This window comes from Mesorhizobium sp. 113-3-3, from assembly GCF_016756495.1.
Lineage (GTDB): Bacteria > Pseudomonadota > Alphaproteobacteria > Rhizobiales > Rhizobiaceae > Mesorhizobium.
Genome location: NZ_AP023243.1, coordinates 2,085,298 through 2,141,460 on the forward strand (window position 1 = coordinate 2,085,298; position 56,163 = coordinate 2,141,460).

Consider the following 56,163-nt stretch of genomic DNA (forward strand, 5'->3'; position numbering starts at 1 on the left):
CTGATGCCCATGCCGATGATCAGCACATCGGCCTTGACGTCGCGGGTCAGCGCCGAAGTCGGCACGGCAGGCGCGCGATAGGCGGACCAGACGGGCCGGCCGGTCCTGAGGTCGAGTTTGCGGGGCATCGAATTCTCCGGAAGGTGCGCCTCAACGCTCCGGAGTGGCCGTTGTTCCTGATATCAGACCCAGCCGGACAGTTCGCGCCGCACCATCGCCTCGATGACCGCCATGCCCTCAGCGCTGGCGTTGAGACAAGGGATATGGGCGAAATTCTTGCCGCCGGCGTGATGAAAAGTCTCGGCCACTTCCCGGCCGATTTCGTCCAGCGTCTCGATGCAGTCGACGGAAAAGCCGGGATTGACGATGGCGATGGATTTGACGCCGTCCTTGCCCAGTTTCTCCACCGACTTGTCGGTGTAGGGCTGCAGCCATTCCTGCGCGCCGAAGCGGGACTGGAACGTGGTGATCAGCTTCTTCTCGTTCCAGTTGGAGCATACCGCTCGCTGCTAACGACAGATATGTTACTCAACAAACGTAATTTTATATTGGATGGTCGTCTCTCGATCTTTAAGCGGACGCACAGGAATCAGAGAAATCTCACCCTCGATGGTATCCCCTTGATAAGCTTGGTTGCCGTCAAAAATGATATCCACACCAAGCTCGCCGCAACTCACATCTGTGGTCTCTTGCAACGGCCACCTCAAGCCCTCAGTCGAGGCTCCGACTGAAAAGCTTTCGCTGAAACTTCTTGTGTCTGGGTCCCTGAATTTAACAGCGCCATTCTCCGAGGTGCCTCTCAATCCCAAGTGAAACTCGATCTGCGAACGCCGCACCAACATCACACCATGATAGGGTGCCTTGCTTGCAGAAATATCTCGAAGGCTCTCCAAAACCTTGTCATGTTCATCGTCCTCTGCATCATAGGCTCCTGCAATTAAGCGCAACCCATGCTGTAAAGTGAGCGGTGTGCTTACCCACATTGATGCGCGATTTTGAAATCCCGCTATCAACTTTTTGACGATGTCATACTTAATATGTTTCACCCAACGCTCCCTAGATCGCTCAATAAACAAGAAAGGCAATTCAATATCTAGAAGGCGTAGCCATGTTTATTTTGCAACGCGAAAAACACGCGCTCTGTATCATATCTCGATAGCCTCTCATGTGCATACATTAGCTCATGCCGCAGCTCGGGTCTAACTGTAACAACTGCACAATCAAATTCGAATGAAAAGTCAATGTATTCGTTATAAACCCTGAGGAAGGAGATTTCTTCTTGTGCAATCCCGCTGAGCGATCCTATTTTCAAAATAACCTCTGCGCTGTCCGCCGGCCCACGATCACTTTGAAGATCCGCACTATAAAGCATTTTTTTCCAACCCAGCTCTATCGTCTTTGAATCAAACTCACTGCGCTGGGAAGCTACAATTATCCGACCGGTCTCTCCGCTGCTGCCTATGGACTGATAACGGCCCGCTGTCAGTCCGCTCAAAATCCTTTGTCGCAGCTTGTTCAGGACATCAAGAAATTCCTGAATAGGCACGGCGCTCGGAATAATTAACTGATCGTAGCTGCGGTACACGAGAAGGGTGTCGAATACGTCTGACTCGCCGGCAAATATATCAAATCTATTCACATAGGTAAATCTTGGGTCTCTCTCGTAGGATTTTATCTCGAACCTATCTGTCTTTTCGTTGATCATAATTTTTTTATAAAAATTCTCGTCTTCTATCTCAAGCTTCCTTCGAATCAGGCTCGAGACGGACTTCGAAAAATTCTCAAAATCCAAGAGACCAGTACTAGAATCAACAAAGTTCGCAAACGCTTCTGATCGCGCGCCCGCTCGATCAATATTCCTCTGAAGAGCTTCAAAGCCCTGGATGAGCTTCAACAAGACGTCCCGCTGGGCAGGCCTCTCGCGCGCAGGTAAACCGCCTTCCGATCTCCTCTTAATCTCAAGTTGAATAGCTCGCCGTTCATCAATCAGGGACTGATACATATCCCAAGCGGTGTTGCGTGCGTCAATAATGCTTCCAGATGAGACGGCTATTAGCGAAAATATCGAGGCGACTCTAGAGTTCCAAACGGTACATTCTCGTGAACTTGACCGGCTAGCACGTTCACTAAAAGAGCGGTGAAGACTTGACATGACCGTAGAATCTGAAACCAAAATAAAAGTTGGCTCCTGCTTCTTCGACCATAAGTTTCTATTCATCTGTGAGCAAAGTGTATAATTTAAAGCATCGATTCTGTTGTTTATTATTTTATCGTGTCTGAATCTGCCGAGGCCTGATATCTTATAAACGCTGCTGTCGAAAAGATCGTAGTCAAATTCACCAAAATTTTCTTTATCGTACAGTTCGCTTTTTTGCATTACTAAATCAAATATGAAGTATGTTTGGAGTCGATCCCGTTTCCTGTCTTTGTATTCCTGATGGGCGCGGATGGATCGCTCTACGACATTGTCGTCTTTAAAATCTGCACGCTCCACGGCTGCCATAAAGGCGGCGCCAAGGGATCCAATTCCTCCAGATCGACTTGCCTGACGTCTTCGCCCATCGTCCTTCTCGAGAAAATTCAGGATCTCGTATAGTGTTCCCGGAAGGATGAAGGGCTTTATGCCCTCAAGGAAGAAAATCAGGGATGCCCAGAACTGGTCGCTGCTTTTAGAGTCATGCCAATGTGATGCAGAGTAGATTACGTCAAAATCTACGCAGAACTTAAGAGCGTCTATAGTCTTTCTGCTTGTAAATTCGTCAGCTACCTGCTTAACATCCCGCTCAATACCAAATAATATCTTATCTTTTTTCTCCAGTTCGTTTATGTCGTCGGAATGCAACGGAAGAAGTTCTTGGCCAAAATCGTCGTGAGCAAGGGCAGCCAGTGCGGACATGTTTTAAATCGCGTATGAGTTGACGAATTCTAGTAGATAACGGTAACCCATATGGTTACGATTCTCAACCTCTCTTGGCCAACTGTGAACGCCGGGGTGACTCCAGTTTTGAGTGAAAATGTCCAAGGTTGGCTCGCGAACTACCTCTTCATTCGTTGCTTCAAGGTACCAGAAGGGGATATCGCGGGAGAGTTTCGGTACCAGCTTTTGGTAAACCTTGCGGTATATTTTTCTACCCGCCAGCTCCCTCGTTTGGGCGTTTCCACCGCCCCCAATCACGTGCAGCGTTGCGAAGAGATTTTGCCTCCCTGGTGACGCGCACAAGCAAACGCCTCGGATGGGGACGGTAAATCTGTCTTTGGACTGGCAGCTTAGAGTCGCGATTAGTCCACCGTAGCTGTGGCCTATCAGCAAGACTGCCTCGTAATTAGCTTCCCGACAGCGAAGTCGAATTGACGACAATATCTGCCGGGCTATCCGCTCAGACGTCGGCATTCTCAATGACCCGAGGCTTGTGGAAATGAGGTCAATATAGAGTGCTTTGCTTGTGGTATACTGGGCAACGAGAGTGTCGATTTTCCTGACGGCATCATGCTGTAGGAAATAGGGGATTCTTCCCCAGAAGCTTTTAGCATCGGAAATTGAAAATCCGTGGATCAGCACACAGAGTGTCTTTGCCGTTGTCATGGGCGCCTGGTCTCCCCTTCTTCAGGGATACAATAACATGCGGCCGCTTGCATAATCCATTCATGCTGAATCCGCAGTTGGATGGAAGTAAAACGGAATCTTCGGCTTTCTGCCCTAAATGGAGATCGCGCCTTTATCACAGGTGTGGCTGGCTAAACGCACGCCCCCGGCGATCGATATTGTGTTGAAAGTGGCGCAGTCGGGTCTCGACGTGTCGGAGTGGAAATCATCATAGGCCGGGCTGCATCGTCGGCGCCCGTCGTTTCAGACCCAGCCGGACAGTTCGCGCCGCACCATTGCCTCGATCACCGCCATCCCCTCGGCGCTGTCGTTGAGGCAAGGGATGTGCGCAAAGTTCTTGCCGCCGGCGTGATGGAAAGTCTCGTCCGCTTCCCGGCCGATCTCGTCCAGCGTCTCGATGCAGTCGACGGAAAAGCCGGGATTGACGATGGCGATGGATTTGACGCCGTCCTTGCCCAGTCTCTCCACCGTCTTGTCCGTGTAGGGCTGCAGCCATTCCTGCGCGCCGAAGCGGGACTGGAAGGTGGTTATCAGCCTCTTCTCGTCCCAGCCGAGCCTGTCGCGCAGCAGCCGCGTCGTCTTGAGGCAGTGGCAATGGTAGGGATCACCCTTTTCGAAGTAGGGTCTTGGGATACCGTGGTAGGAGGCGATGACCACTTCCGGCTCGAAATCCAGCGTGGCGAGATTCTGTTCGATCGAACGCGCCAGCGCCTCGATATAGACGGGCTCGTCATAGTAAGGCGGCACACTGCGGATGGCGGGGGCCGCGCGCATTTTCATCAAGGCGCGAAACAGCTGGTCATTGGCGGTTGCCGTCGTCGTCGCGGAGTATTGTGGGTAGAGCGGGAACGAAAGAATGCGGTCGCAGCCCTGCGCGACCAGCCTTTCGGCGACACTCGCGGTCGAAGGATTGCCGTAGCGCATCGCCCAATCGACGACGACATCGGGCAGGTCGCGCAACGCCTCGGCCAGCTTTTCGCCCTGGGCGCGGGTGTAGGTGCGCAGCGGCGACTCGTTCCTTTCCTTGTTCCATATCCGGGCGTAATTGGCGCCGGACTTCTTCGGGCGGGTGGTGAGCACCAGGCCATAGAGGATCGGATACCAGATCGCCCTGTTCAGCTCGATGACGCGCGGATCGGACAGGAATTCCCTGAGATACCGCCACATCGGCTTGAAGTCGGTGCCGTCAGGCGTGCCGAGATTGATCAGCATGACACCAACCTTGCCGGTCTTGACCGGCGGATGCCCGGCCGGCCGGGGGCCGAGGGCCTTCGCGGCTTTGGGATCGACAGCGGTTGTAAGCGTCATAGGGGTTCTCCAGGAGACGCGAACCTAATCATCCTGCCCGGGGTTTCAATGCCGCGTCTGGCCGCACCTTAACGCGTGTTCGGCCGAAAACAGAACACCCGCCCGGTTTCCCTGGCGGGTGTTGGATGGAAGAGGCGAAAGCGCGTTACTTCGGCGGGATGGTCAGCGTTGCGCCCGGCATAAGCCGATGCGGCCTTTGACCCTTGTTGGCCTCATAGATGAGCTTCCATTTGGTCGCGTCGCCATAGGCCTTCTTGGCCAGGTCCCAGTAGGTATCGCCGGTGACGATCACATGGTTGCCCGTCGCCGGTGCTTCGGCCGGCTTTGCCGGTTCCGCGGGCTTGGCGGGTTCCGCCGGCGCCGGTGCGGGAGCAGCCTCGGCCGGTTTTGCCGGAGCAGCGGGAGCAGGCGCCGGGGCAGCGGGTGTCGGCGGCGGAGGTGCCGCCTCCGTCGATATGGCCGGTGGCGTGTTGGCAATATCGCCTGAATTGGCCGGCAATGCGGGCATTGCCGGTGCCGTTTCCGCGGGCTTTGCCGGTTCGGCAGGTTTCGCGGCCTCGGCTGGTTTGGCAGGTTCCGCCGGCGCGGGGGCCGGGGTTGCCTCGGCTGGCTTTGCCGGCTCTGCAGGCTTGGCAGGCTCGGCTGCCGGGGCCGCCGCGACAGTCGCGGCGATCTCGGTGATGCGGCCGTCGAGCTTGGGCGTGTAGGGCCGGTGGGCGCCGAGATAGTCGGCCACGACCTGTTCCAGACCGGGACCGTAGTCGTAGGGGTTCTTGGCCTTTTCGGCGAAGACCTTGTAGCCGTCGCCGCCCTGGCGCACGTAATTGTTGGTGGCGACCAGATAGTCCTTGTCGGGCTTGATCGGCGTCCAGGCGCCGTTTTCCATCACCTCGACGGATTTGACGCGGCCGGCATTGGGTGCGACCGACTTGTCGAAGGCGTATTTGAGGCCAGCAACCTGCGGAAAGCGGCCGGCGCCGTCCTCGACCTGGCTGACGCCGCCTTCCAGACCGGCGACCAGGTCCTTGCCGGAAATCTGGAAGGTCGCCAACGTGTTCTGGAACGGCAGCACGGTCAGCACCTCGCCCATTGTGACGGTGCCCTTGTCGATCGAGGCGCGCAGGCCGCCGCCATTGGAGATGACGATCTCGACGCCCTGTCCCTTGACGCGGTCGAGGATGGCGTCGGAGACGAGGTTGCCCATCGCGCATTCCTTGGCGCGGCAATTCTCGCGGCTGCCGTCGACAACGTCGGTGGTCTCGGCCACTTCCTTGTTCTTCAAAGCCTCGATCGGCGCACCGAGCTCCTTGATGCGGGCCAGCACGGCGGGATCGGGCGTAATCGACTTGTCGAGAAAGATCGGGTCGCCGCTGGCCGACTTGACGACGCCATTGTCGTCGAACACCACCTTGAACTCGCCGAGATATTTCGAATAGGAGGCCGCCTGCACCACCGGCACCTTGTAGCCGTCCGGGTTGTCGACCATCGTCGGGTAGGGGCCTGCCGCCTTCGGATCGGTGTTGGACAACAGCGTATGGCTGTGGCCGCCGACGACCACGTCGATGCCCGGGATCTTGGCGATGATGTCGCGCTCCCTGTTGTAGCCGATATGGGTCACCGCGATGATCTTGTTGACGCCCTGCGCTTTCAGCTTCTCGACTTCCGCGGTGATCGACTTGACGTCGTCGGCGATGGCGATGTTGGGGCCGGGGGAGGCGAGTTCGGGCGTATCGTTGGTGACGGCGCCGACAATGCCGATCTTCTGTCCGCCGACCTCGACGACGATCGACTGCTTGATCTTGCCGGCCGCGCCGGACTTGTCGTTGGGCACGACATTGGCGCTGACGATCGGGAACTTCGCCTTGTCGAGGTAAGGCACCAGCGCGCTCTCGCCGTCGTCGAATTCATGGTTGCCGAGCGTCACCGCGTCGGGTTTCATCTGGTTGAGGAATTCCTCCTCCACGGTGCCCTTGTAGGTGGTGTAGAACAGCGATCCCTGGAAGCTGTCGCCTGCATTGAGCAGCAGCACGTTCTGGCCTTCGAGCTTCTTGCGTTCCTGGGCGATCGCCGTGATCAACCGGCCGGCGCCGCCGATGCATTCGCCCTTGGTCTCCTCGTCGGCCGAACAGGTCGATTCATATTTGTTGTTGCCTTCGATGCGGCTGTGCCAGTCATTGAAATGCAGAATGTTCAATGTGTAGTCGGCAAAGGATGCGCCGGCCGACAGGCCAAGCGTCGATGCTGACAGGGCGGCAATGGCGGCAAGCTTCTTCATCTTCGTCTCCCGGTAGGCTGATCGGAGGCGTTTAACGCCCTTGCTTGACTGGGGTATAACAGCCAGCGTTTCGACCATGTTCCCATCGCGTTCCGGCTGACGCAAGCGGAAATGCCGCCAAGAGTTGCAAGCACAAAAAAGGACGGCGGCCAATCGGCCGCCGTCCTCGATAAGTCCGATGTCGCCGGTTCAGACGCGTCGCGTCAGCACGAAATTCTGGCCGGACGAGCTGGTGCAGTTCAGCTGGCTGGTGGAGATCAGCAGGCAGTTGAAGCTGACCGGCGTCTGGCGGATCAGCGACGTGCCGTTGATCTCGACCGACGTGGCGCCGGTCATGGTATAGCTGCCATCGGCGAGCTTCTGGCCGGTGTCGGTGGCGACGGTCGTGAACTTGCCGCCGGTGAAGGTCGACAGGCCGGTGCCCTTGGCATCGATCCACGAGCCCTCGACGCCTTTCGGCGCGGCCGCCATCGGCGGTGCGTCGGGACCGCTTGTGGTGCAGGCAGCAAGCATCATGGCAAAGGAACCCGCCACGCCCATCGAAAGAACTTTGCGCGCAATAGTCATCTGAAATCCTCTCCAAACGCATCGGCCCAAAAATCGGTTTCGATTTTGGCAGGCACGAGGCGAACGTCCAAAGTGCTGGAACGGGCGGGCGTCCCGCAAGACGCACGCTGCCCCAGGCCGCATCTCTTCAATCGCCCGATTTCCGGGCGATTGCAAGGCAATGGCGCATGGTGCGCAAGGTGCTATCGGACGAGGATGTTGCGGAATTGCCACGGATCGCTGCGGTCGAGGTCTTCCGGGAACAGGCCCGGGCGTCTGTCGAGCGGCGTCCAGTCGGTGTAATAGCCTTTGACCGGTCCGAGATAGGGCGATTGCACCTCGAGGCAGCGCTTGTAGTCCATCTCGTCGGCCTCGACGATGCCGGCATCCGGATTTTCGAGCGCCCAGACCATGCCGGCCAGAACCGCAGAGGTAACCTGCATGCCGGTGGCGTTCTGATAGGGCGCCAGCTTGCGCGCCTCGGCGAGCGACAGCTGCGAGCCATACCAGTAGGCATTCTTGTCGTGACCGTAGAGCAGGACGCCGAGCTCGTCGACACCGTCGACCAGTTCGTTCTCGTCGAGCACGTGGTGCACCGGCTGGGGCTTGCCGGCGGCGCCGAACATCTCGTCCAGCGACAGTATCGCATCGTTTGAGGGATGGTAGGCATAGTGGCAGGTCGGCCGGTACTGGACCTTGCCCTTCTTGGAGCGAACGGTGAAGAAATCGGCGATCGAGATCGCCTCGTTGTGCGTCACCAGCAGGCCGTATTGCGCGCCCGGCGTCGGGCACCACGAGCGCACGCGCGTGTTGGCGCCGGGCTGCTCGAGATAGATCGCGGCCTTGGAGCCGTGCTTGTGCTTCTTGCCGTTCTTCGGCATCCACTTTTCATGCGTGCCCCAGCCGAGCTCGGCCGGCTGCAATCCCTCGGAAATGAAGCCCTCGACCGACCAGGTGTTCCAGAACACCTCCATCGGCTTCGGCTTCTTGCTGCGCTGGGTGTCGCGCTCGGCGATGTGGATACCCTTGACGCCGGCCTTCTTCATCAGCTTGGCCCAGCCCTCGCGGTCTTCCTGCGCCGGCTCCGAGAACTCGAGGCCAAGATCAGTGGCGAGGTTGACCAGCGCCTGCTTGACGAACCACGAGACCATGCCGGGATTGGCGCCGCAGGTGGAGACGGCGGTGGCGCCGCCGGGCTTGTCCTGCTTTTCCTGGATCATCGCCTCGCGCAGCGCATAGTTGGTGCGGCTGGCGTTGTCGGCCTTGGCGTCGAAATAGAAGCCGAGCCACGGCTCGACGACGGTGTCGATGTAGAGCACGCCGAGCTTGCGGCAGAGCCGCATCAGGTCGACCGAGCCGGTATCGACCGACAGGTTGACGCAAAAGCCCTGGCCGCCGCCATTGGTCAAAAGCGGCGTCAGAAGCTTCTTGTAGTTCTTCTCGGTCACCGCTTCCTGGACGAAGGCGATGCCGCGCTCGTCGAGCAGCTTGCGGTCGGTATCGCGTGGGTCGAGGACCGTCATGCGCGACTTGTCGAACTTGAAATGGCGTTCGATGAGCGGCAGCGTTCCCCGTCCGATCGAGCCGAAGCCGATCATCACCACAGGGCCGGTGATCTCACCGTAAACAGGCCAGTTTTCATTCGCCATTTTATCGAGCACTCCTTCAGACATATGCAAAGCCGGGCAAATACCCGCAAAACCCGGGGATTTTCGCCCAGCGGTCATGCGCTACATCACAGATCATTGTCATAAACCAGCGAAAAGCGCCAACCTGTGGCTAGCCGTCGCTCGCCATGTGGTTAAGGCCGGCAATCAGCCGATCGCGGTCCGATGTCAGGCCCTTGTAGTCGAGCTGGTCGAGATCGAGCGCTTCGAGCTGGGCGGCAAAGGACAATGCGAGCGTCGCCCGATCCGGATGCCGTGCCAGCACGGCGAGGGGATCGAGGTGGATGCGGATGGTGAACAGGATGTCGCGTGAGGACGGCAGCTTGCGCAGCGTCTGCCGCTCGACGCGGATGAAGGCGTGCGCCTTGACGTCGCCATCAGGGAAGCGTGTCGGCCGGTTGGTCGCGCGGTCGATGCGCTCGACATTGGACAGCGGATGATAAAGCGCATTGTCAGCCTGGATCGACCAGTTGAAGCGCTCGACCGCCTGGCCCTGCAGGCCGTCGAACATGCGGTTGATCAATTCGGCGGGCCGCGTGCCCGGACCGAAGCCCGGCACGGGCTCATGGATCTGCTGCAGCGGCTTGCCGAATTTTTCGGTGAGCGACCAGGACGAGGGGAAGCACAGCGAGCCGGCGGCGAGCCGCCAGCCGCTGTCGTCGCGGCGCATCAGGATCAGGTCTTCCTGGACCAGCAGCGAGGCCGCGACCAGCGGCGCGTCGGCGAGACCGGAAGGCAAAGCAGGGTGGTTCGCGGCGCCCACCACCTCGATGCCCGCATCGGCGCGGCGATGGGTGTCTGGAAATCGCTCCGGCAGATACGCGGCGAGCAAGTCGAGCACTTCCCGCTGGGCGTCCCGCGTGCCGTCCTCCTCGACGAAAACCCGTTCAGGGATTTCGGCATAGAGCCTGCGCTTCTCGGCGAGGTAGGGCAGGAGATGGCCGTCGACCTCGATCCAGTTTGCCGGGTCTAGCGGCTTCAGCCCGATGTTGAACAGCTTCGATGAGCCGTCATAAGGGGTGTGGGTGGGCAGGGCTTCGACCAAGCTCATGCTTCCTTGAAAGCGTCGAGACCGGCGGCGGCCATCCTGGCCAGGAATTCGGTGACTTCATAGTCCGCGGCGCCTGCCTTGGCGAAGGGGTCGGCAGCCAGCCTGGCGTCGAGGATCTCGCGCGGGCATTGCGCGATGATGATACCGCCGGTCCGTGGCTTCTTCGGCCCGGAGGCGACGAAGACGCCCTCCGCATAGCAGGCCTTCAGCCACTCGATGTGCGCCGCCTGCAATTGATCGATCTCCGTCAGCGGCACTTTGTAATTCAGCGAAACGACGAACATGGCGTTCTCCTGGTTATACCAGCCTTGCGGGGATCAGGCCGCGCAGCGAATTGCCGACAAAGAGCGCCTTGGCCGACTTCAGATCGTCGTAGCTGTAGATTGCTTCTTGCGCTCGGCCTTCATCCAGAAGCTCGGCGCGCAATACGCCAGGCAGCAGGCCGCAATCGAGTCGGGGCGTTGTGAGCACGCCGTCGCCGAAATCGGCGAAGACATTGGTGATGGTGCCTTCGCAGATTTCGCCGCGCTCATTGGCCAGCAGCACCTCGTCGGCCTGGGTGACGAGATATTCGGAACGGGCATGGGTGTAGAGCTGGCGCCGGCTGGTCTTGTGGCGCAACAGCGTATTGCCGGAATCGAGCCGCGTCCGCGCCAGCCGCAGCAGCCAGACCTTGTCGGCGGCGAGCGGTTCGTAGGGCTGTGCCGAGGCCGTCGCGTCGCCGTTGCGCGCCAAGGCGAGCCGTGTGCGCATGGCGTTTCGGGCGCCGTCGACCGCCTTGCCCAGCACGGCGCCTATCGTCTGCGGATCGCAGGCAAAGCCAAGCTCCGCCGCCGAGCCATAGAGGCGCGCAAGGTGGCGATCGAAGCGCAGGAAGCCCGTCTCGGGCTGCCAGCGCATGGTCTCGATCAACTCGAAATCGGCGGTGTCCCCGTCGCGAAGCGGGCTTTGAGCAGACACTCCTGATACTCCTCCTCAGGCGTCGAATCGAAGACGATGCCGCCGCCGACATTGTAGACGGCCTCGCCGCTGGCAAAGAGCGAGATGGTGCGGATCGCCACGGAAAAGCGCATCGTGCCGCCGGGTGCGATCCAGCCAATGGCGCCGCAATAGACGTCGCGCGGCGTGCCCTCCAGATCGTGCAGGATCTCCATGGCGCGGATCTTCGGCGCGCCGGTGATCGAGCCGCAGGGAAAGAGCGCCGCGAAGATCTGGCGGATTCTGAGGCCCGGTAGCAGCTTCGCCCTGACGTCGCTCACCATCTGGTGCACGGTCGGGTAGCTCTCGATGCGGAACAGTTCCGGCACCTCCAGCGTGCCGACCTCGCTGATCAGCGAGATGTCGTTGCGCAGGAGGTCGACGATCATCCGGTTCTCGGCCTGGTTCTTCTCGTCATTGCGCAGGAAGGTCTTCTGCCGCTCGTCCTCGGCCTTGGTCGTGCCACGCGGGGCGGTACCCTTCATCGGATGCGTCTCGATCATCCCGGCGGCGTTGATCTCGAAGAACAGTTCGGGCGAGCGCGACAGCACGATCGGGTCACCCAGCGCGACCAGCGCGCCATACTTCACCGGCTGGCGTTCGGTCAGCGCGTCGAAGGCGGCAAGCGGGTCGCCCGACCATTGCGCATGCACCGGAAAGGTCAGGTTGCCCTGGTAGCAGTCGCCCTGCCTGATATGCTGGTGCAGCCGCGAGAAGCGTTTTTCATAGTCCTCGAACGACCAGGCCGCCCGTGCATCGAAGATCGGGCTGTTCGGGGTTGCCGCATTGCGCGGCGGCACCGCGTCTTCGACCGGGGCATCGAAGACGCCGAGGCAGACCAGCGGCGCGCAGCGCCGACCCGGCAGCAAGGGAGCGAGTTTCGGTTCGAGCAGATAACCGGCCTCGTAGGAGAAATAGCCGGCCAACCATTTGCCGGCGTCGTGCGCGGCCTGCGCGGCCTCCAGCGCGTGTCCGAAATCCCGGGCCTCATGCGCCACGATGATGTCGGCCGGCCGGTCGAACACGAGCTGACGCGCGCTTTCGTCGTTGCGGAAGATGGCGGCGGGCAGGGACATGGGGACCAGGATCGATGAAGCCGTCGATCGCTCTATATGGGGGGCGGCTCGCGTGCAATCGAGGGAACGTCACCTTGCCCCTCAAAGCCGACCTCCTGGCGGCCTGCCGGCAAAACAAAACCGGCGGCGCCATGCGCCGCCAGTCGCAATTTGTCCCGGCTCCGCCGCTCAGGTGTTGCTGGCGGTTCCCGCTGTCGGAAACTGCTTGGCGAACTCCTTCTCGTCGCCGGCGGCGAGCAGCTTGGCTTGCTCGATCCAGCGTTCGCGCGCGATGCGGCCGTCGAAGTTCATCACGTCCTCGATCCGTTTGATGTCGGCGGCGGTCCAGGCGGCGATCTGGGCGAAAGTGGTGACGCCTTGCGCCTTGAGCAGCTTCTCATTGACCGGGCCGATACCGATCAGCCGGCGCAGATTGTCTGATTTGCCCGCCGCAGGCTTGGCTGCTGCTGGTTTGGCTGCCGCCGGAGCGGCCTTCTTGGCGGCTGCCGGCTTGGGCGCGGCCGCGCTTTTGGTTGTCGAAGCGGCGGAGGCCGCGGGTTTGCTCGCGGCGGGCTTGGCGGCCGCCGGCTTCGGTGTCGCCGACTTGGCGGTGGCGGCTTTCGCCGGCGCTGCCTTCGCGGCCGGTTTGGCGGGCGCAGCCTTGGCCGCGGCAGGAGCGGATTTGGCCGCGGCCGGCGTTGACATCAGGGCGGCCGGCGCCGGACTGGCGGCCTTTGCTCCACCCGTCGAAGCCTGTGCGTCGCGCAACTGGCGCTCGAGGTCGGCGCGGGTCTTGCCGCATGCATTGAGTTCGCCGGTCAGCCGGTCGCTGTCGGCGCGCAACCGGTCGCGCTCGCTGCGGGTGCGGTCGAGGTCGCCGCGCAAACTGTCGAGCTCACCACGCAGGCGACCCCAGATGAACCAGCCAACCAAAACGCCTACAAGGAACGCCAGGACCACGTAGAAAAAAGTGCCCATTTTCTCTCTCCAGTCAGATCCGTCTGCCGTGGGTCATGACCTTCGGCGATGGACTACTCGATGATGGTTCCGCGGGTTCGCAGAACAGCCGGCTTCGGTTCGAGCTGTCGGCGATCGGCTTTTCCAGCCCATGGCCAACGGCCGTTGTCGCGTTCGCCTGAGCGTCACGGCCGGCTGAGATTTTCCCTCGCCGATCCGCACAGGCTCCGGCTGAGCTTGGAGCGAAGGCTATCATAGAGCTTGTGGAAAGCTATGGGAAAACTTCCGCCCAGAGTTCTTCAAGAACAAATATTTAGCGCAAGAACAGCGCCGTCCCCACATGCATTCCGGCTAAACTGTTCTTGCAAGTGAGAGGCGTCTCAGCCGTCGAGGGATTCCAGTTCATCGATCAGGCCGCTGATGACGCCGAGCCCGATCTGCCAGAAGGCGGGATCGGTGGCGTCGAGGCCGAAGGGCGCCAGAAGCTGCGAATGATGCTTGGTGCCGCCCGCGCGCAGCATTTCGAAATACTTGTCCTGAAAACCGCGCTCGGCGTTCTGGTAGACGGCGTAGAGCGAGTTCACCAGGCAGTCGCCGAACGCATAGGCGTAGACGTAGAAGGGCGAGTGGATGAAGTGCGGGATGTAGGTCCAGAACACCTCGTAACCCTCGCGCAGCTTGATCGCCGGGCCGAGGCTTTCAGCCTGCACTTCCAGCCAGAACTGGCCGAGCCTGTCGGATGTCAGTTCGCCGTTGCGGCGCTCGGCATGCACCTTGCGCTCGAATTCGTAGAAGGCGATCTGGCGCACCACCGTGTTGATCATGTCCTCGACCTTCTGGGCGAGCATGGCCTTGCGCTCGCGCCGGTCGGTGGTCTGCCCGAGCAGCGAGCGGAAGGTCAGCATCTCGCCGAAGACTGAGGCCGTCTCGGCCAGGGTCAGCGGCGTCGAGGCCATCAGCGCACCCTGGCCGGCGGCCAGCACCTGATGCACGCCGTGGCCGAGTTCATGCGCCAGCGTCATCACGTCACGCGGCTTGCCCATGTAGTTGAGCAGCACATAGGGGTGGGCCGATGGCACGGTCGGATGGGCAAAGGCGCCTGGCGACTTGCCCGGGCGCACCGGCGCGTCGATCCAGTTGCGGTCGAAGAAGGTGCGCGCGATCTCGGCCATCTCCGGCGAGAAGCGCTGATAGGCCGACAGTACGGTGTTCCTCGCCTCGTCCCAGCCGATCACCGCTTGCGGCGTCTCCGGCAACGGGGCGTTGCGGTCCCAGTGGTTCATCACCTCCATGCCGAGCCAGCGCGCCTTCATCGCGTAGTAGCGATGCGACAGGCGCGGATAGGCCTCGCGCACCGCGCTGGCGAGCGCATCGACCACGCCGCGCTCGACGCGGTTGGCGAGATGGCGGGAATCGGCGATGTCCTCGAAGCCGCGCCAGCGGTCCGAGATTTCCTTGTCCTTGGCCAGCGTGTTGGTGATCAGGGTGAAGGTGCGCAAATTCTTGCGGAAGGTCGCGGCCAGCGCCTCGGAGGCGCGGCGGCGCACCTCGCCATCGGCATCCTGCAGGCGATTGAGGGCCGGCTCCAGCGTCAGTTCCTCGCCGTCGACGTCGAAGCGAAGGTCGGTCATCGTCTCGTCGAACAGGCGGTTCCAGGCGCCGCGTCCGGTGATCGACTTCTCATGGAAAAGCTGCTCGACGCGGTCCTCAAGCTGGTAGGGCTTGTCCATTCTGAGGTCGAGCACCCAGGGCCAGTAGTGGCCGAAAGCCGGATCACTGTTCAGCGCATTCTCGATCGCGGCGTCATCGATCAGGTTCAGCTCGAGCGCGAAGAACAGGAGATGCGCGCTGGCGTCGGTCATCTTCTCCTGGATGTCGCCATAGAGCTTGGCGCGCTGCGGGTCGGCGGTGTTGCCGGCATAGACCAGGCCGGCATAGGAGACGATGCGGCCGATCAGTTCCTCCAGCGCCTCGTAGGCGACCAGCGCCTCGCCCAGTTTGCCGGCGGCGCCGCGTCCGGCCTCGGCGGCGAGCGTGCCCTTCCAGCGGGTCTCGAAGGCGATCGCGTCGGCGGCGGCTTTCGCGATGTCACGCTTCAGTTCCGGGGCTTCCATGCCGGCATAGAGGTCGGCAAGGTTCCATTCCGGCAGATCGCCAAGCTCGGCCGCGCCCTGACCGGACGCCGGTGCCGCAAGCCGCCGACCAAACATCATGCGCATCGACAATACCTTCCGTGAATTATGGGGTCAGAATCAAGCAGCAGAATCAGGGGGAACAGGCAAGCCGGTCAAATCCTAAGGAATTCGTTCACCGGGTTTTTTGAAACCTTATTTAGAACCCTGTGCCAAGATGATCCATGGGGATTTCGGGCGCGGGCAGTTCAAGACAGTCATGACAGGTTCCATTCTCATAGTCGATGACGATCCCGTGCAGCGCCGGCTGCTCGAGGCGGCGGTGACGCGGTTCGGCCACACGGCAATCGTCGTCGACGGCGGTGCGGCCGGTCTAGACGTGCTCGATGGGCCCGGTGCCCGCGACATCTGCGTGGTCATCCTCGACCTGGTCATGCCCGGCCTCGACGGCATCGGCGTGCTGAAGGCGATGCGCGAGCGCGAGATCACCGTCCCGGTCATCGTGCAGACCGCCCAGGGCGGCATCGAAACCGTGGTGTCGGCGATGCGCCACGGCGCCTTCGATTTCGTCGTCAAGCCGGCGTCACCCGACAGGCTGCAAGCCTCGATCGCCAATGCGCTCAAGGTCGAGGCGGTCGAGGGCGAGGTCAAGCGCACGTCGCGCAAGCGCGGCGGCCTTTTGACCTTCAAGGATATGATCACCCACAGTTCGGCCATGGACAGGGTGATCCGCCTTGGCCAGAAGGCGGCGGCTTCCAACATCCCGATCCTGATCGAAGGCGAATCCGGCGTCGGCAAGGAACTGGTGGCGCGCGCCATCCAGGGCAGCGGTGACCGCCGTTCGAAGCCCTTCGTCACCGTCAATTGCGGCGCCATTCCCGACAATCTGGTCGAATCGATCCTGTTTGGCCATGAGAGGGGCTCGTTCACCGGCGCCACCGACAAGCACACCGGCAAGTTCGTCGAAGCGCATTCGGGCACGCTGTTCCTCGACGAGATCGGCGACCTGCCGCTCGATGTGCAGGTCAAGCTGTTGCGCGCCGTGCAGGAGGGCGAGGTCGATCCGGTCGGCGGACGTTCGACCGTCAAGGTCGACATCAGGCTGATCTCGGCGACGCATCGCAACCTCCTGCAGCAGGTCAAGGACGGCAAGTTCCGCGAGGATTTGTTCTACCGGCTCAATGTCTACCCGATCTTCGTGCCGCCGCTGCGCGACCGCCGCGACGACATTCCGCATCTGGTCACGCACTTCATGGAGAAGGTGGCGCCGGCCGATCCGCGCCATCGCCTGCAAGGCATTTCGGCGGCAGCGCTTGCCGTGCTGCAGGCCTATGACTGGCCCGGCAACATCAGGCAGCTCGAAAACGCCGTCTTCCGCGCCTCGGTGCTGTGTGAAGGCGACGTGCTCGATGTCGATGACTTTCCGCAGATCCGCGCTCAGGTGGAAGGCACCGTCAATCTCGAAACGGACGACGCGGCACCTCGCCTCTCATCGCCTCCGGAGCTCCGCGACGAGGGAGGGGCGGCCGGCGACGCCGCTCCAGCCGCGGAGCCGGATCGGCCGGCCGTGCTTCAGCCCAGATTCGGCACGCTGCGGGCGCTCGACGAACGCGGCAATGTGCGCGCGCTTGCCGATGTCGAACTCGAGATGATCAAGCTCGCCATCGACCACTATAACGGCCAGATGAGCGAAGTCGCGCGCCGCCTAGGCATCGGCCGCTCGACGCTTTACCGCAAGCTCAAGGAATACGGTATCGACCCGGAGACGGGCCGCGTCGACCGCCTCGCGTCCTGAAGCACATCACGTAGAAGCGGATTCACGCGACGCGTTCTAGGTCGTTGTTCCTGCGCGTGTCGCTCCGCCAAAACGAGGCCCCTTTTTCGCGGTATGCCTTCGACGCAAGGCCGGGACCAGCTTGCAATGGCAGGTTTGGCGCTCTATCGAGGTTTCGGCCGGAATATGGCATGCCTGTGGACAGTTCTGTTCACGCATTAAGGCTAACGGTAACAGATCGTGTTCGGGTAAAGCCGGAATCCTGATCTAAACCAGCGGTTTACCAAGAAATCTTGTGAACAATTTTTGACGGGATATCGCCATGGTGTTACCGCATTTCGGCTTCAATAAGCGATGATTAACCATTAGGATCGATATTCGGATGTGAAAACGACACGTCCGTTTGGGCAAATCCGGGGACAAACGGCAGCCTGCAAGGCCTTTTGATTTGAACAGAATCGAACGACTCACAAACGGGCGTCATCATCATCTGAGCGTCTGGCCGAGATGGCTGGCAGCGGTGATTGTGGCTTTTGGTTTTGTTGCCGCGGCCGCCACTGGCGCCAGCGCTGAAACGCGTTCGCTGAAGCTCTATCACCTGCACACGCACGAAAAGGCCGAGATCGTCTACAAGCGCAACGGCCGCTACGTTCCCGAGGGTCTGCGCAAGATCAACATCATCCTGCGTGACTGGCGCCGCAATGAGCCGACCAAGATGGATCCGCGCCTCCTTGACCTGGTCTGGGAAGCCTATCGCGAAAGCGGCGCCACCGATTATATCCAGGTCGTGTGCGGCTATCGTTCGCCGGCGACCAATTCTATGCTGCGCAGCCGCAGCCGCGGTGTCGCCGAAAAGAGCCAGCATATGCTCGGCAAGGCGATGGATTTCTACATTCCCGGCGTGCCGCTGAAGAAGCTGCGCAACATCGGCCTGAAGATGCAGGGCGGTGGCGTCGGCTACTATCCGACCTCCGGTTCGCCGTTCGTCCATATGGATGTCGGCAATGTGCGCCACTGGCCCGGCATCAGCCGCCAGGAACTGGTCAGCCTGTTCCCCAACGGCAAGACGCTGCATGTGCCGAGCGACGGCCGGCCGCTGCCCGGCTATGAACAGGCGCTTGCCTCCTACAAGGCCCGCAAGGGTTCGGGCACGCCCAACATCGAACTGGCCAGCGCCGGCGGCGGCAGCGGCAAGAAATCTGGCGGCTTCCTTTCCGCTTTGTTCGGCGGTGGCGGCGACGACGAAGCCGACGACAGCGCCGATGTCGAGACCGCTTCGGCCGCCCCTGCGCCCAAGCCGAGAGACCTGAAGCCGGCCGCGAGCGCCAAGAGCAGCAACCTGCCGGGCATCGCCATCGTGGCGCCCGAGAAGGCGCAGCGCGCCAACATTCCGCAGATCGCCGAGGAGCAGGCTCCGGAACCGGAAAAGGATACGCCGGAGACGATCATCGCCGCGCTGCCGGCCAAGGAGATTCCGCTGCCTGATTTCGCGCCGCGGCCGAAGGTCGACGTCGGCGCGCAGCCTGAGAACGTTCCGTTTGCCATGGCGGATGCGACCGCGACCACCGAGCAGGCCGTGGCGACCGCGCAGGCGCCGGCGAACATGCCGTTCGGCAAGGCTGACCCCGCAGCGCTCGCGGCTGCGGCTGCCGCCGATCCGGCGCAGGTTGCCGTCAACAACATCCCCTTGCCGACATGGCGTCCCGAACGCACGCTGCCGGCGGATCTCGCGCCGCCGCCCAGCAAGGATGTGCTGATGGCGCTGGCGGATACGGCCGAACAGGGCAAGACCGCGACGGATGCGTTCTCGGTGCTGCCCTCGGCACGGCCCGAGCCGGCCAAGCCGGACGCCGTCAAGGCCGTGCTCGAAGAGGCCAACGCGCAGGTCGGCAATGCCGTCGAATACAAGCAGGTCGGCAATGCCGACGAATACAAGGTTGCGTCGCTGGCCGAAGAGCCGCGCTCGGCCTTCAACGACCCGTCAGGTGTCGATGCCGCATCGCCGCGTCAGGCCGTTGCCGCCCGTCCCGCCGGGTCAGATCCGGCCGCCGCGATCGGCGCCGGCGTGAAGACGACCCGCAAGGAAGCCAGGGCCACCGCCCGCGACCAGAAGCCAGGTCCCAGGGCCATGGTGGTCGCCGCCGCGCCCCAGGCGGCCCGTTGGGCGCTGACCAGCGGCGACAAGGTCGCCGCCGTTTCGAGCGCGACGACGGCGCCTGGCTACGCCTACAATATTGTGCACACGCCGCCGAGCGAGGTCTATACGGCCGGCTTCCAGACCGACGCCCAGGCGCCAGACCCCAGCCGCTTCACCGGCAACGCCGTCAAGTTCCTGTCGGTCGCCCGCTTCCAGACGAAGTAACGGCTGGCCAGATACGACAGAAGCCGCGCGGGGCAACCGGCGCGGCTTTTTGCTTTTCTGGGGATGTCAGATGCGATGCCGCGATCCTGCGGATCACAGGCGGCTGAACTTCTCGTGAGACCGGAACGGCTCCCTCATTTCCGGGTTGGGGTGCGTACGTTCCAACCTGGAGATATTCATGAAGACGATTCTACTGGCGTCAGTTCTGGCATTGGCGGCAGCTTCGGCCGCGATCGCTCCATCACAAGCCGAAACCGTGATCATCAAGAATGGCAAGCATCACTGCAGGACCAGGCTGGTCACGCACTGGGTTCACCACCACAGGATGGTCGAGAAGGTCAGGGTCTGCCACTGACACGATCCGGAACTGCCAGGATCCGGAAAAGCCCGGTCGGCGAGAGTCGGCCGGGCTTTTATGTGCCAGCTGACGCCACCTATGGTTCCGAGCTTCAGTCAATTTCCAGCGTGGCTGCTTCGCCCCTGGCCAGAAGCCGCGCCGCGTCACGCGCCGGCGGCAGTCCAAAATGGCGCGCATATTCCCGGCTGAACTGGGATGCGCTTTCATAGCCGACGGCAAAGGCGACACGCGTGGCGCTGCCCGGCTCGGCGATCAGCAGATGACGCGCCTCAAGCAGCCGCACCTGTTTCTGATACTGGATCGGGCTCATGGCGGTTGCCGCCTTGAAGTGACGGTGAAACGAAGCGTTGCTCATATGTGCCAGCGCGGCCAGCTCCGATACGTCGATAGGCTCGTTGTAGTGCGATCGTATCCAGGCGGTGGCGCGGCGGATCTGTGACAGGCGGCCGTCGGCACGCGCAAGCTGGCGCAGCTTCGCGCCTTGCGGGCCTTGCAGCAGGCGGAATGCGATCTCGCGTTCGAGCATGGGCGCCAGCACCGGAATTTCGGCCGGGCGGTCGAGCAGCCGCAGCATGCGGCGCCATGCATCGAGCAGGTCGTCATCCAACCGGTTGGTCACGAAACTATCGCCGTCGACCGCCGGTTTGTGGTCGATAAGCAGGCTGGCAATCAGTTCGATATCGAGGGCGAAGGCGATGGCCATGTAAGGGCGGGCGCCGCTCGCCTCGATCAGCTGGCTGGTGGCGGGCGTCTCCACGGCGTACACGAAATAGCTGCCGGCGCCGTAGCGAAGCGTGCGGTCGCCGATCAGCACCGTTTTGGTCCCCTGCAGCACGAACAGTACAGTCGGTTGGCAAAGCTCGGGCAGAGGCGGGGTCGGAACCTCGCTGCGGCCGATGGTGACACGCGGTATGGCCGTTCTGGTGCGCCGCCCATGTGCATGGCGGCCGGCGACCGCGATCAATTCCTGCAGGGCTTCTTCCATGTCCTGAGCATTGCCGATCCATGCACGCCGCGCAACTGGTTGAGAGGATCAGGCAAGAGGGTGCGAGTATTCGGCGCGCGAAATCGGCCGGTGCACGTCATGTCTAGGCCATCAAGAAGGAGATCTGGACATGACGACGAACATAACTGCGCTGGTCACCGGCGCCAACAAGGGTATCGGCCTCGAGACCGCTCGCCGGCTTGCTGCCATGGGGTTCAAGGTATGGCTCGGCGCTCGCGATCCCGAGCGCGGGGAGGCCGCGGCCAAGGCGTTGCGCAATGAGGGGCTCGACGCCGAATGGCTCGCGCTTGATGTCGCCAGCGACGACAGCGTGGCGGCGGCGGCCAGAACCTTGATGGCGCGGGTATCCAGCCTCGACGCACTGGTCAACAATGCCGGCATCGCGCCCGGTTATGTCGACGCACTTGGTCCGGACGGCCGCTACGAACGGCCGCCGAGCCGCGAGGATGTCGCTGACATGAAGGCCACCTATGAGGTCAACGTCTTCGGCCCGGTTCGCGTCACCCAGGCTTTCCTGCCGCTGCTCCTGGCAGCGCCCGCCGCCCGCATCGTCATGGTCAGCAGCTATCTCGGCTCGATCGCGCGTGCCGCCGGCAACAGCCAGTCGCCCAATGTCATGGGTTATGGCAGTTCGAAAACCGCGCTCAATTCCATCACAGTGGCCTTCGCGCGGGAGCTGTCGCCGCGCGGCGTGATGGTCAACGCCGCCGCACCCGGCTACACCGCGACGGACCTCAATGCGCGCAGAGGCGGCCGAACGGTGCAGCAGGCAGCCGGGGTCATCGTGCAACTGGCGACGCTGAAGGCTGGCGGACCGACCGGCGGCTATTTCGACGAGAACGGCCCTTTGCCCTGGTGAACGAGGACCCGATTATTTCCGGAGCTGGCTCGCAGCGCGCGCGAGCGCTTCGATCTCGTCCCACTTGCCGGCCTTGACCATGTCGTCGGGCGCGACCCAGGAGCCGCCGACGCAGATGACGTTGGGCAGGCTGAGATAGTCGGCGGCATTCTTGCCGGTGATGCCGCCGGTCGGGCAGAATTTGACGTCGGCGAGCGGCGAGGCGAAGGCCTTCAGCGAGGCGATGCCGCCGGACTGCTCGGCCGGAAAGAATTTCAGGAAGCGCAGGCCCGCCTCGCGCGCGGCCATTATCTCGCCGGGCGTGATGGCGCCGGGCAGCAGCGGAACCTCGCTGTCGGCGGCGGCCGCCAGAAGCTCGCGCGTGATGCCGGGGCTGACGATGAAGCGCGAACCGGCTGCGGCCGCTTCATCGAACTGCTTGCTGTCCAGAATGGTGCCAGCGCCGACAATGGCTTCCTCGACCTCGGCCGCCACGCGCCGGATCGCTTCCAGCGCGTCGGCGGTCCGCAGCGTGATCTCGATCGCCGGCAGGCCGCCGCGTGCCAGGGCGCGCGCCAAAGGCACCGCGTTGGCGACATCATTGATCTTCAGCACCGGAATGACCGGCTGGCCGTTGAGGAGCGACAGGAGTTTTTCGGTCTTGCTCGGCATCTGTCTCTCCATAGCCTGATGCATGTCGTCCAAAAATGATCTCGGTTTTGGACAACGACATACATAAAACAAAGATCTAAAGCGCGACGCGCTTTAGGGTGATTTCAACCGATTAGCAGACGGGTGTTTGCCTGTCCACGAAACCCGTCGCGTCGCGGTGTCACGCGCCGTCGGCCAGCTTACGGGCTCTTTGCCGACGGGGCTATGACACCGGCCAAAACCCGTTTCGCCTTGAATCGGCTTTTACGAGCGTCTAGTTGCTCTGGCAATGACACTGTCCGCCCCATCCCAGCCCGTCCGCGTCGCCGCGCTCTACCGGTTTGCCCGGCTCGACGCCTTCGAGACGCTGCGCGCGCCGCTGGCCGCCTTCTGCTGCGGGCGCGGCATCAGGGGCACGCTGCTTCTGGCGCATGAAGGCATCAACGGCACCGTCGCCGGCAGTGAGGCCGCGATCGCCGAGCTGATCGACTATATCGAAGCCATCGACGGCCTGGCGGGCCTCGAGGTCAAGTACAGCGCAGCCGCGGACATGCCGTTCCACCGTATGAAGGTACGGCTGAAACGCGAGATCGTCACTATGGGCGTCGAGGACATCGATCCGGTGGCGAGTGCCGGCACCTATGTCGTGCCCGCCGACTGGAACGCGCTGATTTCGCAACCCGACACGATCGTCATCGACACGCGCAATGCCTATGAGGTCTCAATCGGCACCTTCAAGGGCGCGCTCGATCCGGCGACCGCGAGCTTTCGCGAATTCCCAGCCTGGGTGGAAGCGCACCGGTCGGAACTCGAAGGCCGCAAGGTGGCGATGTTCTGCACCGGCGGCATTCGCTGCGAGAAGGCGACCGCCTACGTCAAGTCGCTCGGCTTCGAGGACGTGTTCCATCTCAAGGGCGGCATCCTCAAATATCTCGAAGAGGTGCCGGCCGAACAGAGCCTGTGGCAAGGCGAGTGCTTCGTTTTCGACGAGCGGGTTTCGGTGTCGCATGGTCTCGCCGAGGGTGACGCGCAACTCTGCCGCGCCTGCCGTCATCCGCTGACGGCAAGCGAACTGGTGTCGCCGAAATATGTCGCCGGCATCTCTTGCCCGCATTGTTTCGACGCTCGCACCGACGAGGACCGCCAGCGCTATGCCGAGCGTCAGCGGCAGGTCGAGCTTGCGCAGGCGCGGGGCAAGGGGCCGCATATCGGCTCCTGATCGGGCCAGCGGAACCCCCGGCAAAGCGGCGGCCTGTCATTGCAATGTCAGGTTTCGGGACCTACGTCTTCGGCGTTCGAAACCTGCCCGTTCGGCCGGGCACATGCTGGAGGCACTGAATGTTCGATCCCAAGAAGCTTCTCGACGATCTGCTCGGCTCGCAAATTCCCGGCACCAGCGGCACCGTCCGCGACAAGGCGGGCCAGGCGGTGCAGATGGCCAAGGACAACCCGCTGGCCGCCGGCGCGCTTGCCGCGGTGCTGCTTGGAACAGGGGCCGGCCGCGAGGTGACGGGTGCCGCGGTGAAGCTGGGTGGGCTGGCCGCGATCGGCGGCCTCGCCTACAAGGCCTACCAGAACTACAAGGCCGGCAATGCCCCGGAGCAGGCGCCCGCCGCCGGCGAACCGGAATTGCTGCCGCCGCCTCAGGACACCGCCTTCCACCCGTCGCAGGCGCCGCAAGGCGAGGACGAATTCACGCTGACCCTGGTGCGGGCAATGATCTCGGCGGCCAAGGCGGACGGCCATGTCGACGAGGAGGAGCGCAAGAAGATCGCCGGCAAGCTCAGCCTTTCGGGGATCGGCTCCGATGCCGAGAAATTCCTGATGGCGGAGCTGGAGCGGCCACTCGACCTCGACACGCTGGTGGCAGAGGCCAAGACCGACGCGCAGAAGCTCGAACTCTATACGGCGTCGCGCCTCACCATCGATCCCGACACGCGCGCCGAGCGCGGCTATCTCGACCTGCTTGCGGGCCGGCTCGGTTTGCCGGACGCGCTGGTCGACCATGTGGAGGCGACAGTTTCGGCGGCCAAGGTGCCAGCCAAAGCAGGGACATCGCCCAACCCGCGCTGGTAGGCCAAAAACGGCACAGGGAGACTTTTCCGGCGTTAACCTTTCGTTAACTCAGGAAGCGCATGATTCTACACAGTCGGATCGGCTTTTCCTCCTCCCAAGCCCGGTTCAGATCAGGGCGGTCGCCAATGACCGCCCTTTTTGTCGGCCCTTGCTGGGGCTTTCTCCGAAAGTCGAGCGTCATTTTCGCGGATATGCTCAAGCAGGTCCGCTTGCCATCGCTGCCGTCATTTGCGATGCCTTTGCCCGAGCCAAATCCTGAAAAATCAGTCGGGGATATCCGCCATGACCGAGCAAAGAACCGCCATCGTGACCGGCGCCGGCACGGGCATCGGCAAGAGCGTCGCCACGGCGCTACTCAAGGCCGGCTGGAACACGGTGTTCTGCGGCCGCCGCAAAGCGGTGCTGGACGCCGCGGTCGCCGAAGCCGGCCGGACCGAGGCCAAGGCCCTGGCGGTCGCTTGCGACATCAGCAAGGCCAGTGAAGTCGACGATCTGTTCGAGACGGTGGCGGAAGCCTTTGGCCGCGTCGACCTGCTCTTCAATAATGCCGGCATGGGCTACAAGTCGACGCCGATCGACGAGATCCCGGTCGAGGTGTGGAACGATATCGTCGGCGTCAATCTCACCGGCTCGTTCCTGTGCGCCCGCGCCGCCTTCGGCGCCATGCGCAAGCAGCGGCCGATGGGTGGGCGCATCATCAACAACGGTTCGGTGTCGGCCTATGCGCCGCGCCCGGGCTCGGTTCCCTATACGGCGACCAAGCATGCCATCACCGGACTGACCAAGACGCTGGCGCTCGACGGCCGTCCCTACGACATCGCCTGCGGCCAGATCGACATCGGCAACGCCCTGACCGACATGGCGCAGCCGATGACCGTCGGCGTGCCGCAGGCCAATGGCTCGATATCAGCCGAAGCGGTGATGGATGTCCAGCACGTCGCCGATGCCGTCGTCCATATGGCCAGCCTGCCGCTCGAGGCCAATGTGCTGTTCATGACCGTAATGGCGACCAAGATGCCGTTCGTCGGGCGCGGGTGAACAGCGGACGCTGGAGGCACCACCGGCCTATTTGCCTGCCAGCGGCACGCCGGGCTTGAAAAGCAGAATGGGTCGGATCTCGTAAACGGCGGTCGGATTGACGCGGCGAAGGTCGCGGGCGATGGCGATGGCCTCGTCCCGCGTGGCGCAGTCGACGACATAGAGGCCGAGCAATTGTTCCTTGGTCTCGGCGAAAGGACCGTCGATGACCACGCCGTCGCCTGGGCCGCGCAGTGTCACGGCATCCTGTGTCGCCCCCAGACGCGCGGACGGTCCAAGCGTGCCTGCCTCATGAAGCTGGGTGTTGATCTTCAGCAGCTCGGCCATCAACGCCGCATCCTCCTGCGGCGTCAGCGCCTTGATCGCATCTTCCACGTGGTAGGCAAGGATTGCATAGAACATCTAGGGCACCCCGGTTCGATCCTGATCTCAGGACCGTAACCATTCCAAACCTGTACGCCCAGTCTTGGCCGCGAGCCTCCGGACGGCTCATGACATCGACATGGCAGCCGGTCGAAAACCATCCGGAAGGGTTCCGGCCTGCTTTGAGGTCTACTTCGCCAGGAACGCCCCGATCCGTTCCAGCGCGCGCAAGATGTTCTCCTCGGAATTGGCGTAGGAGAGCCTGACATAGCCTTCGCCGAGAATGCCGAAATCGGGGCCGCCGATCAGCGCCACGCCGGCCTCGTCGAGCAAAGCGGAGGCGAGCTTCTTGGCCTTCCAGCCGGTCTTCGAGACATTGGGGAAGGCGTAGAACGCGCCCTTGGGGGTGATGCAGGAAATATTGGGCAGGGCGTTCAGGCCCTCGACGACGACCTTCCTGCGGCGGTCGAAAGCGCGCATCATGGTGTCGACGTCGTCCTGCGGGCCGTCGATGGCGGCGATGCCGGCGAACTGGCTCGGCGCGTTGACGCAGGACCAGCAATTGACCGCCAGCTTGCGCACCTTGTCATAGAGATGCGCGCCCTTGTCGCCGTTCGGCCAGATCGACCAGCCCATGCGCCAGCCGGTCATCGCCCAGGTCTTGGACCAGCCATTGAGCACGATCAGCCGGTCGCGTATCTCGGGATAGCCGAGCAGCGAGCAATGCGTCTCGCCGTCATAGGTCATGACGTCGTAGATCTCGTCGGAAAGGATGGCGACATCGGGATGCTTCTCCAGCCCCTTGACCAGCTTTTCGATCTCGGCGCGCGGCGTCACACCGCCGGTCGGGTTGGCCGGCGAGTTGAGGATCAAGAGCCTGGTCTTGGAGGTGATCAGCGCCAGCGTCTCCTCGGCCGAGAAGGCAAAGCCGTTCTCCTCGCGCATCGGCACGGGAATGGGGGCCGCGCCGGTGAACTCGATCATCGAACGGTAGATCGGGAAGCCGGGATCCGGATAGAGGATCTCGGCGCCGGGTTCGCCGAACATCAGGATCGCCGCGAACATGGTCGGCTTGCCGCCGGGCAGGATCATCACGGTCTCGGGCGACACCTCGACGCCGGTGGTGGTCAGCGTGCGCCGCACCACCGCCTCGCGCGTCGCCAGCAGCCCGTTGGCCGGCGTGTAGCCATGGTGGCCGTCGCGCAGCGCCTTGATCGCGGCCTCGACGATGTGCTGCGGCGTCTTGAAGTCGGGCTGGCCGATGCCGAGATTGACGATGTCGCGGCCCTGTTGGGCAAGTGCGGTCGCCCTCGCGAGCACCGCGAAGGCATTTTCCTCGCCGAGACGGTCGAAGGCCGAAATCGTGTGGAGCATTTTTCCCGTCCGTGTGGTTCTTACTGTGGGGTTGCGTTTTTGTGAGCTTCGGCCCGCAAAAGTCAAACGGATTGGAGTCTTCGGTGTCGGAAAATCTCAAAGATTGGCAGCCGCGCCCGCGACCGGAGCGCAAGGCGATCGACGGCCGCTATGTCAGGCTTGAACCGCTGAGCGCCGCAAAACATGGTGACGGGCTCTATGAAGCGTCTTCCGTGTCCGATGTCGACGGCCGCTTCGCCTGGCTGCCTGACTATCCGCCGGAAACGCGCGCGGCCTTCCAGCCGTGGCTGGACAAGGTCGAGGCGAGCGAGGACCCGCTGTTCTTTGCCGTCATCGACAAGGCCAGCGGTAAGGTCGCCGGACGTCAGACCCTGATGCGCATCGATCCCGCCTACGGCGTCATCGAGATCGGCAACATCTATTGGGGGCCGCTGATTTCGCGCAAGCCGGGCGCGACCGAAGCGCAGTTCCTGTTCATGAAATACATCTTCGACGAGCTCGGCTACCGCCGCTATGAATGGAAATGCAACAACCGCAACGAGCCGTCGAAGCGGGCCGCCGAACGGTTCGGCTTCAAGTTCGAAGGCATTTTCCGCCAGCACCTCATCGTCAAGGGTGAAAACCGCGACACCGCATGGTATTCGATCATCGACAAGGAATGGCCGGCCCTGCGCAAGGCCTATGTGGCGTGGCTCGATCCGGCCAATTTCGACGGCGACGGCCAGCAGAAGCGGCGGCTCGAGGATTGTCGCGCGGAATTCGGCGCTTAAGTCCGGCTTGGGGCGCATGACAGGAGCTGCCATTGGCGGACACCCACGACCATAGCGGGCATGATCCCGATGGACATGATCACGGGGGCGCCGGCCATTTGCATGGCGCGACCGACAAGAAGCGCGTGCTGATTGCTGCCTGCCTGACGGCAGGGTTCATGGTGGCGGAAGCGCTTGGCGGGCTCTTCACCGGGTCGCTGGCGCTGCTGGCCGATGCCGGCCACATGCTGGCCGACGCCATCGCGCTCGGCCTTGCCTGGTACGCCTTCCATCTTGCCGGGCGGCCGGCGACCGGCCAGCTCACCTACGGCTTCGGCCGCGTCAAGACGCTGGTCGCCTACACCAACGGCATCGCCATCTTCGTCATCGCGCTGTGGATCGTCTACGAGGCCTGGGCCCGTCTGCTGACTCCGGCGCCGGTGCTGGGCGGGCCGATGCTGGTGGTGGCGATCCTTGGCCTGCTGGTGAATATCGGCTCCTTCCTGGTGCTGCATGGCGGCGACCGCGAAAGCCTCAACATGCGCGGCGCCATCCTGCATGTGCTGGGCGACCTGCTCGGCTCGGCGGCGGCGATCGTGGCGGCAGTGGTGATCCTGGCGACCGGCTGGACGCCGATCGACCCGATCCTGTCGGTGCTGGTCTCGCTGCTGATCCTGTCGACGGCCTGGTCGCTGATGCGCGCCGCCGCCCATGTGCTGCTCGAGGGCGTGCCGCCAACCCTCGACCGCGATCTCATCGCTAGGGACCTGGAAACCACGATCCAGGGCGTGCGCGAAGTACACCACATGCATGTCTGGTCGCTCGATGGCACCAGCAACATGGCGACGCTGCATGCCTGCCTCGATGAGGGCGTCGATGCGTATTGGGCCGTCAGCGCCATCAAGAAGCGGCTTGCCAGCGAGCACGGCATCAGCCATGCCACCGTGGAGCCGGAATTCGGCCAGTGCGCCGACGAGGCCGACGACCACGACCATGAGCATGATGCGGCCCCGCATCACGGCCACTACCACTAGGTTGCGTCCATCGATATCGACCGCCTTGTCCCAGGAGTTCCAAAATCTTGAAAGCCAGCCTGACGAATGCCCGCTGCCCCGGTGCCGCATGATGGACCGCGACACCAGGAATGCCGCCATCGCGGCGCTGTGGATCATGCTGCTGTTCGGCATCGCTGCCTTCTACCTGCCGACCATTATGTTGGCGCTCGGCAGCCTTTCGACGGTGCTCGCCGGCATTTTCGGCATTGTCTTCGTGCTGGCGTTTTTCCTCGTCTTCTGGCTGCGCGCGCGCAGCCAGCGCAAAAATCAGGGCAAGTAAGGGAATTCTGACATGCGTATTCTGATCACCGGCGCCGCGGGCATGGTCGGCCGCAAGCTCATCGCCCGGCTGGCCAAGGACGGCACGCTGCGGGCCGAAAAGATCACCGCGCTCGATCTGCACGACATCGTGCAGCCGCAGGCCCCGGCCATGGATGGCGTCAGCATCAACACCCATACCGGCGATCTTGCCGAGGCGGGTGCCGCCGAGAGCCTGGTCGCGTCGCGCCCCGATGTCGTCTTCCATCTCGCGGGCATCGTGTCGGGCGAGGCAGAGGTGAATTTCGATCTCGGCTACCGCGTCAATCTCGACGGCACGCGCGCCTTGTTCGATGCCATCCGCCTGGCGGGCTTTGCGCCGCGCGTCGTCTTCACCTCGTCGATCGCCGTGTTCGGCGCGCCGTTCCCGGATGTCATCCCCGATGACTTCCATCCGACACCGCTGACCTCCTATGGCACGCAGAAGCAGATGAGCGAGGCACTGCTCGCCGACTATTCCAGGCGCGGCTTCTTCGACGGCATCGGCATCCGCCTGCCGACGATCTGCGTGCGGCCGGGCAAGCCGAACAAGGCGGCCTCCGGCTTCTTCTCCGGCATCATCCGCGAGCCGTTGAGTGGGCAAGAGGCGATCCTGCCGGTGCCGCGCTCGGTCGTGCACACTCATGCCAGCCCGCGCTCCGCGGTGAATTTCCTGATCCATGCGGCAAACATCGACAGCGCCGCCGTTGGGCCGCGCCGCAATCTGACGATGCCCGGCGTCGCCGTCAGCGTCGGCGAGCAGATCGAGGCGCTGGAGCGCATCGCCGGGCCGAAGACGGCAGGCCTGATCCGCGAGGTGCCCGACGAGACGGTCTGGGCGATCGTCAAGGGCTGGCCGACCCGCTTCGAGGCGAAGCGGTCACGGGAACTCGGCTTCAGCGCCGAGAAGAGCTTTGACGAGATCATCCGCGCGCATATCGAGGATGAGCTGAATGGTCAGATTCCTGGCTAGGAGTTTGCCATCCCATTTCGATGGGATGGAGAAGGCTCAGACGCTGCCCGTCAAACTCGCCGACAGCAGCAACAATCCGAACAGGAAGACGAAGGCGGCGCCGCCGATCTCGACGATCGAATGGATGCGGTTGCCCATGCGGCCGTCGCCGGCGAAATACACCGCCCAGTTCTTGGCTGTCACGGCAAGCGTCGCCAGCGCCGAGACGGTGATGGCGGTTCCCAGCGACATGGCCAGCACCGACAGCAGGCCGCCGAGCCAGAGTCCGTTGAGCAAGGCGAAGCTCAGCACGATAAGCGCGCCGGAGCAGGGGCGTATGCCGACCGCCGCCACCGCCGACCAGGCGGTGCGCCAGTCGAAACGGTCGCCCGACAGCAGCGCCGGATCGGGCGCATGCGAGTGGCCGCAGGTTTCGCAGACTTCACCTGCCGCGTGATCGTGATGCGCATGGTCATGATGGGCATGATCGTGCGCGCCATGGTCGTGATGGTGGTCATGCGCGGCGTGGTCGTGATGGTTATGCGAGTGGCCATGCGCATGGTCGTGGTCGTCATGCCTATGCAGGGCGTGCGAATGGGCATGTGCCGAATGGCTGTGCGCGGCATGCGAATGGCCGGCATGGGAATGACTGGCGTGAGAGTGGCCGGCATGTGAGTGACCACCATGCGAATGGCCGGCGTGGGCCGCCGACAGGCTGTAGGCCGGCGCCTTGCCGAACAGGCGCAGGATGGACGGGCCGAGCTTGCGCCACAGCAGCCAGGCGCCGAACAGGGTGACGAGGGCAAAGCTCATGATCTCCATGAACCAGGCCGCGTCCGTCATCGAGATGGTGGTGCCGCGCAGGACGAAATAGGCGAGCAGCATGACGGCGATCGCCGTCAGGCCCTGCAGCAGGGCCGAGACGAAGGACAACAGGATGCCGCGCTTGAGCGCCACTTCATTGGCGACCATGTAGGACGAGATCACCGCCTTGCCGTGGCCGGGTCCGGCTGCATGGAAAATGCCATAGGCGAAGGACAGGCCGATGAGCACCCAGAGCTTGCTGTTGTCCTGGCGCATCGCCTTCATGGCCGTCGCCAGTGCGCGGTAGAATTCCTGTTGCCTGAGATTGATCCACATGAGGATGTGGGCGAACGGACCGGTGGTGGGCGCCATGCCGTCATTGACGCCGATGCCGAGCGAGGACTGGGCATGCGCAGTGTTGGCGAAGTGCATCGCGGCAAAGGCGAGGGCCAACAGGCCGAATGCCAAACGCAGGGACGGTTTCGTCACCGGCTTCATCCTTCTGGCTGACAGGTCAGTTCGAGCTTTGTGGCAAAGATCTTGCTCATGTCGGTGCCTGTCGGGTCGTTGAAGAAGGCATCCGTCAAGGTCTTCTGGTTTTCCTTGATGGCTTCATCCGGGTCCGGCCGGACCACCTTGCTGGTGCAATTCGACGGCAGGCCTGCAACCGTGATGTTGGAATCCTCGGTGAAGTCGATCGCCGTGTAGAAGGTCGGGTCGTAGACGCCGATGTCGATCGTGCCGGTCAGCTTGATCGGCTCCTTGGGTTCGGACTCGAACAGGATGATCAGCTGGTCGTTGTCGAAATTGGCCATCAGATGCGGAGGCGGCACCATCGTCACGTCCTTGCCGTTCTGCGTGACGAGCTGGAAATAGTTGAATTCGGCAAGAGAGGCATGAACAGTGTCGGCGACCTCCTTCAGCTCCTTGTCGTCAAGCTTCAGGTCGGAGTTCTTGTCGAACTCCATCATCACCGTACTCGAAAACAGGTCGTCGAAACGCCAGAGATGGCGCAGCGCTTTCACACTTTGGTGATCCGGGGAGAGGATCACGTCGAGGCGTGCCTCGGCGAAGACGTGCGGATGCACGTAAGCGGGACCCGTCGCGGCAAAGGTCGCGGTCAAGGCCGAAGCCAGTATGATTGCGTGCCGTTTGAACTGCATTCCCGGTCGCGATTCCCTTGGCTTTGGAGAGAAACCGAAGGTTACCAGAAAGGGGGCGAAATTGGGACCGCCCTTGCGTGTCACCCAAAAGTGCGCAGCGATTTTGGGATCATGACACGCACAACTTCAAAGCGTGTCACCCAAAAGTGCGCAGCGGTTTTGGGATCATGACACGCACAAACCCAAAGCGTGTCACCCAAAAGTGCGCAGCCATAGGCAGGTCAGGTGACCTCACGCGTCCTGAACCATTGCACCAGGAAGTCGACGAAAACACGGACCTTGGCCGGCAGATAGCGGCGGTGCGGGTAGACGGCGAAGATGCCGCCGCCCGACAGGATGCGGTCGTCGAGCGCCGTCACCAGCTGGCCGCTCTTGAGATCGGGCGAGGCGATGAAATCCGGTAGGATGCAAAATCCGAGCCCCGACAGGGCCGCGGCCCGCGCCGCCATCGGGCTGTTGACCTCGATCGGGCCTGTCACCGCGACGCTCAGCTGATCGTTGTTGTCGCCCTTGAACGCCCAGTTGTTCAGCCCGCGGCCATTGGTGTCGACGATGCAGGGCATGTGGCCGAGATCCTGCGGCCGCGTCGGCATGCCATGCTTGGCGATCAGTTCGGGCGAGGCGCAGAGTTTCACTGAAAACGGCGCCAGGCGTCTCGCGATCAACGACGAATTCTCCAGGCGCGAGATGCGCACGGCGAGATCGAAACCTTCCTCGACCAGATCGACGAAGCGGTCGTCGAGTTGGATGTCGAGCACGATGTCGGGGTGCTGCTTGGCGAAGTCGATCAGCGACTGGCCGATCGGCGCATCGGCGAAGGTGCGCGGCGCCGACAGTTTGATCCGGCCGCGCACGTCGCCGGAGGATTCGCGCACGGCGTCGGCCAGGCTGTCGACCTCGCGCACGATCTCCGAGGCGCGCCGATAATAGGTGTGGCCGGCCTCGGTCATCGAGAATTGGCGCGTGGTGCGGTTGAGCAGCAGGGCGCCGAGCTCGTCCTCCAGCTCGCGCACATATTTCGACAGCAGCGCCTTGGAGCGGCCGATCTTGCGCGCCGCCGCCGAAAAGCCCTCGGCCTCGACGACGTCGATGAAGGCGCGCATGCGGGTCAGTGTGTCCATGGTCAGGCCCTTTGTGCTGCGTCGAGAAGTTTTCGGCCGAGCCGTATCAGGGCAATGTCGCTACCGGAAGGGCCTAGCAGCGACAGGCCGAACGGCGCGCCGGCGACCGAGCCGATGGGCAAGGTGATCTGTGGGAAGCCGGAGAGGCCGGCGAGGCACAGAAGATGCAGGGCGCGCTCGCGATAGGCCTTGAACTGTTCCGGTGTCGAGTCAACATAGGGCGCCGGGCCCGGCACCGTGGGCAGGACAAGGAAGCCGTCCTTGCCGAGCAGGGCGCTGAGTTCACCACGGAAGGTCAGGCGGCGCACTTTTTCGGCCTGTGTCGTGCGGTCGTCGACGGCGCGGCCAAACCCGAAACGCTCCTCGACGCCGGGGCCAAGGTCGCGCTCGCCGCTGGTGATCCATTCGCCATGCACGCCCCAGGCTTCCCTGGCCTGCAGCCGGCGAAAGCACCAGTAGAGCTCGTCAGGGGAAGAGCTGAAGCTGGTCGTCGATATTGCCGGCGTACCGAAAACCGCACCCGCCAGCGCCTTCATTCCGGCATATTCGGCAAGTGCGGGGCGAGCGACCATCTCGTCCAGCCAGGGGAGCGATATCGGGCGGTCCAGGGAATGCTGATGCGGGTCGCGGCCAAGCAGCAGCTTGCCGACGGTCTCGTAGGTCTCGATGTCGTCGGCGAACCAGCCGAACGTGTCGAAGCTCGGCGCCAGCTTCATGGTGCCATCGAGGGCGATGCGGCCATGCGTGGTGCGCAGCCCGATCAGGCCGCAAAAACTTGCAGGCGCGCGGATCGAGCCGCCGGTGTCGGAGCCGGTGGCGATGTCGGCCAGCCTGCCGGCCACCGCCGATGCCGATCCGGAAGACGAGCCGCCGGTGACGCGGTCGGGTGCCGCCGGGTTCACCGGAAACGGAAAATGCGCGTTCTGGCCGAACAGCGCGAAGGCCAGCTCGTCGGTCTGCGTCTTGCCGACGAAGCGCGCGCCGGCATCGAGAATCGTCTGCACGGGCGGCGCCGTGCGCGAGGCGGCATTGCTTTCGGCGAATTTCCTGGAATTGCCGCAGCCGGTGCGATAGCCGGCGACGTCGTAAATGTCCTTGACGGCCAGCCGCAGGCCGGCGAGCGGGCCGAGTTCGGCATGGGCCACCGGCATCTGGCGAAGATCGAGGAAGGCGTTGTAGGGGCCGTGCGTGCCTGTCATCGTTCGATATCCGGATACGGTTGCACCTACATTGTTCGATGCCGGAAATTTTACAACCTTGGATACGATTTTTATTGATTGTGACGGCAACCAGCCATATATCGCGCTTGCCCAAAGTCGCACGTGCCTGTGGGTGTCCGCCGATCCTCGAATGGTGAGGGAAATCGGTAAGGTAACTGGAGCTAACCCCTCCAGTCGGTCTAGCGGCCAACCGCCAGCCCGAGGACACCTTGAAGCAACGACGGTGCGGGCCTTTCTGGTTCTCTGCCGGTTGTCCAAAGACCGGGGTTACTGAAGAGGCACACCTTCATTGCCGGCAGTGCGGAACGGGGTTCTCCCAATCCAAGCCAAGGCAGACAAAGCGGACCGAAGCCGGGCAAGGCCGAGGTTCATCGCCGCGAGACGGCGTTTCATGGTTCCGGGGTCTCCACCGGCTGGTTCCATGGAATTTCCGTCCCGCCTTTGTTTGACCGCGTGTTCGCGAGGCCGACAGCCCGCGTCCGCACCCTTGTGCGCGCCGAAAGGCGTGATGGAGATATCCGATGGCCACCCAGCGCATCCTCGACTTCCTCGCCACCCGACGTCCGTCCGGCCCCTGCCTCGTCGTCGACCTCGATGTCGTGCGCGACAATTTCCGCGCCTTCGAGAAGGCGCTGCCCGACTCCAAGATCTACTATGCGGTGAAAGCAAACCCGGCGCCGGAAATCCTGCGCCTCCTTGCTGCGATGGGCTCGTCCTTCGACACCGCTTCCGTTGCCGAAGTCGAGATGGCGATGGACGCGGGTGCGCCCGCGGACCGCATCTCCTTCGGCAACACCATCAAGAAGGAGCGTGACATTGCACGCGCCTACCAGCTCGGCATCCGCCTGTTCGCGGTCGATTGCGTCGAGGAGGTCGAGAAGATCGCCCGCGCCGCTCCCGGTGCGCGCGTGTTCTGCCGCGTGCTGACCGACGGCGAAGGCGCCGAATGGCCGCTGTCGCGCAAGTTCGGCTGCGTGCCGGCGATGGCCGTTGACGTGCTGCGTCACGCCAAGGGCCTCGGCCTCGACGCCTATGGCGTGTCGTTCCATGTCGGCTCGCAGCAGACCGACCTGACCGCCTGGGACCGTGCGCTGGCCGACGCCAAGAAGGTGTTTGCTACGCTCGCCGAGGAAGGCATCGTGCTCAAGATGGTCAATATGGGCGGCGGTTTCCCGACGCGCTACCTGCGCGACGTGCCGGCGGCCCAGGCCTATGGCCAGGCGATCTTCTCGGCCCTGCGCAAGCATTTCGGCAATGCCATTCCCGAAACCATCATCGAGCCGGGCCGCGGCATGGTCGGCAATGCCGGCGTCATCAAGTCGGAAGTCGTGCTGATCTCGAAGAAGGCCGACAACGACAATGTGCGCTGGGTGTTTCTCGACATCGGCAAGTTCGGCGGTCTGGCCGAGACGATGGACGAGGCGATCCGCTATCCCCTGGTCACCCGCCATGACGGATCGGAGACCGCGCCTTGCGTGCTCGCCGGCCCGACCTGCGATTCGGCCGATGTGATGTACGAGAAGACGCCGTATCCGCTGCCTCTATCGCTGACCATCGGCGACGAGGTGCTGATCGAAGGCACCGGCGCCTACACGACCACCTACTCGGCGGTCGCGTTCAACGGCTTCGAGCCTCTCCGATCCTACGTGATCTGACGGTTCTTTATTTGGTGCATTTTCGGCCAACACTTCGCCTGAAAATGCGCTGAGAAACCGATCAGATCATCCGGCGCGGGCGCTTGTCGTCCGCCCGGCTTCGCTTGTGGAACAGATCTCCGCTTGCCAGGGATTGCGGAAATGGAAATGTCAGTTGAAATCGTAGCTCATGCGCCGGCCTTCATGATGGTCGCCGAAACCGTCGCCGACATAGCGGCACGCGAAGCCTTGCTCGATCGCGCCATGGGGCCGATGCGGCGGAAAAAATCGTCGGAGAAGCTGCGGCGTGGCCGCCGGCCTTCGGAAGGCCTGGCCTTCGTCGCGCGCGATGCGTCGGGCGGGGTGGCCGGCACGGTGCGGCTGTGGGACGTCAGGCTGGGCGAGGGTGGTCCGGCGGCATTGCTGCTTGGCCCGCTCGCCGTCGATCCGTCGCTCAAGAATGCCGGCATCGGCTCGGCGCTGATGCGCCATGCCGTGGCCGAGGCGGCGCGTCTCGGCCACGCGGCAATCCTGCTGGTCGGCGACGCGCCCTATTACGGACGTTTCGGCTTCTCGGCCGACAAGACGGGCAGGCTGGCCATGCCTGGCCCCTATGAACGGCATCGCCTGCTGGCGCTGGAACTGGTGGACGGCGCGCTTGATGGCGTCCACGGCACGCTGAAGGCTTGCGGCCGCAAGCTGAAGGCACAGGCGCCGACGATGGCCGCCTGAGGCATCAACCCGTCACTCCTCAAACAAACGCCGCCCGAAAAGGCGGCGTTTTTCATGATACATGAATTTATTGGGTTGCCGGGTGTTCAGCCGATCAACTGGCTGAGCGCCATGGCCACCGTCATATCGCCTTCGACTTTGATCTTGCCGGTCATGAACGCCATGGTCGGGTTCAGGTCGCCGGCGATCAGCGAGTCGAGATCGTCGAGCGAGAGTTTGATGGTGCAGTCGGTGGGGGCATCGGTGTTCGAGACGGTCGCGCCGTCGATGACGATGACGCCGTCGCTGCCGGTGTCGAACTTCACGGAACGATCAAACCCGCTACTGGCCACGCGCGACTTGATCTTCTCGGCAATCTCCTGAACGCTCACGCTGTTCTCCTGTCTGGTTGCATCTGTCGCGCGACGGCGCTTCGGTTCGACCGAAGCCCATGCTGCCTCTGAGGCGATTACAATCGCTGCCGCATATAGCTTTGGATTGACGTTTACGTCAACGCGAATTGCGACGACTGGTTCCTATCGCCGCACCAGCAATTGGAGCATCAGCGGTCAGTGGGCCGGCGGCGCTTCCGCTTCGGCAGGCTTGGCGGTCTCGGCAGCCGCGGTGTCGGAATCCTGCCGGCGGCGCAGCCAGTTGTCGCGGATTTCGTCCTTGCTCAGGAAATTGACCTGATCGACCAGAACCTCATGCACCAAGTTCGCACCGACACGGGCGTTGACGGTGTCGCGGATGGCGGCGCGAAAGGCATCGAGGTCGATCGTGGCCTTCTTGGTGAAGTCGATCTGGGGATTGGCATAGAGGTAGCTGTAGACCTGGTCGGTGATGAGTGCCTCGGCCGGGATAGACAGTTTCTTTATCTGCTCCGGTTCGACAGTGTAGACGAGCTTGGCCAGGAAATAGCCGCCGATCTTGGAGTCGCGGATCAGCGGCACCGAAATGACGTCGGTCTTGACGTAATCCAGCCCGCCCAGCATCGGCTTGGGTTTCTCGCCGACGCCGCGTTCACCGGCTGCCTGGAACGAATAGAAGACGGCGCCGAGCGTGGCGGCGCAGACCCAGACCGCGATGGCGATGATCTTGATCATTCAGAGCCCGTCGGGATCATGCCCTAGCCTTTCATCCGGCCGAATTCGCCGGCGGAGTAGGTGCCGTCGGTTTCGGCGCGCTGGATGGCACTGCGCAGCAGGCCGGCAACCTCGTTGACGGCGCTCAGATGCGCCAGGATCGCCGCCTCGTTCTTCGCCAGTTTCTGGCGCAGCCGGGTGAGGCCCTCGCGGTGCTGTTCGAGGAACTCGGCTTCGCTGCCGCCCTTCATGGCGCGGGTCAGCTCATAGAGATAGCGGCTCTTGCGGGCGTTCGATGCCTTGAGATCATAGCTGGTGTCGCTGCGGATGCCGGCCGTCTCTTCCTCGACCACCTCCTCGATGCGGCCGATGATGGCGGCAAGGTTTCCGGGCCGCGCGAACGGGATCGGAGCTTCCGACGCGGTGGTGCGCGCCGGCAGGTTGGCGGTGAATTCGGAAGAGTCGGTCATGGTGTTTCCCAGCCTAGATCTTGATGTCTGTTTTTATGGTTGTCTCGTCGCCGGTCATCGACCTGGCGGCCTTGCGCTGCAATTCCTGGACGAGCGAGGTGGACAGACGGGTTTGCTGATCGATCTCGGTCTTTTCCGGTCCGTTTGAGACCGGGCCGATCGGCACCTTGCGCTTGCCGTCCATATAGTGGTCGGCGAGCAGCGACTTGGCGATGCCGATGCCGCCGCGCTCGGCCATCACGTCGGCGACGCGCTCGGCGAGTTGCGACTTCCACATGTCGCCAGCCAGACCCGTGCCGTAGACGCCCTCCGTGTCCTTGGGCAGCATGTTCTGGATGAAGGTCTGCAGGACCATCGCCTCGAATTTCTTGAATTTCCTGGCCGGATCGGCTGTCGCCGCCGCCTTGTCAGCCGTGGCGCGCGACAGGATCGAGCCGGCATCGACGGATGCCGCAGTGTCGACCGAGAACGTGCCGGCGGCACCGCCAGCACGCTTGGTCAGCGCGGCGCGGGCAGCCTCGATATCCATCGGATCGGCAGCTCGGGCGACATCCATAACGATGTCGCTGGGTGGAGAAATCGCCAAGAAAGTCCGCCTTTTGCAGGGTTTCCTTAGCCGGACCATGCCTCAACAAGCTTGTGGCAGGCTTGCCGGTTCGAATTTTGCCGTCGTCCGCGATGCGTGTCCGGCAAAACTGCAAGGGAGCGAGAAACTTGCCGGCACCTTGATCCGTAACTCGCCTAACAGATATCCATGATCGTTCAGGGCTACGATGTGACGTTTACAGGCTTGTTTATCAGTGTAGGCATTTGCCTGTCGCTTGTGATGTCGGCGGCTTGGGCGATTGCAATTCGAAGCGGCAAGTCCGGCTGGGTGGATGCGATCTGGTCGTTTGCGGTGGGCGGCGCCGGCATCGCCATGGCGTTGGTTCCATTGTCCGGCTGGCAGCAGTCGCCGACCAGGCCTGTCATCGTCGCCCTGCTCGCGGCGATCTGGTCGCTCAGGTTAGGCTGGCATATAGTCGCCAGAACCCGGCACGGCGGCGACGACCCGCGTTACGCGCAATTGCGCGGCGAGTGGGGCAGGGATTTCCCACGCCGGCTTTTTCTATTTTTGCAGGTGCAGGCCGGTGCTGCTCTGCTGCTTTCGCTGTCGATCTTTGCCGCGGCCCGCAATCCGATATCGCAATTGCAAATCGGCGATTGGCTGGGTGTTGCCATTCTGGTGGCTGCCATCCTTGGCGAAGGCCTGGCCGATCACCAGCTCGCGCGGTTTCGTCAAGATCCAGCCAACAGGGAAAAGGTCTGCGACGTTGGGCTCTGGGGACTTTCGCGCCATCCCAACTATTTCTTCGAGTGGTTCGGTTGGCTGGCCTATGTCGCGATCGCATTGGACCTCACCGGCGCTTACCCGTGGGGCTGGGTCGCCCTATCGGGCCCGATCTTCATGTACTGGCTCCTGGTTCATGTATCCGGCATCCCGCCGCTCGAAGCGCACATGCTGAAATCGCGTGGCGAAAAATTCCGTGCCTACCAGGCGCGCGTCAATGCGTTCTGGCTGGGGCCGTCCCGCAATATCCCTCCACAGACATCGAAAGGTCGAGTGTCGTGAGTCTCATCGCATCCGCCATACGAACCGTCGAACGCAGCCCGTTTCCGGATTCCGTGACCCGAACGGGCATCGACTTCCTGGTCGGTCGCACGCGCCGTAGCCTCCTGGAGAGCCCCACCACTTACGAGCAGGCCTTCGTTCGCGCCATGGCCGATCATCCGATCGCCGAGCACACGCAAGCCGCCAACGAACAGCACTACGAATTGCCGCCGGCTTTTTTTGGGCTGGTGCTCGGGCCGCTTCGAAAATACTCATCCTGTCTCTACCGTCGCGGAGACGAAAGCCTGGCGCAGGCCGAGCTGCTGGCGCTAGAGGAAACCGTTGCCCACGCCGATCTCGCCGACGGCCAGGACATCCTCGAACTCGGCTGCGGCTGGGGCTCGCTGACGCTGTTCATGGCAGAGCGTTTTCCCGCCGCCAGGATCATGGCGGTCTCCAACTCGGCGCCACAAAGGGCGTACATCGAGGCGCAAGCTCGGGAGAGGGGCTTGGCAAACATTCGCGTCACAACGGCCGACATGAACAATTTTCATCCGAACGCCATGTTCGACCGGATCGTTTCGGTCGAGATGTTCGAGCACATGTCGAACTGGCAAAAGCTTCTCGAACGCGTGCATAGCTGGCTGATGCGGGAGGGGCGGCTTTTCATCCATGTCTTCACCCACAAAAGCCGGTCCTACCGGTTCGACCATCGCGACAAGTCCGACTGGATTGCGCAGCACTTCTTCACCGGCGGCATCATGCCGAGCCACGATCTGATCCGGCAATTCTCCGCTCTGTTCGACGTCGAGCAGGAATGGCGGTGGAATGGCCGAAACTACCAGCGCACCGCCAACCAGTGGCTCGCCAATTTGGACGCCAACCTGCCCGAGGTCGATCGCATCCTCGCCGAGGTCTACGGCAAGGAGGCCTTGATCTGGCGACGGCGCTGGCGTCTGTTCTTCCTTGCCACCGCCGGGCTGTTTGGACACAAGAACGGCGAGGAGTGGGGCGTCAGCCACTATCGCCTGCGCGCGGCTACATGAGATTGGAAACGCCGGCCCGATCGGGAATGGTGAGGACGTTCTGGAACGCGGCGAAGGCTTACTTCGCCCATGACGATCCACTCGTGGCCACCGCCAATCTGGTCGCTCTGGTCGTGCTTTGGAACCAGCCGTTCTATCCGCTCTATGTCTACTGGTCCGTGGGCCCCGAAATCGCGCCAACCTTCTACACATTCCTTTCGACGCCGTTCTTCCTGGCGGTTCCGGCAATGGGTCGCGCCAACGGCCGTGCCGGGCGTGCATTGCTGCCGCTCGCCGGAATCGGCAACACGGTGCTTAGTGCCAGGGTATTCGGCGTCGGTTCCGGCGTGGAGATTTTTCTGCTGCCCTGCGTGCTGCTCGGCTTTGTCCTGTTTCGGCCGAGCGAACGTGCCATTGCCATCGCCATAGCGGCGGTCGGCCTGCTGGCCTTTACGGTCCTGCATGGACGCTACGGAGCGCCCGTCCATCTCTATTCGACCGAGGAATATGCGGGTTTTCTGAAGATGAACGCCCTGAGCGCTGGCACGCTTACCGCCTTCATCGGTCTTCTCGTGATGAACCTGATCAGTCCCCCGGCCAAGCGCTGACGACTGCTACGCAGGTCGCGACAAGGCACTTGAGACGAGAAACCCCGCCGTCACCGCGATTGCGGTGAGCACGGTTCCCCAGCAGATATCCGCGATGGTGACCGCGACGGGCCAGTTCTTGAGCGTCGCCTGGTTGGTCAGATCATAGGTGGCGTAGGCGCTTAAGCCGAACACAGCGCCGTTCACCGCCGCGCTCGTCCATGATCCGCTCTGAAAGGCGGGCAGCACCGCGAAATAGACGGCGCCGGCGATGTAGATGACGTAGAAAAGTGCTGCCGCCTTGACGTTGAAATCATCGAGCAGGATCGGCCCCAGCAGCGGCTTGTAAAGCCGACTGCTCATCACCGTCAGCCAGACAGCATCGATGCACAGAAACACGACTGCCGTCGTCACATAGGCGATGCCGTAGGTCTTGATCATGTCTGCTTCCGAAATCCCATTGGCTGTTGATCTCAGCAACGGTTTTCAGCCGCGATAGTTTCGACCGGCCGAAACTCACCCGGCAAGTCGTCCGTAGCTTCGTAAAACGAGTGACGAGGGCGACTGATGAACCGAGTGGCGGTGGCGGCAGGCCTTTTCCTTTTTGTCTCCTTCAGCGGATCGGCGTTTGCCGCATCGGCGCCTGACCCCAGCGGCACATGGAACCGTGGTGACGGTAATGCGAAGGTCCGGATCGCCCCATGCGGTTCGGATATCTGCGCCACAAATGTCTGGATCAAGGACACCAGCGGCGGTGAAGCTGTCGGCGACAAGCTGGTCATGACGCTGAAGCCGAAGTCCGCAGACACGCTGACCGGCAAGGCTTTCGACGCAAAGCGGGCGCTGACCTATGCGATCCAGCTCAAGGTGACCGGGCAGACCCTGGTCACGCGTGGCTGCCTCGTTGGCGGGCTGATTTGCAAATCGGTCAACTGGTCTCGCGCTCGCTGATGACGCCAGCGGCAGGGCTGGTTCCACACGCCTTCATCTGCCGACAAAATATCCCTTTCGCCAGACTGAAACTCACACCGGATTCTTGCGTATCTACAAATGCCCAGGGGTGCCGCCCGCACCTTACAGACTTGATTCCAAACAAGGATTTTCGATGAACATCGTGCCCATTCACCGTGGCGGCTCCAACGGCAGAAAGAAAATCGCCATCATCGGGTCGGGCATATCGGGTGCCGCCGCCGCGTGGGCATTGCAGCCGAGCGCCGACGTCACTCTCTATGAGGCCTCTGACCGCGCAGGCGGCCATACCGCGACCGTCGACATCGACTATGACGGGACACCGATTTCGGTCGACACGGGCTTCATCGTTTACAACGAACTGGCCTATCCGGATCTGACCGCGCTGTTTTCGCATCTCGGCGTGGCCACGCATGAGAGCGACATGGGCTTTTCACTTTCGCTCGACGGCGGCAAGCTCGAATGGTGCGGTTCGACGCTGCGAACCATATTCGCCCAGAAGCGCAATGTCTTTTCGCCGGGCTTCCTGTGGATGCTGCGGGAAATCCTGCGATTCAACAAGGCTTGCATCGCCGAGCGTGACAGCGGCACGTTGGGCAACGTCTCGATCGGTGATTATCTGCGGACACGGGGTTTCTCCGCGGGCTTTCGCGACAATTATCTCATCCCGATGGCGGCGGCGATCTGGTCGACGCCGCGCGCCAAAATGCTGGATTATCCGGCCGCAAGCTTCATCAGCTTCTTCGAGAACCATCGCCTGATCGACAATGATACGCGGCCGATGTGGCGCACGGTGAGCGGCGGGTCGCGCAATTATCTGCGCAAGCTCCTGGCGCCGCTTGGATCGGCGCTGCGCCTGTCGTCGCCCGTCAAGACAATGGTGCGCGATGTCTTCGGCATTACCGTGTGGGCGGGCGATGAAGCGCCGGAGCGCTTCGACAATGTGGTCATCGCCGGCCACAGCGACCAGGCGCTGGCCATGCTCGGCGATGCATCGAGTGTCGAAGAATCGATCCTTTCAGCCATACCGTATCGTCCCAACCGGGTGGTGCTCCATAGAGACCCCCGCCTGATGCCGAAGCGGCGGGCCGCCTGGGCGGCGTGGAACTATCTGCGCTGCTCCTGCGATCGCGACGAACCGGAAGTATCAGTCACCTACTGGATGAACCGCTTGCAGGGAATCGACGCTGCAAAGCCGTTGTTTGTTTCGCTCAATCCCGTTGTCGAGCCGCGCCCCGAACTGGTGTTCGGCGAATGGACATTCGACCATCCGCAATACGATGCGCGTGCCCTGTCCGCACAAGCCCGTCTCGATGACATACAGGGCGTGCGTGGCACCTATTTTGCCGGCGCCTGGACCGGCCACGGCTTTCATGAAGACGGCTTGCGCTCGGGCCTCGACGCGGCGATCGCGCTCGGCGCGGAGGTGCCGTGGCGGCGATGCGCGGCGACTCTGCCCAGGGCGCTGCTGGCTGCGGAATAAGGCTTCTACCGACGTGGACGAACGGATCACCACCCTGGAGCAGAACGGCCCGCCGCCGCAGGCAGTGGGCGTGCTCTATCCCGGCGAAGTGATGCATGCGCGGCTGAAGCCGTTCGGCCACCGCTTCACCTATCGCGTATTCTCGCTGCTGGTCGATATAGACAGGCTTGCCGAACTCGACCGCATGACATGGCTGTTGCGGGTCAACCGGCCCGGCCTGGCCTCGTTCCATGAGAGCGACCATGTCGAGACACCAGGAGAAACCCTGCGGGCCTTCGCCGACAGGCAGCTTACCGAAGCCGGCGTCAAGAAGTCGCCGGCTCGCGTGCTGCTGCTCGCCTATCCCCGCATCTTCGGCTACGTCTTCAATCCGATCTCGGTCTATTTCTGCTACGACGATAACGATGCGCTGATCGCCTTGATTTACGCCGTTCGCAACACGTTCGGCGGCCGGCATATCTATGTGTCGCCGATCCGGCCGGGCGACCTCGGCCCTGCCGGGGTGCGCCAGACGCAAGCCAAGCTCTTCCACGTCTCGCCCTTCATCGGCATGGACACGCGCTATCATTTCCGCATCTTGCCGCCCGGCAGGATGGTCAGGCTTCGCATACATGAGACGGAAGACGGCGCCCCATTGCTCTCGGCCACCTTTATTGGCGCCGCGCGCCCGCTGGCAACGCCGGACCTCGGCGCGTGCCTGATCAGGTTTCCGCTGATGACTTTGAAGATCATACTTGGCATTCACTGGGAGGCGCTGAAGCTGTGGCTGAAAGGCGCACGTTTTCGTCCTAGTCCTGAAACCCCGAAGGATGCCGAGCCGCAAGCGGATGTTCCCCTGGGAACCTAGACCAGTTCAACGTTTCACGCCGCGAACGTCTTGTGCTCCAATGTCGAAAGCCGACCCGCTGCCCTTTGCGGGACTTGACGAGAACTGGTGTGCCTGTTTGACAACGGGGGGCGAGACATTTGCTGCATGGGATGGGCAAGCGGTGGGCAATCAGTGAAGCGCGTTCTTCGAATGCTTGCCGCTGTGATTGTGGCGTTCGGCCTGGCCGGCTGCACCAGCATTTCCTATTACGCGCAGTCGGTGGAGGGCCATGTGCAGATCATGGCCGCGCGGAAGAACGTCGGAAGGCTCATCCGCGATCCCTCGACGCCCAAGGCATTGCGCGCCAAATTGACGTCGGCCAGCGCCATGCGCCGCTTTGCCACGGAACAACTGGCGCTGCCCGACAACAGCAGCTATCGCAGCTATGTCGACATCGGCCGGGCCGATGTGACCCTTGCGGTTTTTGCCGCGCCGCAATTCTCGCTTACGCCGATAACATGGTGCTTTCCGGTCTTCGGCTGCGTTCCGTACCGGGGTTACTTCTCCCAGAAATCAGCGGCTGAAAACGCCGCCGAACTGCAGCGGCAAGGGCTGGACGTTTATGTATCGGGCGTCACCGCCTACTCCACGCTGGGCTGGTTCAGTGACCCGCTGCTCAGCACCATGCTGCGCCAGGACGACACCTATATCGCCAGCCTTATCTTCCATGAGCTGGCGCATCAGAAGATCTATGTGAACAACGACTCCGCGTTCAACGAGGCTTTCGCGGTCGCCGTCGAAACCAGCGGTGTGAGGAAATGGCTCCGCGCCACCGGCGATCCCGCCGGATTGCGGCGTTACGAAACCGATCGCAAGCGCCGGGCGGATTTTCTCGGACTGATCGCGCAAACGCGCGATGAGTTGCGGCAGGTCTATGGAAGTCCCCGCGCCCCTGCGCAGATGGCGGCTGCCAAGGCGGCCACGATCGACAAGTTGCGGATGCGCTACCGGCAGATGCGGGACAAGCGCTGGGCCGGCTACCGGGGATACGACGCCTGGTTCAATGCCCCGATCAACAACGCAAAGCTCGCCGCGACTGCCGTCTACGGTGAACAGGTTCCGGCATTTCTTCATCTGTTCGATGTGTGTTCCGGCGATTATCCAAGGTTCTACGCTGCCGTTCGACGGATCGCGGATTTGCACGAACCTTCCCGTGCCGAAGCGCTCAAGGCTGCGGATACGTGCAATTGACCTGAGCAAGCACTGGACCCTGCCTCTGCAATGCTCCGATATCGGCGGTAGGCTCTAGGCAGAATTCCTCGTCAACAGTGACGATCCGATATCCGCGTCGAGTGAGAAACGCTCGCAGTGCTCGCCGTCGGTGTTATCGATGAAGCTCTCGATATGTTCGAAGCCGAGCTTCGCCAATATCCGCAGCGACGCGAAATTGCGCGTCGCTGCTTCGGCCGTCACCCGTTCAAGCGCCAGGGTTGCAAAGGCATAGCGCAGGACTTCGCGCGCCGCTTCGCTGCCCAGTCCGTGCCCCCAATGCGCCCGCGCCAGCACAAATCCCAACGCGGCTGAATTGGCGTCGGCCGCGCCGAAGGTCAGGGTTATCGTTCCGATCGCGTCCGATACGCCTGCCAGGTCTATGGACCACTGGATCGCCTTGCCGTCAGCGAAACGCTGACGCGAACGGGCGAACCATCGCTGCCCCGCGCTTATGTCGCCGGGAACGGGATCGCCGGCAAGGGAGGCGGATTCGACATCCGTCGCGCGCGCAAACCATGCCGGGATATCCCGTTCGCTCGGCGCGCGAAGCACGAGCCTTGGTGTCGTGAGCTTGGGAACTACTTCCATGCGGGCATTTTCGACCCGAGGCGGCGCCAATGCAACGGCGCCGGCAGGCTGCGTCCGCTGACCCCCAATGACTGCCCCTCTTGCGTCCGTAACCAGCCATTCAGTGACGATCAGCCCGTGAGGCGCCCGCGAAACAGGGCGGTGCCGTCTGTGAGGCGCGATCTGGAGATGTCCCGGAATCCGGCCTCGGTCATCCATGCGCGATACTGACCTTCCGTGTAGGATTCGCCGTGGCGATAGAGGTTCAGGAAGGTCAGATTGAGAAAGACACCCTCGGGCGGGCCGAGGCGGTCGTCATCGACGACACCCCACCCGGCAATTGCAATCTCGCCTCCTGGTGTGACGCAACGCGCCGCGTTCAGGATCGACCTGCGCGCCTGGTCCGGCGGAAGGACCTGGACGACGGCCTTCAGGATCGCCAGGTCGTGCCGGCCGATGGATGGCGCGACAGTTATGTCCCCTTCTTCGACAACCACGTCATCGGCACCGTATTCCGCCAGGATAGAAGGCGCGACCGCCGCGACTGTCGGCAGTTCCATCAGCGTCGCCGCGATCTGTGGCCGCTGCTCGCGAAGTCCGACGAGAATGGTCCCGGCGCCCCCGCCGATGTCGATCACCGAACGGATCGCGGAGAGGTCGATCTCCCGGGCCAGATGTCGGCCGAAAATCACCCCGCCCGGTGCGAGCATGCGGCTGAAGGCCGCCGCGGACTCAGGCCCCGCTTCGGAAAAGTCGTGCAGCGCGGCCGGCCGGTTCTGGCGCAGCGACTCCGCGGTCAACAGGTCGGCTCCCCACAGTTCGCGCAGGAGCGCATGATCGCCGCCGCGATAGGTCGGCTTGGACGCGTCGAGGAAGGCCGCCGCTTCGGCTCCGTTGCGAAACCGGCCATCCTCGACCTCGAGGAGACCGATGCTGGCGAGCGCGTAAAGGAGCCGCGACAGACGATCGGGTTCGACCTTGAGCGTGGCCCCAAGGCTGCCGGCAGTCGCCGCATCGCTACCGAGCCGGGTGAAGATGCCAAGGTCCAGCCCGGCTCGAAGCGCCAGGGCGGGGGGCACCGCAGCGATCAGCCTGTCGATCCGGTCGGAATCCACCATGTCGCACCCCTCCCACGATCCAGGACCGACCTTGAAGCAGCCCCCACGAGATTAGAGCTTCCGTTCTCCGGAAAGTGAAGACGAAATCATTGCCTTGTACGGCCGACATGCGCTGCAAAGCTGCCGTTCGCGTCGTGGGCGACTTGTGTTCGCAACGGATTCCGCCGCTATTCCTCGTTCCGCTTCTGCGCGATCAGATCCAGCCTTTCGCGGTCGGAGCGCTCGCGCTCGTCGCGGTTGCGCACGTCCTTGTAGGCGCGCTCGACCATGTTGGTGCGCGCGTTTGCCGTGGCGATCAGGCCGGCCTCCTGCCTGGCGCTTTCCAGGCTCTTCTCCTGGCGCACCACCGCCTGGGCGATGCGGCGGTGATAGAGATCCGGGAACAGGCCGGACAGCGAATTGTCCTGGTCGAAATGGCCGATCAAATCCCTGGCCTCGGTTTCCGCCGCGTTTGCCGCGGCCAGGAAGGTGGCGTGGCGGGTCTCGTGCAGCGCCGTCAGTTGCTCCTGCACCTTGACCAGTTTCTTCAGGCGTTCCTTGCGTGTGCTCATCTCACCTCGCCAGAGTCAGGTCGACGAAACCGTCGACAAACAGCGACAGCATGGTGCCGAAGGCGAAATAGAAGATGATCATGCCGCCGGCGATGACGAAGGGCTGGGAGATGAAATAGATCGGGATCTGCGGGGTCAGCTTGTTGACGAAGCCGATCGTCAGGTTGACCAGGATGGCATAGGCGACAAACGGGCTGCCGAGGCGGATGACCAGGAAGAAGGTGTCCGACACGGTGTCGGTGATGTCGACCAGCGCCGCCTGCGGGTTGAAGAAGACGTTGACCGGCGCGACCGTATAGGACGCCACCAGGGCGCGCACGATCTCGTGGTCGAAGTCGAAGACGAACAGCATCAGCAGCGCCGAGAACGAGATGATGGCGGCGAGCGCCGCCTGCGGTTCAGGCTCCTCGATCGCCGGCCCGCCCGAGCCGCCATAGCCGATCAGCATGGCGATGGCCGAGCCCATGAAACGCAGCGCTTCCATGTAGAGCCTGGTCATGGCGCCGATCAGCCCGCCGACCAGCAGTTCCGAGATGATCATCGGCACCAGGATCTGCGGGCGCGGATCGACGAAGGGGATGATCCGGTCCCACAGGAAGGCGAGCAGGCCGCCGGTGGCGGCAACCGCCACGAACAGCCTGACCTGCACCGGCACGCGGGCGCTGGAGAGGCCCGGCATCAGCATGAAGCAGGCGCCGATGCGGCAGAAGGCGAGGAACGCCGCGATGACGACGCTCTGCGAGAGAACGCTCACGATATGGTCCCGAGCACCCTGATCTCGACGCCCTTGGCGATTTCGACATGGGAGAGCACCGGCAGCGTGGTGAACAGTCGCTCGATGATCATGCGCACATAGGGGCGGGCGTCGGGTGCAGTGACCAGGACGAAGCGCTCGCCGGCCTCGAGGAACTTCTTGATCGCCTTGGTGGCGTCCTGGCCGAATTCCTCGAGTTGGCGCGGATCGATGTCGAACTCGCGCACCTCGCCCTTGGCGTCGCGCTTGAGGCTTTGATGGAAGGCGAGATCCCAACGGTTGCCGAGACGCAGCACCTTCAGCACGCCACCTTCTGAGAGGTCGCCGCAGATCTGCTGGGCCATGCGGATGCGGACATGCTCGACGATCTGCTCGGTGCGGCGCACATGCGGCGCGATCTCGGCGATGGCCTCGATGATCAGGTGCAGATTGCGGATCGAGACGCGCTCGGCGAGGAGCAGCTTCAGCACCGCCTGCAGGCCGGGATAGGAGATGTGCGTGGTGCAGATCTCGTCGGCCAGCTTGCGATATTCCTGGTCCTGGCGCTCGAGCAGCGCCTTCATGTCCTTGTAGGACAGAAGCTGCGGCAGGTTGTTGCGGATGACTTCCGAGAGATGGGTGAGCAGCACCGACATGTTGTCGGCGAAGGTGTAGTTCTCGCGCTTCAGATCCTCCGCGAAGGTTTCCATGACGGAATAGGCGCGCATGCCGAAGGCCGGCTCGCGGATCTCTTCGCCGGGGATTTCGGGCACGTCGCGGCTGCCGAGCAGCACCATGATCTCGCCGACGCGCATCGAATACTCGGCGACCACCGTGCCGTGCACCTTGATCTGGTAGCTTTTCGGCGGGATGGCGAAATCGTCGGCAACGCGCACTTCCGGTACGACGAAGCCGTATTGCTGGGCGAATTTCTTGCGCATCTTGGCCATGCGGAAGACCAGCTCCTGATGCGAAACCAAAAGCCGGGTCGACAGCTGCTTGCCGATCAAAAGTTCGATCTCGGCGGTGGCGAGCGAAGCCTTGACCGAGTTCTTCTCTTCCTCGGCCTTGGTCGCCTTTTCCTGGGTCTTCAGCGCCTCGGCCTCGGCGAGGACGCGGTTGGCGCGCATCGGGATGATGTAGCCGAGGCCGGCCATGCCGCCGGCCAATGCGAAGAAGGGGAACAGTGGCAGGCCGGGCATCAGGCCCAGCAGCACCAGCAGCGCCGCCGCCACGTAAAGCGCGCGCGGATGGGCGCCGAGCTGGCCGAACACGGCCTGGTTGGTCGAGCCGCGGGTGCCGCCCTTGGAAACCAGCAGGCCGGCGGCGAGCGAGACGATCAGCGCCGGGATCTGGGTGACGAGACCGTCGCCAACCGACAGCTTGATGAACACGTCGGCGGCCTCGCCCATGCCCATGCCGTGCCTGATATAGCCAATGGCAATGCCGCCGACGATGTTGATGGCGGTGATGATGAGGCCGGCAATGGCGTCGCCGCGCACGAATTTCGAGGCACCGTCCATTGAGCCGAAGAAGGAGCTTTCTTCTTCCAGTTCGCGGCGGCGCAATTGCGCGGTCTTGTCGTCGATCATGCCGGCGGAAAGGTCGGCGTCGATCGACATCTGCTTGCCGGGGATGGCGTCGAGGGTGAAGCGGGCGCCGACTTCGGCGATACGCGTTGCGCCCTTGGTGATGACGATGAAGTTCACCACGATCAGGATCATGAAGACGATCAGACCGATGACGAAGTCGCTGGCCATCACCAGCTTGGAGAAGCCGGCGATGACGTAGCCGGCGGCGTGCGTGCCCTCGTTGCCATGCGACAGGATCATGCGGGTGGTGGCGATGTTGAGCGACAGCCGCAGCATCGTGGCGATGAGCAGCACGGTCGGGAACGAGGAGAAATCGAGTGGCCGCTGGATCCACAGCGCCACCATCAGGATCAGCACCGAAAGCGCGATCGAGAAGGCGAGGCCGATGTCGATGAGGAAGGCTGGGATCGGCAGGAACAGCACGGCCAGGATGATGACGATGCCGAGCGCGAAGAAGACGTCGCGGCCGTTCTTGGCCACCGCGCCGGGCTGGATGCTTTCGCTGATCGCCATATAAGTCCTCGAACCATAGACTGCCGCGCATGGGACAGCCCGGCGAGGGTAGCTGGCCAAGCTTGCGCGAGGGTGGGAAAGTGGCCAGATCGACGATCCCGCAAGAAGGAAACCCCATGCTCCTGATCATCGGCACGATCCGCCTACCCGCCGGAAAGCTGGAGGAGGCAAGGCCGGTGATGGAGCGCGTGATCTCGGGCAGCCGCGCCGAGGATGGCTGCCTCGAATATTCCTATGCGCGCGACGTGCTCGATGCAGGGCTGATCCGGGTCACAGAGGTGTGGCGCGACAAGGCCGCGCTCGACGCGCATTTCCGCTCGCCGCACATCGCCGAGTGGCGCTCAAGCTGGCCGGCGCTTGGCATCGGCGAGCGCAATCTGGTCCTCTATGAAGCGGGCGAGTCCAAACCGACCTGAGCGGCAGCTGCTCGAGAAGTCTTCAGCCGCCAGCAATCAGTCCCCGTCCGTCGTTGCCACCCCAACCAGCCAGCGCCGGACAATGCGCTCATCCTCGGCGGAAAGCCCGGCGGTCAGCTCGCCTTCCAGTCTTTTCACGCGCTCGCGGCAGGCGCGCAGCAGTGCGCGACCGCTGTCGCTGAGATCGATGTGCTGGATGCGGCCGTGGACGGCATGCGGCTTGCGCATCAGCGACCCGGCCCGCTCGAGATTGGCGACGATGACGCTGAGCGTTTGCGGGGTGAGCAGCGCCAGCCGGGCAAGATCGGCGTTGGAGAGGCCGGGATAGGCGGCAAGCATGGTCAGCGTGGCAAATTGCGGCTGCGTCACGCCGAGATCGCCCAGCGCGCGGTCCATTCTGAGCCGATGCGCGCCGGCGGCCTGGCGCAGGAGATAGCCGAGATAGCCTTCCTCGCCGCGTTTGCCTTCGCCGGGAGCGGGTATCGATGAGTGCGGATCCGGCTTGCGCATAATGTAAGAGCTCTTATATGTTGTTCGTGCACTGATATTAGGACAATACGGAGTCCATGACGATGGGTCATCGAATCTTTCTTGCCGGTGCCTCCGGCGCCATAGGCCAACGGCTGATTCCGCAACTTCTGGCCGCCGGCCATCAGGTGACGGGCACGACGCGCAATGCGGACAAGGCCGCGACATTGCGCGCCCTCGGCGCCGAGCCGGCGATCGTCGATGTCTTCGATGCCGAGGCGCTGTCGCGCTCCATGCTTGCCGCCCGGCCTGATATCGTCGTCCACCAGCTGACCGACCTGCCGCCAGGGCTGGATCCGAGCCGGATGGGCGAAGCGATTGTGCGCAATGCCCGTATCCGCGACGAGGGCACGCGCAATCTGGTCGCGGCCGCCGTCGCCTCCGGTGTCCGGCGCATGGTGGCGCAAAGCATCGCCTGGGCCTATGCGGCGGGCCCGGAGCCGCATGGCGAAGCCGATCCGCTGGATGGCGGAGCGAGCGGTAATCGCGGCATCAGCGTAGGCGGTGTCATTGCCCTGGAAAAGGCCGTTCTCAACGCGCCATTCGCGGGCATCGTGCTGCGGTACGGCCAGCTCTATGGGCCGGGTACGGGAACCGACACGGCCGCCGGCGCGTCGCCGGTCCATGTCGACGCCGCTGCCTATGCGGCGCTGCTCGCGCTCGACAAGGGCGCGCCCGGCATCTTCAACGTGGCGGAACCCAACCCGGCTGTTTCGACGCAAAAGGCGATCAAGAAACTCGGCTGGCGCGCCGATTTCCGTTTGCCTGCCTGAATTCGGAGACATCGATATGATCGGCAATCAAGCGCGTCTGCGTACCGGCCAATCGCTTATCGCCCTCAGTGCGATCGGGGTTCTGCTCGCGCTGGCGGCAAAATGGATCGGCCCAGGTTTCGTTGGCGTCGCGCCGAGCATGGAAACGCACGCGCACATGGCAAATGCCGATGCGGGCGCCGCCGCCGGGGCACGGCCGAAGACGGTCGTCACGCCGATCTCCTGCGAAAAACTGCCGAACGTGCCGGGCAAGTCGATCACCACGGTGATCGTGGCATTTCCACCAAACGGTTTTACGCCGCGCCACCGGCATCCGGGCTCGGTCAGCGCCTTCGTCCTGAAGGGCACGCTGCGCTCGCAGCTCCAAGGCGGTCCCGCCGGTACCTACACCCAAGGGCAGACATGGTTCGAGCCGCCCGGCACGATCCATCTCTTCGCGGAAAATGCCAGCACCACCGAACCCGCCGAATTGCTGGCGACCTTCATCGCCGACGACGATTGCGGGCCGCTGACCATACCGGACTGACGGCAAAAGCCGCTGCCTCTCAATCAGAAGTCATCAGCAGGCGTTGACCTGTCTGCAGGACCAGCCTCCGCCATCCGTGTCATGGCAATCTTCGTAGCTGCCGTAACACATGTTCGTTGAATTACGGTACCAGGGATAACCGCCGGGGCAGCAGACGTCCTGCTGCGCAAGCTGAAGAAATCCTTCTGTCGGTCGGCTCTTTTCCGCATTGCCACCGGGCAAAAGAGACATCGAGTATGAAATATGCTGCCTAACTGGAATATCTATGCTTGAGCTGCTCATTGCAGACGAACAAAAAAAAATCGTGCAAGCAGCTAACGAAAAAAAACCCCGCGCACTCATGTTCTCCTCCTTGAGGGAAATAGTGACGGGCTAAAATACCATTTCTCAGGCATTGCGTCGATTGCGCAGGCGAGCGGGAGCAGGGACATCGCTGCGGGTCCGATGCACCGCGGTTGCCATGCTGGATCGCTGGGCGTATCAGCCTTCCACGTTCCCTTGATATCGGCGAGCCGCCATAGTGCTTTCCAGAAACCAGCCACAAGTCTATGCCCGCCGGCTGCGCGCGGTGCTTCTGAGATCCATTCCGCTGCTCGAGGCGCGCGGCATCGCCGTGGTCATCCTGGCGGGCGTCGTCGGCGTCATGGCGGGCATATTGGTCACCGCGATGAGCCAGATCGTGCAGGATCTGCACGGGCTGTTGTTCGGCGTTCAACCCGGCGGCCGGCTTTCCGGCATGTTCTCGCTCGGCAATCCCATGCAGGCGCTGATACCGGCGGTCGGCGGCGCCCTGCTCGGGTTGACGGTGATCTGGCTGCGGCTGCGGAAATTCCGCACTCCGGTCGATCCGATCGAGGCCAACGCGCTCTATGGCGGGCGCATGTCGCTGACCGATACGTTCATCATCGCCGGCCAGACCATGATCTCCAGCGGCTTCGGCGCCTCGGTCGGTCTCGAAGCCGGCTACACGCAGGTCGGATCCGGCCTGGCCTCGCGGCTGGCGCGCATCTTCCGGCTGCGTCGCAACGATGTCCGCATCCTGGTCGGCTGCGGCGCGGCCGGCGCCATCGCCGCCGCTTTCGACGCGCCGCTGACCGGCGCCTTCTACGGTTTCGAACTCGTCATCGGCATCTATTCGGTCGCCAATGTCGCGCCGGTCATGACGGCGGCGATCTCGGCCTCGCTGACCGCGGAAATGTTCGGCGGCGTGCCGTTTCCGCTCGAGCTTTCAGGGCTGCCGCAACTGACCCCCGGCCAGTACGTGCCGTTCCTGCTGCTCGGGCTGCTGGGCGGTGCGGCCTCGATCGCCATCATGCAACTGGTGACGCTGATCGAACGCGGTTTCAACAGGCTGTCGGTCGATGCCTCGCTGCGCCCCGTCATCGGCGGCGTCATCGTCGGCCTCTTGGGGCTGATCACGCCGCAAGTGCTGTCCAGCGGCCATGGCGCGCTGCACCGCGAATTCGCCATGAACTATGGGCTGACCGTGGTGGCCAGCGTCTTCGTGCTCAAGCTAGCGGCGTCAGCCATCTCGCTTGGTTCGGGTTTTCGCGGCGGCCTGTTCTTCGCCTCGCTGTTCCTCGGGGCGCTGCTCGGCAAGGCATTCGCCGGCGTGATGGCGCTGGTCTCGCCGGCGACCGGCATCGACCCTTCGGTCGCCGCCGTCGTCGGCATGACCTCGCTTGCCGTCGGTGTCGTCGGCGGCCCGCTGACCATGACCTTCCTGGCGCTGGAATCGACCCGCGACCTGACGCTCACCGGCGTCGTGCTGGCGGCCTCGATCATGGCGGCGATCCTGGTGCGCGAGACCTTCGGCTATTCCTTCTCGACATGGCGCTTCCATCTGCGCGGCGAGACGATCCGCAGCGCCCACGATGTCGGCTGGATGCGCAGCCTCACCGTCGGCTCGATGATGCGTAAGGACATCAAGACCATCGATGCCTCGACGACGCTGGCGGATTTCCGCAGGCAGATCCCGCTGGGTTCGGCCCAGCGCGTCATCGCCGTCGACCCGGGCGATCAGTATGTCGGCGTGCTGATCGTGGCTGAGCTGCACAGCGACCCCGGCGCCGGCGAGGTGCCGGTGCGCGATCTCGCTCAGTACAAGGATGCCGTCCTGGTGCCGAGCATGAACGTGCAGGCCGCCGCCGAGACGTTCCAGCGCGCCGGCGCCGAGGAACTGGCGGTCGTCGAGGATTTCACCGATCATATCGTGCTCGGCCTGCTGACCGAGGGGCACCTCATGCGGCGCTATGCCGAGGAGCTTGAAAAGGCGCGCCGGGACCTGTCGGGCGAAGGGTAGGGGTTCCTACACGTCCCCTAGTCCATCGGACGGTGCATGTCTCTCCCGCACCCTTCCGGCCTGCAGGCTGGCCCAGCTTTTGGCGCGGCGCTGGCGCCACGCGTGGCTTGTCATCTGTACAGTGGTACTGTACAG

General features: G+C 62.9%; 57 protein-coding genes and 2 pseudogenes (1 of these 59 only partly in view). 25 read left to right on the plus strand and 34 right to left on the minus strand.

Annotated features, from left to right (window positions below; all coding sequences use genetic code 11):
* From JG746_RS10135 to JG746_RS10150, 4 genes and pseudogenes are all read right to left on the minus strand, one after another.
* Positions 1-128, minus strand: partial view of an NAD(P)/FAD-dependent oxidoreductase gene (locus tag JG746_RS10135; RefSeq protein WP_202358002.1) — the 5' portion only. The gene continues 1,084 nt to the left of window position 1, outside the view; only the first 128 of its 1,212 coding nucleotides appear in the window; its start codon is at positions 126-128; the stop codon falls past the left edge of the window.
* Between the two features lie 54 nt (positions 129-182).
* A pseudogene (locus JG746_RS10140) lies at positions 183-488 on the minus strand (ferrochelatase); the annotation flags it as partial.
* 36 nt (positions 489-524) lie between these two features.
* Entirely contained in the window at positions 525-1,046 is a 522-nt protein-coding gene (locus JG746_RS10145) for a hypothetical protein (RefSeq protein WP_202358003.1), read from the minus strand.
* A 47-nt stretch (positions 1,047-1,093) separates the two neighbouring features.
* Positions 1,094-2,896, minus strand: a complete 1,803-nt coding sequence (locus tag JG746_RS10150) for a hypothetical protein (protein ID WP_202358004.1) — start codon at positions 2,894-2,896, stop codon at positions 1,094-1,096.
* A 51-nt stretch (positions 2,897-2,947) separates the two neighbouring features.
* Here JG746_RS10150 and JG746_RS37120 point away from each other — a divergent pair, with 51 nt between their 5' ends.
* Complete coding sequence (locus tag JG746_RS37120) at positions 2,948-3,211, plus strand: hypothetical protein (RefSeq protein ID WP_244730724.1); 264 nt, start codon at positions 2,948-2,950, stop codon at positions 3,209-3,211.
* A gap of 9 nt (positions 3,212-3,220) precedes the next feature.
* Here JG746_RS37120 and JG746_RS37830 read toward each other — a convergent pair.
* The 11 genes and pseudogenes from JG746_RS37830 to JG746_RS10205 all read right to left on the minus strand — a co-directional run.
* Positions 3,221-3,583, minus strand: a pseudogene (locus tag JG746_RS37830) (alpha/beta fold hydrolase); the annotation flags it as partial.
* 264 nt (positions 3,584-3,847) lie between these two features.
* Entirely contained in the window at positions 3,848-4,912 is a 1,065-nt protein-coding gene (hemH, locus tag JG746_RS10160) for a ferrochelatase (protein WP_202358006.1), read from the minus strand.
* Positions 4,913-5,057: 145 nt separating this feature from the next.
* Positions 5,058-7,187, minus strand: a complete 2,130-nt coding sequence (locus JG746_RS10165; RefSeq protein ID WP_202358007.1) for a bifunctional metallophosphatase/5'-nucleotidase — start codon at positions 7,185-7,187, stop codon at positions 5,058-5,060.
* 189 nt (positions 7,188-7,376) lie between these two features.
* Positions 7,377-7,754: a hypothetical protein gene (locus JG746_RS10170; protein ID WP_202358008.1), complete on the minus strand. Its 378-nt coding sequence runs from the start codon at positions 7,752-7,754 to the stop codon at positions 7,377-7,379.
* 182 nt (positions 7,755-7,936) lie between these two features.
* Positions 7,937-9,382, minus strand: coding sequence for a homospermidine synthase (locus JG746_RS10175; protein WP_202358009.1), 1,446 nt, complete (start codon positions 9,380-9,382; stop codon positions 7,937-7,939).
* A gap of 130 nt (positions 9,383-9,512) precedes the next feature.
* Positions 9,513-10,451 (minus strand): heme-dependent oxidative N-demethylase family protein, encoded by a 939-nt coding sequence (locus tag JG746_RS10180; protein ID WP_202358010.1) that lies wholly within the window; start codon positions 10,449-10,451, stop codon positions 9,513-9,515.
* Positions 10,448-10,735, minus strand: coding sequence for a YciI family protein (locus JG746_RS10185; protein WP_202358011.1), 288 nt, complete (start codon positions 10,733-10,735; stop codon positions 10,448-10,450). Before JG746_RS10185 ends, JG746_RS10180 begins: the two co-directional genes overlap by 4 nt.
* 13 nt (positions 10,736-10,748) lie before the next feature.
* The gene (locus JG746_RS10190; RefSeq protein ID WP_202358012.1) at positions 10,749-11,411 is read right to left on the minus strand and encodes an aminotransferase class IV family protein; all 663 of its coding nucleotides are present in this window, start codon (positions 11,409-11,411) and stop codon (positions 10,749-10,751) included.
* Entirely contained in the window at positions 11,360-12,505 is a 1,146-nt protein-coding gene (locus tag JG746_RS10195; RefSeq protein WP_202358013.1) for an aminodeoxychorismate synthase component I, read from the minus strand. The genes JG746_RS10190 and JG746_RS10195 overlap by 52 nt, the downstream gene beginning before the upstream one ends.
* A gap of 168 nt (positions 12,506-12,673) precedes the next feature.
* Positions 12,674-13,462: a proton-conducting membrane transporter gene (locus JG746_RS10200; protein ID WP_202358014.1), complete on the minus strand. Its 789-nt coding sequence runs from the start codon at positions 13,460-13,462 to the stop codon at positions 12,674-12,676.
* Between the two features lie 359 nt (positions 13,463-13,821).
* Positions 13,822-15,660 (minus strand): M3 family oligoendopeptidase, encoded by a 1,839-nt coding sequence (locus tag JG746_RS10205; RefSeq protein ID WP_202358015.1) that lies wholly within the window; start codon positions 15,658-15,660, stop codon positions 13,822-13,824.
* A 172-nt stretch (positions 15,661-15,832) separates the two neighbouring features.
* On the opposite strand from JG746_RS10205, the gene JG746_RS10210 reads away from it, so the two are divergent.
* The 3 genes from JG746_RS10210 to JG746_RS10220 all read left to right on the plus strand — a co-directional run bounded on the left by JG746_RS10210 (position 15,833) and on the right by JG746_RS10220 (position 20,064).
* The gene (locus JG746_RS10210) at positions 15,833-17,368 is read left to right on the plus strand and encodes a sigma-54-dependent transcriptional regulator (RefSeq protein ID WP_202358016.1); all 1,536 of its coding nucleotides are present in this window, start codon (positions 15,833-15,835) and stop codon (positions 17,366-17,368) included.
* Positions 17,369-17,837: 469 nt separating this feature from the next.
* A complete protein-coding gene (locus JG746_RS10215; RefSeq protein WP_202359307.1) occupies positions 17,838-19,709 on the plus strand; it encodes a DUF882 domain-containing protein in 1,872 nt (623 codons plus the stop codon).
* A gap of 178 nt (positions 19,710-19,887) precedes the next feature.
* On the plus strand, positions 19,888-20,064 hold the full coding sequence (locus JG746_RS10220; protein WP_202358017.1) for a hypothetical protein: 177 nt from the start codon (positions 19,888-19,890) through the stop codon (positions 20,062-20,064).
* Positions 20,065-20,158: 94 nt separating this feature from the next.
* On the opposite strand, the gene JG746_RS10225 is transcribed toward JG746_RS10220, so the two are convergent.
* Positions 20,159-21,052: an AraC family transcriptional regulator gene (locus JG746_RS10225; RefSeq protein ID WP_202358018.1), complete on the minus strand. Its 894-nt coding sequence runs from the start codon at positions 21,050-21,052 to the stop codon at positions 20,159-20,161.
* A gap of 130 nt (positions 21,053-21,182) precedes the next feature.
* Here JG746_RS10225 and JG746_RS10230 point away from each other — a divergent pair, with 130 nt between their 5' ends.
* Entirely contained in the window at positions 21,183-21,932 is a 750-nt protein-coding gene (locus tag JG746_RS10230) for an SDR family NAD(P)-dependent oxidoreductase (protein ID WP_202358019.1), read from the plus strand.
* A 12-nt stretch (positions 21,933-21,944) separates the two neighbouring features.
* Here JG746_RS10230 and JG746_RS10235 read toward each other — a convergent pair whose 3' ends face one another.
* Complete coding sequence (locus JG746_RS10235; RefSeq protein ID WP_202358020.1) at positions 21,945-22,583, minus strand: 2-dehydro-3-deoxy-phosphogluconate aldolase; 639 nt, start codon at positions 22,581-22,583, stop codon at positions 21,945-21,947.
* 268 nt (positions 22,584-22,851) lie between these two features.
* On the opposite strand from JG746_RS10235, the gene trhO reads away from it, so the two are divergent.
* From trhO to JG746_RS10250, 3 genes are all read left to right on the plus strand, one after another.
* On the plus strand, positions 22,852-23,781 hold the full coding sequence (gene trhO, locus JG746_RS10240; protein WP_202358021.1) for an oxygen-dependent tRNA uridine(34) hydroxylase TrhO: 930 nt from the start codon (positions 22,852-22,854) through the stop codon (positions 23,779-23,781).
* Positions 23,782-23,900: 119 nt separating this feature from the next.
* The gene (locus JG746_RS10245; RefSeq protein WP_202358022.1) at positions 23,901-24,638 is read left to right on the plus strand and encodes a tellurite resistance TerB family protein; all 738 of its coding nucleotides are present in this window, start codon (positions 23,901-23,903) and stop codon (positions 24,636-24,638) included.
* A gap of 282 nt (positions 24,639-24,920) precedes the next feature.
* Positions 24,921-25,676: an SDR family oxidoreductase gene (locus JG746_RS10250; RefSeq protein ID WP_202358023.1), complete on the plus strand. Its 756-nt coding sequence runs from the start codon at positions 24,921-24,923 to the stop codon at positions 25,674-25,676.
* A gap of 27 nt (positions 25,677-25,703) precedes the next feature.
* Here JG746_RS10250 and JG746_RS10255 read toward each other — a convergent pair whose 3' ends face one another.
* Together JG746_RS10255 and JG746_RS10260 are read right to left on the minus strand one after the other, a co-directional pair.
* A complete protein-coding gene (locus tag JG746_RS10255) occupies positions 25,704-26,078 on the minus strand; it encodes a YciI family protein (protein WP_202358024.1) in 375 nt (124 codons plus the stop codon).
* A 150-nt stretch (positions 26,079-26,228) separates the two neighbouring features.
* The gene (locus JG746_RS10260) at positions 26,229-27,413 is read right to left on the minus strand and encodes a pyridoxal phosphate-dependent aminotransferase (RefSeq protein ID WP_202358025.1); all 1,185 of its coding nucleotides are present in this window, start codon (positions 27,411-27,413) and stop codon (positions 26,229-26,231) included.
* 83 nt (positions 27,414-27,496) lie between these two features.
* Between JG746_RS10260 and JG746_RS10265 the strand changes: the two genes are divergently transcribed.
* The 4 genes from JG746_RS10265 to denD all read left to right on the plus strand — a co-directional run bounded on the left by JG746_RS10265 (position 27,497) and on the right by denD (position 30,487).
* A complete protein-coding gene (locus JG746_RS10265) occupies positions 27,497-28,183 on the plus strand; it encodes a GNAT family N-acetyltransferase (protein WP_202358026.1) in 687 nt (228 codons plus the stop codon).
* 32 nt (positions 28,184-28,215) lie between these two features.
* Complete coding sequence (locus JG746_RS10270) at positions 28,216-29,196, plus strand: cation diffusion facilitator family transporter (RefSeq protein ID WP_202358027.1); 981 nt, start codon at positions 28,216-28,218, stop codon at positions 29,194-29,196.
* 88 nt (positions 29,197-29,284) lie between these two features.
* Positions 29,285-29,497, plus strand: coding sequence for a hypothetical protein (locus JG746_RS10275; protein WP_202358028.1), 213 nt, complete (start codon positions 29,285-29,287; stop codon positions 29,495-29,497).
* Positions 29,498-29,509: 12 nt separating this feature from the next.
* Entirely contained in the window at positions 29,510-30,487 is a 978-nt protein-coding gene (denD, locus tag JG746_RS10280; RefSeq protein WP_202358029.1) for a D-erythronate dehydrogenase, read from the plus strand.
* 36 nt (positions 30,488-30,523) lie between these two features.
* Here denD and JG746_RS10285 read toward each other — a convergent pair whose 3' ends face one another.
* The 4 genes from JG746_RS10285 to JG746_RS10300 all read right to left on the minus strand — a co-directional run bounded on the left by JG746_RS10285 (position 30,524) and on the right by JG746_RS10300 (position 34,753).
* The gene (locus JG746_RS10285) at positions 30,524-31,768 is read right to left on the minus strand and encodes a nickel/cobalt transporter (RefSeq protein WP_202358030.1); all 1,245 of its coding nucleotides are present in this window, start codon (positions 31,766-31,768) and stop codon (positions 30,524-30,526) included.
* A complete protein-coding gene (locus JG746_RS10290; RefSeq protein ID WP_202358031.1) occupies positions 31,765-32,433 on the minus strand; it encodes a DUF1007 family protein in 669 nt (222 codons plus the stop codon). Before JG746_RS10290 ends, JG746_RS10285 begins: the two co-directional genes overlap by 4 nt.
* A 221-nt stretch (positions 32,434-32,654) precedes the next feature.
* On the minus strand, positions 32,655-33,554 hold the full coding sequence (locus JG746_RS10295; RefSeq protein ID WP_202358032.1) for a LysR family transcriptional regulator: 900 nt from the start codon (positions 33,552-33,554) through the stop codon (positions 32,655-32,657).
* Positions 33,555-33,556: 2 nt separating this feature from the next.
* Entirely contained in the window at positions 33,557-34,753 is a 1,197-nt protein-coding gene (locus JG746_RS10300; RefSeq protein ID WP_202358033.1) for an amidase, read from the minus strand.
* A 542-nt stretch (positions 34,754-35,295) separates the two neighbouring features.
* Here JG746_RS10300 and odc2 point away from each other — a divergent pair.
* Together odc2 and JG746_RS10310 are read left to right on the plus strand one after the other, a co-directional pair.
* Positions 35,296-36,429: an ornithine/lysine decarboxylase gene (gene odc2 / locus JG746_RS10305; protein WP_202358034.1), complete on the plus strand. Its 1,134-nt coding sequence runs from the start codon at positions 35,296-35,298 to the stop codon at positions 36,427-36,429.
* A gap of 141 nt (positions 36,430-36,570) precedes the next feature.
* On the plus strand, positions 36,571-37,140 hold the full coding sequence (locus JG746_RS10310; protein WP_202358035.1) for a GNAT family N-acetyltransferase: 570 nt from the start codon (positions 36,571-36,573) through the stop codon (positions 37,138-37,140).
* Positions 37,141-37,226: 86 nt separating this feature from the next.
* Here JG746_RS10310 and JG746_RS10315 read toward each other — a convergent pair whose 3' ends face one another.
* The 4 genes from JG746_RS10315 to JG746_RS10330 form a co-directional block, all read right to left on the minus strand.
* Complete coding sequence (locus JG746_RS10315; protein ID WP_013529756.1) at positions 37,227-37,511, minus strand: SCP2 sterol-binding domain-containing protein; 285 nt, start codon at positions 37,509-37,511, stop codon at positions 37,227-37,229.
* A gap of 177 nt (positions 37,512-37,688) precedes the next feature.
* The gene (locus JG746_RS10320) at positions 37,689-38,225 is read right to left on the minus strand and encodes a hypothetical protein (RefSeq protein WP_202358036.1); all 537 of its coding nucleotides are present in this window, start codon (positions 38,223-38,225) and stop codon (positions 37,689-37,691) included.
* A gap of 23 nt (positions 38,226-38,248) precedes the next feature.
* Entirely contained in the window at positions 38,249-38,674 is a 426-nt protein-coding gene (locus JG746_RS10325; RefSeq protein ID WP_202358037.1) for a hypothetical protein, read from the minus strand.
* 13 nt (positions 38,675-38,687) lie between these two features.
* Positions 38,688-39,299, minus strand: a complete 612-nt coding sequence (locus JG746_RS10330) for a rod-binding protein (RefSeq protein WP_202358038.1) — start codon at positions 39,297-39,299, stop codon at positions 38,688-38,690.
* 129 nt (positions 39,300-39,428) lie between these two features.
* Between JG746_RS10330 and JG746_RS10335 the strand changes: the two genes are divergently transcribed.
* Genes JG746_RS10335 through JG746_RS10345 form a run of 3 tightly spaced genes read left to right on the plus strand, consistent with a single transcriptional unit; the run spans position 39,429 to position 41,898 of the window.
* Positions 39,429-40,286 (plus strand): DUF1295 domain-containing protein, encoded by an 858-nt coding sequence (locus tag JG746_RS10335; protein WP_202358039.1) that lies wholly within the window; start codon positions 39,429-39,431, stop codon positions 40,284-40,286.
* Entirely contained in the window at positions 40,283-41,311 is a 1,029-nt protein-coding gene (locus JG746_RS10340) for an SAM-dependent methyltransferase (RefSeq protein ID WP_202358040.1), read from the plus strand. The genes JG746_RS10335 and JG746_RS10340 overlap by 4 nt, the downstream gene beginning before the upstream one ends.
* Before the next feature lie 26 nt (positions 41,312-41,337).
* On the plus strand, positions 41,338-41,898 hold the full coding sequence (locus JG746_RS10345) for a hypothetical protein (RefSeq protein ID WP_202358041.1): 561 nt from the start codon (positions 41,338-41,340) through the stop codon (positions 41,896-41,898).
* Positions 41,899-41,904: 6 nt separating this feature from the next.
* Here JG746_RS10345 and JG746_RS10350 read toward each other — a convergent pair whose 3' ends face one another.
* Positions 41,905-42,315: a DUF2177 family protein gene (locus JG746_RS10350; protein WP_202359308.1), complete on the minus strand. Its 411-nt coding sequence runs from the start codon at positions 42,313-42,315 to the stop codon at positions 41,905-41,907.
* A 129-nt stretch (positions 42,316-42,444) separates the two neighbouring features.
* Between JG746_RS10350 and JG746_RS10355 the strand changes: the two genes are divergently transcribed.
* The 4 genes from JG746_RS10355 (at position 42,445) to JG746_RS10370 (ending at position 46,388) form a co-directional block, all read left to right on the plus strand.
* Positions 42,445-42,828, plus strand: a complete 384-nt coding sequence (locus JG746_RS10355) for a DUF2147 domain-containing protein (RefSeq protein WP_202358042.1) — start codon at positions 42,445-42,447, stop codon at positions 42,826-42,828.
* 154 nt (positions 42,829-42,982) lie between these two features.
* Positions 42,983-44,329, plus strand: a complete 1,347-nt coding sequence (locus JG746_RS10360; protein WP_202358043.1) for an NAD(P)/FAD-dependent oxidoreductase — start codon at positions 42,983-42,985, stop codon at positions 44,327-44,329.
* A gap of 13 nt (positions 44,330-44,342) precedes the next feature.
* Positions 44,343-45,176, plus strand: coding sequence for a DUF1365 domain-containing protein (locus JG746_RS10365; RefSeq protein ID WP_244730726.1), 834 nt, complete (start codon positions 44,343-44,345; stop codon positions 45,174-45,176).
* Positions 45,177-45,347: 171 nt separating this feature from the next.
* The gene (locus JG746_RS10370; protein WP_202359309.1) at positions 45,348-46,388 is read left to right on the plus strand and encodes an aminopeptidase; all 1,041 of its coding nucleotides are present in this window, start codon (positions 45,348-45,350) and stop codon (positions 46,386-46,388) included.
* 54 nt (positions 46,389-46,442) lie between these two features.
* On the opposite strand, the gene JG746_RS10375 is transcribed toward JG746_RS10370, so the two are convergent.
* From JG746_RS10375 to flhA, 5 genes are all read right to left on the minus strand, one after another.
* Positions 46,443-46,961, minus strand: coding sequence for a GNAT family N-acetyltransferase (locus JG746_RS10375; RefSeq protein WP_244730727.1), 519 nt, complete (start codon positions 46,959-46,961; stop codon positions 46,443-46,445).
* Positions 46,962-47,107: 146 nt separating this feature from the next.
* Positions 47,108-48,094, minus strand: coding sequence for a methyltransferase (locus JG746_RS10380; protein ID WP_202358045.1), 987 nt, complete (start codon positions 48,092-48,094; stop codon positions 47,108-47,110).
* Positions 48,095-48,261: 167 nt separating this feature from the next.
* On the minus strand, positions 48,262-48,645 hold the full coding sequence (locus tag JG746_RS10385) for a hypothetical protein (protein WP_202358046.1): 384 nt from the start codon (positions 48,643-48,645) through the stop codon (positions 48,262-48,264).
* 1 nt (position 48,646) lies between these two features.
* Complete coding sequence (fliR, locus tag JG746_RS10390) at positions 48,647-49,399, minus strand: flagellar biosynthetic protein FliR (protein ID WP_202358047.1); 753 nt, start codon at positions 49,397-49,399, stop codon at positions 48,647-48,649.
* On the minus strand, positions 49,396-51,483 hold the full coding sequence (gene flhA, locus JG746_RS10395) for a flagellar biosynthesis protein FlhA (protein WP_202358048.1): 2,088 nt from the start codon (positions 51,481-51,483) through the stop codon (positions 49,396-49,398). Before flhA ends, fliR begins: the two co-directional genes overlap by 4 nt.
* 116 nt (positions 51,484-51,599) lie before the next feature.
* Here flhA and JG746_RS10400 point away from each other — a divergent pair, with 116 nt between their 5' ends.
* A complete protein-coding gene (locus JG746_RS10400) occupies positions 51,600-51,899 on the plus strand; it encodes a putative quinol monooxygenase (RefSeq protein ID WP_202358049.1) in 300 nt (99 codons plus the stop codon).
* Between the two features lie 36 nt (positions 51,900-51,935).
* Here the strand turns inward: JG746_RS10400 and JG746_RS10405 are convergent, their stop codons facing one another.
* Entirely contained in the window at positions 51,936-52,409 is a 474-nt protein-coding gene (locus JG746_RS10405) for a MarR family winged helix-turn-helix transcriptional regulator (RefSeq protein ID WP_202358050.1), read from the minus strand.
* Positions 52,410-52,471: 62 nt separating this feature from the next.
* Between JG746_RS10405 and JG746_RS10410 the strand changes: the two genes are divergently transcribed.
* The 3 genes from JG746_RS10410 (at position 52,472) to JG746_RS10420 (ending at position 56,028) form a co-directional block, all read left to right on the plus strand.
* A complete protein-coding gene (locus JG746_RS10410; RefSeq protein WP_202358051.1) occupies positions 52,472-53,200 on the plus strand; it encodes an NAD-dependent epimerase/dehydratase family protein in 729 nt (242 codons plus the stop codon).
* Positions 53,201-53,216: 16 nt separating this feature from the next.
* Positions 53,217-53,726, plus strand: a complete 510-nt coding sequence (locus tag JG746_RS10415; RefSeq protein ID WP_244730728.1) for a cupin domain-containing protein — start codon at positions 53,217-53,219, stop codon at positions 53,724-53,726.
* Between the two features lie 520 nt (positions 53,727-54,246).
* Entirely contained in the window at positions 54,247-56,028 is a 1,782-nt protein-coding gene (locus JG746_RS10420; RefSeq protein ID WP_202358052.1) for a chloride channel protein, read from the plus strand.
* The last annotated feature ends 135 nt before the right edge of the window (positions 56,029-56,163 follow it).

Coding starts and splice junctions, on each gene's coding strand:
- JG746_RS10230 (WP_202358019.1), top strand. CDS start 21,183: ATGACGACGAACATAACTGCGCTGGTCACCGGCGCCAACAAGGGTATC.
- JG746_RS10205 (WP_202358015.1), bottom strand. CDS start 15,660: ATGCGCATGATGTTTGGTCGGCGGCTTGCGGCACCGGCGTCCGGTCAG.
- JG746_RS10370 (WP_202359309.1), top strand. CDS start 45,348: ATGCTTGCCGCTGTGATTGTGGCGTTCGGCCTGGCCGGCTGCACCAGC.
- JG746_RS10235 (WP_202358020.1), bottom strand. CDS start 22,583: ATGCCGAGCAAGACCGAAAAACTCCTGTCGCTCCTCAACGGCCAGCCG.
- flhA (WP_202358048.1), bottom strand. CDS start 51,483: ATGGCGATCAGCGAAAGCATCCAGCCCGGCGCGGTGGCCAAGAACGGC.
- JG746_RS10175 (WP_202358009.1), bottom strand. CDS start 9,382: ATGGCGAATGAAAACTGGCCTGTTTACGGTGAGATCACCGGCCCTGTG.
- JG746_RS10300 (WP_202358033.1), bottom strand. CDS start 34,753: ATGACAGGCACGCACGGCCCCTACAACGCCTTCCTCGATCTTCGCCAG.
- JG746_RS10415 (WP_244730728.1), top strand. CDS start 53,217: ATGATCGGCAATCAAGCGCGTCTGCGTACCGGCCAATCGCTTATCGCC.
- JG746_RS10345 (WP_202358041.1), top strand. CDS start 41,338: ATGGTGAGGACGTTCTGGAACGCGGCGAAGGCTTACTTCGCCCATGAC.
- JG746_RS10195 (WP_202358013.1), bottom strand. CDS start 12,505: ATGTCCCTGCCCGCCGCCATCTTCCGCAACGACGAAAGCGCGCGTCAG.
- JG746_RS10295 (WP_202358032.1), bottom strand. CDS start 33,554: ATGGACACACTGACCCGCATGCGCGCCTTCATCGACGTCGTCGAGGCC.
- hemH (WP_202358006.1), bottom strand. CDS start 4,912: ATGACGCTTACAACCGCTGTCGATCCCAAAGCCGCGAAGGCCCTCGGC.
- JG746_RS10225 (WP_202358018.1), bottom strand. CDS start 21,052: ATGGAAGAAGCCCTGCAGGAATTGATCGCGGTCGCCGGCCGCCATGCA.
- JG746_RS37120 (WP_244730724.1), top strand. CDS start 2,948: ATGGTTACGATTCTCAACCTCTCTTGGCCAACTGTGAACGCCGGGGTG.
- JG746_RS10385 (WP_202358046.1), bottom strand. CDS start 48,645: ATGAGCACACGCAAGGAACGCCTGAAGAAACTGGTCAAGGTGCAGGAG.
- JG746_RS10150 (WP_202358004.1), bottom strand. CDS start 2,896: ATGTCCGCACTGGCTGCCCTTGCTCACGACGATTTTGGCCAAGAACTT.
- JG746_RS10255 (WP_202358024.1), bottom strand. CDS start 26,078: ATGTTCTATGCAATCCTTGCCTACCACGTGGAAGATGCGATCAAGGCG.
- denD (WP_202358029.1), top strand. CDS start 29,510: ATGCGTATTCTGATCACCGGCGCCGCGGGCATGGTCGGCCGCAAGCTC.
- JG746_RS10260 (WP_202358025.1), bottom strand. CDS start 27,413: ATGCTCCACACGATTTCGGCCTTCGACCGTCTCGGCGAGGAAAATGCC.
- JG746_RS10355 (WP_202358042.1), top strand. CDS start 42,445: ATGAACCGAGTGGCGGTGGCGGCAGGCCTTTTCCTTTTTGTCTCCTTC.
- JG746_RS10380 (WP_202358045.1), bottom strand. CDS start 48,094: ATGGTGGATTCCGACCGGATCGACAGGCTGATCGCTGCGGTGCCCCCC.
- JG746_RS10170 (WP_202358008.1), bottom strand. CDS start 7,754: ATGACTATTGCGCGCAAAGTTCTTTCGATGGGCGTGGCGGGTTCCTTT.
- JG746_RS10220 (WP_202358017.1), top strand. CDS start 19,888: ATGAAGACGATTCTACTGGCGTCAGTTCTGGCATTGGCGGCAGCTTCG.
- JG746_RS10200 (WP_202358014.1), bottom strand. CDS start 13,462: ATGGGCACTTTTTTCTACGTGGTCCTGGCGTTCCTTGTAGGCGTTTTG.
- JG746_RS10180 (WP_202358010.1), bottom strand. CDS start 10,451: ATGAGCTTGGTCGAAGCCCTGCCCACCCACACCCCTTATGACGGCTCA.
- JG746_RS10250 (WP_202358023.1), top strand. CDS start 24,921: ATGACCGAGCAAAGAACCGCCATCGTGACCGGCGCCGGCACGGGCATC.
- JG746_RS10310 (WP_202358035.1), top strand. CDS start 36,571: ATGGAAATGTCAGTTGAAATCGTAGCTCATGCGCCGGCCTTCATGATG.
- JG746_RS10245 (WP_202358022.1), top strand. CDS start 23,901: ATGTTCGATCCCAAGAAGCTTCTCGACGATCTGCTCGGCTCGCAAATT.
- JG746_RS10400 (WP_202358049.1), top strand. CDS start 51,600: ATGCTCCTGATCATCGGCACGATCCGCCTACCCGCCGGAAAGCTGGAG.
- JG746_RS10330 (WP_202358038.1), bottom strand. CDS start 39,299: ATGGTCCGGCTAAGGAAACCCTGCAAAAGGCGGACTTTCTTGGCGATT.
- JG746_RS10320 (WP_202358036.1), bottom strand. CDS start 38,225: ATGATCAAGATCATCGCCATCGCGGTCTGGGTCTGCGCCGCCACGCTC.
- JG746_RS10290 (WP_202358031.1), bottom strand. CDS start 32,433: ATGCAGTTCAAACGGCACGCAATCATACTGGCTTCGGCCTTGACCGCG.
- JG746_RS10335 (WP_202358039.1), top strand. CDS start 39,429: ATGATCGTTCAGGGCTACGATGTGACGTTTACAGGCTTGTTTATCAGT.
- JG746_RS10405 (WP_202358050.1), bottom strand. CDS start 52,409: ATGCGCAAGCCGGATCCGCACTCATCGATACCCGCTCCCGGCGAAGGC.
- JG746_RS10410 (WP_202358051.1), top strand. CDS start 52,472: ATGGGTCATCGAATCTTTCTTGCCGGTGCCTCCGGCGCCATAGGCCAA.
- JG746_RS10165 (WP_202358007.1), bottom strand. CDS start 7,187: ATGAAGAAGCTTGCCGCCATTGCCGCCCTGTCAGCATCGACGCTTGGC.
- JG746_RS10185 (WP_202358011.1), bottom strand. CDS start 10,735: ATGTTCGTCGTTTCGCTGAATTACAAAGTGCCGCTGACGGAGATCGAT.
- odc2 (WP_202358034.1), top strand. CDS start 35,296: ATGGCCACCCAGCGCATCCTCGACTTCCTCGCCACCCGACGTCCGTCC.
- JG746_RS10210 (WP_202358016.1), top strand. CDS start 15,833: ATGACAGGTTCCATTCTCATAGTCGATGACGATCCCGTGCAGCGCCGG.
- JG746_RS10360 (WP_202358043.1), top strand. CDS start 42,983: ATGAACATCGTGCCCATTCACCGTGGCGGCTCCAACGGCAGAAAGAAA.
- trhO (WP_202358021.1), top strand. CDS start 22,852: ATGACACTGTCCGCCCCATCCCAGCCCGTCCGCGTCGCCGCGCTCTAC.
- JG746_RS10285 (WP_202358030.1), bottom strand. CDS start 31,768: ATGAAGCCGGTGACGAAACCGTCCCTGCGTTTGGCATTCGGCCTGTTG.
- JG746_RS10325 (WP_202358037.1), bottom strand. CDS start 38,674: ATGACCGACTCTTCCGAATTCACCGCCAACCTGCCGGCGCGCACCACC.
- JG746_RS10275 (WP_202358028.1), top strand. CDS start 29,285: ATGATGGACCGCGACACCAGGAATGCCGCCATCGCGGCGCTGTGGATC.